61 protein-coding genes and 1 tRNA gene are annotated in these 55,079 nt (G+C 65.6%); 26 read left to right on the forward strand and 36 right to left on the reverse strand.

The features are described from left to right. Positions 1-74: 74 nt before the first annotated feature. The 16 genes from ABUE31_RS00540 to ABUE31_RS00615 form a co-directional block, all read right to left on the reverse strand. Positions 75-1,064: a flagellin N-terminal helical domain-containing protein gene (locus ABUE31_RS00540; protein ID WP_367721523.1), complete on the reverse strand. Its 990-nt coding sequence runs from the start codon at positions 1,062-1,064 to the stop codon at positions 75-77. A gap of 268 nt (positions 1,065-1,332) precedes the next feature. Then, positions 1,333-2,424 carry a flagellin N-terminal helical domain-containing protein gene (locus tag ABUE31_RS00545; protein WP_367721524.1) on the reverse strand — a complete coding sequence of 364 codons (1,092 nt, stop codon included), beginning with the start codon at positions 2,422-2,424 and terminating at the stop codon, positions 1,333-1,335. Between the two features lie 188 nt (positions 2,425-2,612). Beyond that, positions 2,613-3,344 carry a flagellar type III secretion system pore protein FliP gene (fliP, locus tag ABUE31_RS00550; protein WP_367721525.1) on the reverse strand — a complete coding sequence of 244 codons (732 nt, stop codon included), beginning with the start codon at positions 3,342-3,344 and terminating at the stop codon, positions 2,613-2,615. Further along, positions 3,341-3,862: a flagellar basal body-associated FliL family protein gene (locus ABUE31_RS00555; protein WP_367721526.1), complete on the reverse strand. Its 522-nt coding sequence runs from the start codon at positions 3,860-3,862 to the stop codon at positions 3,341-3,343. The genes fliP and ABUE31_RS00555 overlap by 4 nt, the downstream gene beginning before the upstream one ends. After that, positions 3,862-4,563, reverse strand: coding sequence for a flagellar basal body L-ring protein FlgH (flgH, locus tag ABUE31_RS00560; RefSeq protein WP_367721527.1), 702 nt, complete (start codon positions 4,561-4,563; stop codon positions 3,862-3,864). Before flgH ends, ABUE31_RS00555 begins: the two co-directional genes overlap by 1 nt. Then, positions 4,560-5,150, reverse strand: coding sequence for a MotE family protein (locus tag ABUE31_RS00565; RefSeq protein ID WP_437344052.1), 591 nt, complete (start codon positions 5,148-5,150; stop codon positions 4,560-4,562). Before ABUE31_RS00565 ends, flgH begins: the two co-directional genes overlap by 4 nt. A gap of 8 nt (positions 5,151-5,158) precedes the next feature. Then, entirely contained in the window at positions 5,159-6,427 is a 1,269-nt protein-coding gene (locus ABUE31_RS00570; protein WP_367721529.1) for a flagellar basal body P-ring protein FlgI, read from the reverse strand. Next, positions 6,424-6,891, reverse strand: coding sequence for a flagellar basal body P-ring formation chaperone FlgA (gene flgA, locus ABUE31_RS00575; protein ID WP_367721530.1), 468 nt, complete (start codon positions 6,889-6,891; stop codon positions 6,424-6,426). Before flgA ends, ABUE31_RS00570 begins: the two co-directional genes overlap by 4 nt. A gap of 5 nt (positions 6,892-6,896) precedes the next feature. Continuing rightward, on the reverse strand, positions 6,897-7,685 hold the full coding sequence (gene flgG, locus ABUE31_RS00580) for a flagellar basal-body rod protein FlgG (RefSeq protein ID WP_367721531.1): 789 nt from the start codon (positions 7,683-7,685) through the stop codon (positions 6,897-6,899). Between the two features lie 26 nt (positions 7,686-7,711). Further along, positions 7,712-8,029: a flagellar hook-basal body complex protein FliE gene (gene fliE, locus ABUE31_RS00585; protein WP_367721532.1), complete on the reverse strand. Its 318-nt coding sequence runs from the start codon at positions 8,027-8,029 to the stop codon at positions 7,712-7,714. Beyond that, the gene (gene flgC, locus ABUE31_RS00590) at positions 8,026-8,445 is read right to left on the reverse strand and encodes a flagellar basal body rod protein FlgC (RefSeq protein ID WP_367721533.1); all 420 of its coding nucleotides are present in this window, start codon (positions 8,443-8,445) and stop codon (positions 8,026-8,028) included. Before flgC ends, fliE begins: the two co-directional genes overlap by 4 nt. 2 nt (positions 8,446-8,447) lie before the next feature. Continuing rightward, positions 8,448-8,828: a flagellar basal body rod protein FlgB gene (gene flgB, locus ABUE31_RS00595; protein WP_367721534.1), complete on the reverse strand. Its 381-nt coding sequence runs from the start codon at positions 8,826-8,828 to the stop codon at positions 8,448-8,450. Between the two features lie 62 nt (positions 8,829-8,890). Next, a complete protein-coding gene (locus ABUE31_RS00600; protein WP_367721535.1) occupies positions 8,891-9,469 on the reverse strand; it encodes a hypothetical protein in 579 nt (192 codons plus the stop codon). Further along, positions 9,450-10,844, reverse strand: coding sequence for a flagellar protein export ATPase FliI (fliI, locus tag ABUE31_RS00605; protein WP_367721536.1), 1,395 nt, complete (start codon positions 10,842-10,844; stop codon positions 9,450-9,452). The genes ABUE31_RS00600 and fliI overlap by 20 nt, the downstream gene beginning before the upstream one ends. Before the next feature lie 14 nt (positions 10,845-10,858). Further along, positions 10,859-11,581 carry a flagellar basal-body rod protein FlgF gene (gene flgF, locus ABUE31_RS00610; RefSeq protein WP_367721537.1) on the reverse strand — a complete coding sequence of 241 codons (723 nt, stop codon included), beginning with the start codon at positions 11,579-11,581 and terminating at the stop codon, positions 10,859-10,861. A gap of 12 nt (positions 11,582-11,593) precedes the next feature. Next, complete coding sequence (locus ABUE31_RS00615; RefSeq protein ID WP_367721538.1) at positions 11,594-13,402, reverse strand: DUF1217 domain-containing protein; 1,809 nt, start codon at positions 13,400-13,402, stop codon at positions 11,594-11,596. A 149-nt stretch (positions 13,403-13,551) separates the two neighbouring features. Here ABUE31_RS00615 and motA point away from each other — a divergent pair, with 149 nt between their 5' ends. From motA to ABUE31_RS00645, 6 genes are read left to right on the forward strand one after another with little or no spacing between them, the layout of a single operon-like run. Continuing rightward, positions 13,552-14,427 (forward strand): flagellar motor stator protein MotA, encoded by an 876-nt coding sequence (gene motA / locus ABUE31_RS00620; protein WP_367721539.1) that lies wholly within the window; start codon positions 13,552-13,554, stop codon positions 14,425-14,427. 13 nt (positions 14,428-14,440) lie between these two features. Continuing rightward, complete coding sequence (locus tag ABUE31_RS00625) at positions 14,441-15,370, forward strand: FliM/FliN family flagellar motor switch protein (RefSeq protein WP_367721540.1); 930 nt, start codon at positions 14,441-14,443, stop codon at positions 15,368-15,370. A gap of 29 nt (positions 15,371-15,399) precedes the next feature. After that, positions 15,400-15,789 carry a flagellar motor switch protein FliN gene (fliN, locus tag ABUE31_RS00630; RefSeq protein WP_367721541.1) on the forward strand — a complete coding sequence of 130 codons (390 nt, stop codon included), beginning with the start codon at positions 15,400-15,402 and terminating at the stop codon, positions 15,787-15,789. A gap of 25 nt (positions 15,790-15,814) precedes the next feature. After that, positions 15,815-16,828, forward strand: coding sequence for a FliG C-terminal domain-containing protein (locus ABUE31_RS00635; protein ID WP_367721542.1), 1,014 nt, complete (start codon positions 15,815-15,817; stop codon positions 16,826-16,828). A 41-nt stretch (positions 16,829-16,869) separates the two neighbouring features. Beyond that, the gene (gene flhB, locus ABUE31_RS00640; RefSeq protein WP_367721543.1) at positions 16,870-17,949 is read left to right on the forward strand and encodes a flagellar biosynthesis protein FlhB; all 1,080 of its coding nucleotides are present in this window, start codon (positions 16,870-16,872) and stop codon (positions 17,947-17,949) included. Continuing rightward, the gene (locus tag ABUE31_RS00645) at positions 17,946-18,383 is read left to right on the forward strand and encodes a BspJ family T4SS effector nucleomodulin (RefSeq protein ID WP_367721544.1); all 438 of its coding nucleotides are present in this window, start codon (positions 17,946-17,948) and stop codon (positions 18,381-18,383) included. Before flhB ends, ABUE31_RS00645 begins: the two co-directional genes overlap by 4 nt. A gap of 29 nt (positions 18,384-18,412) precedes the next feature. Here ABUE31_RS00645 and ABUE31_RS00650 read toward each other — a convergent pair whose 3' ends face one another. From ABUE31_RS00650 to ABUE31_RS00665, 4 genes are all read right to left on the reverse strand, one after another. Further along, a complete protein-coding gene (locus tag ABUE31_RS00650; protein WP_367721545.1) occupies positions 18,413-19,183 on the reverse strand; it encodes a helix-turn-helix transcriptional regulator in 771 nt (256 codons plus the stop codon). After that, the gene (locus ABUE31_RS00655) at positions 19,180-19,890 is read right to left on the reverse strand and encodes a helix-turn-helix transcriptional regulator (RefSeq protein ID WP_367721546.1); all 711 of its coding nucleotides are present in this window, start codon (positions 19,888-19,890) and stop codon (positions 19,180-19,182) included. The genes ABUE31_RS00650 and ABUE31_RS00655 overlap by 4 nt, the downstream gene beginning before the upstream one ends. A 285-nt stretch (positions 19,891-20,175) precedes the next feature. Then, entirely contained in the window at positions 20,176-20,775 is a 600-nt protein-coding gene (locus ABUE31_RS00660; protein ID WP_367721547.1) for a hypothetical protein, read from the reverse strand. A gap of 115 nt (positions 20,776-20,890) precedes the next feature. Continuing rightward, on the reverse strand, positions 20,891-21,457 hold the full coding sequence (locus ABUE31_RS00665; protein ID WP_367721548.1) for a hypothetical protein: 567 nt from the start codon (positions 21,455-21,457) through the stop codon (positions 20,891-20,893). Positions 21,458-21,754: 297 nt separating this feature from the next. Here ABUE31_RS00665 and ABUE31_RS00670 point away from each other — a divergent pair, with 297 nt between their 5' ends. Further along, positions 21,755-22,036, forward strand: coding sequence for a hypothetical protein (locus ABUE31_RS00670; protein WP_367722489.1), 282 nt, complete (start codon positions 21,755-21,757; stop codon positions 22,034-22,036). A gap of 20 nt (positions 22,037-22,056) precedes the next feature. Here ABUE31_RS00670 and hutC read toward each other — a convergent pair whose 3' ends face one another. The 10 genes from hutC to ABUE31_RS00720 form a co-directional block, all read right to left on the reverse strand. Further along, positions 22,057-22,818, reverse strand: coding sequence for a histidine utilization transcriptional repressor HutC (hutC, locus tag ABUE31_RS00675; RefSeq protein ID WP_367721549.1), 762 nt, complete (start codon positions 22,816-22,818; stop codon positions 22,057-22,059). After that, entirely contained in the window at positions 22,815-23,837 is a 1,023-nt protein-coding gene (locus tag ABUE31_RS00680) for a zinc-dependent alcohol dehydrogenase (protein ID WP_367721550.1), read from the reverse strand. The genes hutC and ABUE31_RS00680 overlap by 4 nt, the downstream gene beginning before the upstream one ends. 7 nt (positions 23,838-23,844) lie before the next feature. After that, positions 23,845-25,161 carry a histidinol dehydrogenase gene (hisD, locus tag ABUE31_RS00685; RefSeq protein ID WP_367721551.1) on the reverse strand — a complete coding sequence of 439 codons (1,317 nt, stop codon included), beginning with the start codon at positions 25,159-25,161 and terminating at the stop codon, positions 23,845-23,847. Between the two features lie 28 nt (positions 25,162-25,189). Further along, a complete protein-coding gene (locus ABUE31_RS00690; protein ID WP_367721552.1) occupies positions 25,190-25,990 on the reverse strand; it encodes an ABC transporter permease in 801 nt (266 codons plus the stop codon). Next, positions 25,987-26,886, reverse strand: coding sequence for an ABC transporter permease (locus tag ABUE31_RS00695; RefSeq protein WP_437344072.1), 900 nt, complete (start codon positions 26,884-26,886; stop codon positions 25,987-25,989). Before ABUE31_RS00695 ends, ABUE31_RS00690 begins: the two co-directional genes overlap by 4 nt. 95 nt (positions 26,887-26,981) lie before the next feature. After that, entirely contained in the window at positions 26,982-28,097 is a 1,116-nt protein-coding gene (locus tag ABUE31_RS00700) for an ABC transporter substrate-binding protein (protein WP_367721554.1), read from the reverse strand. A gap of 3 nt (positions 28,098-28,100) precedes the next feature. Beyond that, entirely contained in the window at positions 28,101-29,279 is a 1,179-nt protein-coding gene (locus ABUE31_RS00705) for an ABC transporter ATP-binding protein (RefSeq protein WP_367721555.1), read from the reverse strand. Between the two features lie 87 nt (positions 29,280-29,366). Then, positions 29,367-30,143, reverse strand: a complete 777-nt coding sequence (locus ABUE31_RS00710; RefSeq protein WP_367721556.1) for an SDR family NAD(P)-dependent oxidoreductase — start codon at positions 30,141-30,143, stop codon at positions 29,367-29,369. 118 nt (positions 30,144-30,261) lie between these two features. Beyond that, complete coding sequence (locus tag ABUE31_RS00715; protein WP_367721557.1) at positions 30,262-32,043, reverse strand: NAD(P)-binding domain-containing protein; 1,782 nt, start codon at positions 32,041-32,043, stop codon at positions 30,262-30,264. Between the two features lie 42 nt (positions 32,044-32,085). Further along, complete coding sequence (locus tag ABUE31_RS00720; RefSeq protein WP_367721558.1) at positions 32,086-33,015, reverse strand: MurR/RpiR family transcriptional regulator; 930 nt, start codon at positions 33,013-33,015, stop codon at positions 32,086-32,088. A gap of 289 nt (positions 33,016-33,304) precedes the next feature. On the opposite strand from ABUE31_RS00720, the gene ABUE31_RS00725 reads away from it, so the two are divergent. The 17 genes from ABUE31_RS00725 to ABUE31_RS00805 all read left to right on the forward strand — a co-directional run bounded on the left by ABUE31_RS00725 (position 33,305) and on the right by ABUE31_RS00805 (position 47,904). Then, on the forward strand, positions 33,305-34,126 hold the full coding sequence (locus ABUE31_RS00725; RefSeq protein WP_367721559.1) for an ABC transporter ATP-binding protein: 822 nt from the start codon (positions 33,305-33,307) through the stop codon (positions 34,124-34,126). Positions 34,127-34,133: 7 nt separating this feature from the next. Then, entirely contained in the window at positions 34,134-34,976 is an 843-nt protein-coding gene (locus ABUE31_RS00730) for an ABC transporter permease (protein WP_367721560.1), read from the forward strand. 73 nt (positions 34,977-35,049) lie between these two features. After that, positions 35,050-36,186 (forward strand): ABC transporter substrate-binding protein, encoded by a 1,137-nt coding sequence (locus ABUE31_RS00735; RefSeq protein ID WP_367721561.1) that lies wholly within the window; start codon positions 35,050-35,052, stop codon positions 36,184-36,186. Between the two features lie 71 nt (positions 36,187-36,257). After that, on the forward strand, positions 36,258-37,343 hold the full coding sequence (locus ABUE31_RS00740) for a Gfo/Idh/MocA family protein (RefSeq protein WP_367721562.1): 1,086 nt from the start codon (positions 36,258-36,260) through the stop codon (positions 37,341-37,343). Positions 37,344-37,417: 74 nt separating this feature from the next. Continuing rightward, positions 37,418-38,620 carry an amidohydrolase/deacetylase family metallohydrolase gene (locus tag ABUE31_RS00745; RefSeq protein WP_367721563.1) on the forward strand — a complete coding sequence of 401 codons (1,203 nt, stop codon included), beginning with the start codon at positions 37,418-37,420 and terminating at the stop codon, positions 38,618-38,620. 11 nt (positions 38,621-38,631) lie between these two features. Beyond that, a complete protein-coding gene (locus ABUE31_RS00750; RefSeq protein WP_367721564.1) occupies positions 38,632-39,810 on the forward strand; it encodes a hypothetical protein in 1,179 nt (392 codons plus the stop codon). Then, positions 39,807-40,586 (forward strand): SDR family oxidoreductase, encoded by a 780-nt coding sequence (locus tag ABUE31_RS00755; RefSeq protein WP_367721565.1) that lies wholly within the window; start codon positions 39,807-39,809, stop codon positions 40,584-40,586. Before ABUE31_RS00750 ends, ABUE31_RS00755 begins: the two co-directional genes overlap by 4 nt. 17 nt (positions 40,587-40,603) lie before the next feature. After that, positions 40,604-41,605 carry a Gfo/Idh/MocA family protein gene (locus ABUE31_RS00760; RefSeq protein ID WP_367721566.1) on the forward strand — a complete coding sequence of 334 codons (1,002 nt, stop codon included), beginning with the start codon at positions 40,604-40,606 and terminating at the stop codon, positions 41,603-41,605. Beyond that, complete coding sequence (locus ABUE31_RS00765; RefSeq protein WP_367721567.1) at positions 41,605-41,958, forward strand: VOC family protein; 354 nt, start codon at positions 41,605-41,607, stop codon at positions 41,956-41,958. The genes ABUE31_RS00760 and ABUE31_RS00765 overlap by 1 nt, the downstream gene beginning before the upstream one ends. Before the next feature lie 56 nt (positions 41,959-42,014). After that, the gene (locus tag ABUE31_RS00770; protein ID WP_367721568.1) at positions 42,015-43,121 is read left to right on the forward strand and encodes an alanine racemase; all 1,107 of its coding nucleotides are present in this window, start codon (positions 42,015-42,017) and stop codon (positions 43,119-43,121) included. 12 nt (positions 43,122-43,133) lie between these two features. After that, positions 43,134-43,499 (forward strand): RidA family protein, encoded by a 366-nt coding sequence (locus ABUE31_RS00775; protein ID WP_367721569.1) that lies wholly within the window; start codon positions 43,134-43,136, stop codon positions 43,497-43,499. 213 nt (positions 43,500-43,712) lie between these two features. Continuing rightward, positions 43,713-43,916, forward strand: a complete 204-nt coding sequence (locus tag ABUE31_RS00780; RefSeq protein WP_367721570.1) for a YgaP family membrane protein — start codon at positions 43,713-43,715, stop codon at positions 43,914-43,916. 101 nt (positions 43,917-44,017) lie between these two features. Next, positions 44,018-44,335, forward strand: coding sequence for an ArsR/SmtB family transcription factor (locus ABUE31_RS00785; protein WP_367722490.1), 318 nt, complete (start codon positions 44,018-44,020; stop codon positions 44,333-44,335). Then, positions 44,332-44,760 carry a YeeE/YedE family protein gene (locus tag ABUE31_RS00790; protein WP_367721571.1) on the forward strand — a complete coding sequence of 143 codons (429 nt, stop codon included), beginning with the start codon at positions 44,332-44,334 and terminating at the stop codon, positions 44,758-44,760. The genes ABUE31_RS00785 and ABUE31_RS00790 overlap by 4 nt, the downstream gene beginning before the upstream one ends. Next, positions 44,760-45,203, forward strand: a complete 444-nt coding sequence (locus ABUE31_RS00795; RefSeq protein ID WP_367721572.1) for a DUF6691 family protein — start codon at positions 44,760-44,762, stop codon at positions 45,201-45,203. Before ABUE31_RS00790 ends, ABUE31_RS00795 begins: the two co-directional genes overlap by 1 nt. 15 nt (positions 45,204-45,218) lie before the next feature. Continuing rightward, positions 45,219-46,115, forward strand: a complete 897-nt coding sequence (locus ABUE31_RS00800; RefSeq protein ID WP_367721573.1) for an MBL fold metallo-hydrolase — start codon at positions 45,219-45,221, stop codon at positions 46,113-46,115. 34 nt (positions 46,116-46,149) lie between these two features. Further along, complete coding sequence (locus ABUE31_RS00805; protein ID WP_367721574.1) at positions 46,150-47,904, forward strand: SulP family inorganic anion transporter; 1,755 nt, start codon at positions 46,150-46,152, stop codon at positions 47,902-47,904. 19 nt (positions 47,905-47,923) lie between these two features. Here ABUE31_RS00805 and ABUE31_RS00810 read toward each other — a convergent pair whose 3' ends face one another. From ABUE31_RS00810 to ABUE31_RS00820, 3 genes are all read right to left on the reverse strand, one after another. Continuing rightward, entirely contained in the window at positions 47,924-49,345 is a 1,422-nt protein-coding gene (locus tag ABUE31_RS00810) for an FAD-binding oxidoreductase (protein WP_367721575.1), read from the reverse strand. A 220-nt stretch (positions 49,346-49,565) separates the two neighbouring features. After that, complete coding sequence (locus ABUE31_RS00815) at positions 49,566-49,772, reverse strand: hypothetical protein (protein WP_367721576.1); 207 nt, start codon at positions 49,770-49,772, stop codon at positions 49,566-49,568. Between the two features lie 1,163 nt (positions 49,773-50,935). Continuing rightward, positions 50,936-51,012, reverse strand: a tRNA-Met gene (locus ABUE31_RS00820). A 291-nt stretch (positions 51,013-51,303) separates the two neighbouring features. On the opposite strand from ABUE31_RS00820, the gene ABUE31_RS00825 reads away from it, so the two are divergent. After that, complete coding sequence (locus tag ABUE31_RS00825) at positions 51,304-52,257, forward strand: Gfo/Idh/MocA family protein (RefSeq protein WP_367721577.1); 954 nt, start codon at positions 51,304-51,306, stop codon at positions 52,255-52,257. 13 nt (positions 52,258-52,270) lie between these two features. Here the strand turns inward: ABUE31_RS00825 and mnmA are convergent, their stop codons facing one another. Next, positions 52,271-53,473, reverse strand: coding sequence for a tRNA 2-thiouridine(34) synthase MnmA (gene mnmA, locus ABUE31_RS00830; RefSeq protein WP_367721578.1), 1,203 nt, complete (start codon positions 53,471-53,473; stop codon positions 52,271-52,273). 247 nt (positions 53,474-53,720) lie between these two features. On the opposite strand from mnmA, the gene sciP reads away from it, so the two are divergent. Beyond that, positions 53,721-53,996, forward strand: a complete 276-nt coding sequence (gene sciP / locus ABUE31_RS00835) for a CtrA inhibitor SciP (RefSeq protein ID WP_121580878.1) — start codon at positions 53,721-53,723, stop codon at positions 53,994-53,996. A 152-nt stretch (positions 53,997-54,148) separates the two neighbouring features. Here the strand turns inward: sciP and ABUE31_RS00840 are convergent, their stop codons facing one another. After that, a complete protein-coding gene (locus ABUE31_RS00840) occupies positions 54,149-54,586 on the reverse strand; it encodes a paraquat-inducible protein A (RefSeq protein ID WP_367721579.1) in 438 nt (145 codons plus the stop codon). An 86-nt stretch (positions 54,587-54,672) separates the two neighbouring features. Next, on the reverse strand, positions 54,673-55,050 hold the full coding sequence (locus ABUE31_RS00845; protein ID WP_367721580.1) for a flagellar export protein FliJ: 378 nt from the start codon (positions 55,048-55,050) through the stop codon (positions 54,673-54,675). Positions 55,051-55,079 lie beyond the last annotated feature (29 nt).

Here is a 55,079-nt window from a genome sequence, read left to right on the forward strand (position 1 = left end):
GGCGCGGCCCGTTCCGGTGCGAACGTTTCCGTTCGCGGTTTGCTTGCGGCGGGTAGGCCCGCCCGCGCTTCCGCCTAGCGGAAGAGCGAGAGGATCGACTGCGAGTTGCCGTTGGCGATCGACAGCGCCTGGATGCCGAGCTGCTGCTGCACCTGCAGGGCCTGGAGGCGGGTCGATTCCTTGTTCATGTCGGCGTCGACGAGCTGTCCGATACCGCGCTCGATGGAGTCCATCAGGCTGTTGGTGAAGGTCTTCTGCAGGTCGATGCGGCTCTTGGCGGCGCCGAGGTTGGTGGCGGCGGTCGTCATTTCCTTGAGCGCGCCTTCGACGACGGCGAGCTGCTTGGTGATCTGCGCGTCGGAGAAGCCCTTAACAGTCAGCGTCGACACGGTGTAGGTGTCGCCCGCGGCGTCGGTGCCGGCGACCGGCGCCGAAGCGGCGGCGATGCGGGCGCCGGTGGTGCCGAGGCGGTGCGCGTCGAGGATACCGTCCGTGAGGCCGGTCGCCGCGGCGGCGTTGTCATAGAGCTTGATGTCCTGGACCTTGATGTCGATCGTGCCGAGCGACACGGAGCCGGCCGCCGAGCGATTGAAGGCGGAAACGATCTTGACGTCGTCGAACGTGCCGGCAGCCGTGTGGCCGGACGTCGTGTCGACCGACAGCCAGTTGGCGCCGGAGAAGGTGGCCGCGTCGGCGTAGCTCTTCAGCTGGCCCTGCAGGGCCTTGATCTCGACGTCGATCTTTTCCTTGTCGGCCGCGCTGGCGCCGTTGGCGGCGACGAGCTTGACCTTGATCTCGTTGACCGTGTCGATGGCCTTCTGCATGCCGGTGTAGGCCGTGTCGACCTTCGAAGCGCCGAGGCCGAGCGAGTCCTGCACGGTCGACAGCGCCTTGTGGTCGGAGCGCATGGTGGTGGCGATCGACCAGTAGGCGGCATTGTCGCTTGCTTCCGCGACGCGGTAGCCGGTCGAGATGCGGCCCTGCGTGGCAGCGAGCGACTTGTTGGTGGCGTTGAGGGTCTGCAGGGCGGTCATCGCCGATGCATTGGTCATGATACTGGACATGATACGCGTACCTTTACTTGAATTCGTTGCATACCGGCCCGACCGGTATGACGGTGCGGCATCATGCCAATGACCAATGAGATCAACCCGCCATCTGGGGCCACTATCGCGGCCAGTTGCTGAGATTTGGATAACCGGCTTGGTTAACGTTCTCTTTTTGCTGCTTTTTTCATCAGGTTGAGGGTGTCGCAACCGGCAGTTCCTAACGCAGGAAGGCCGCGCTGGGGGCGCGGCCTTCCTGTCGAGAAGAAGTCTGCTTCGCGGGCGATCAGCCGCGGAAGAGCGAGAGGATCGACTGCGAGTTGCCGTTGGCGATCGAGAGCGCCTGGATGCCGAGTTGCTGCTGCACCTGCAGGGCCTGGAGGCGGGTCGATTCCTTGTTCATGTCGGCATCGACGAGTTGGCCGATGCCGCGCTCGATGGAATCCATCAGGCTGGTGGTGAACGTCTTCTGCAGGTCGATGCGGTTCTTTGCGGCGCCGAGGTTGGTGGCGGCGTCGGTCATCGACTTCAGTGCGCCCTCGACCTTGGTGATCATGCTGGTGATGAAGCCGTCGGTCACGCCGCTCGCCGTGATGTCGAGGTTGTGGACGGAAATGCTGGCGATGGAGGTCGCCGTGGCGTCGGCGGCCGCTGCCGCGGTCGCGCCATCGGAAGCCGCGTCGACGTCGCTGTCGCCGGCTGCGAGCGCGGCGTTGTAGGCCGTGTCGTAGGCAGCCTGCGCCGCCGATGAACTCCAGATGGAGGTCTGGCGATCGAGGATGCCGTCGTTCTTGACCGCCGCGCCGGCGCCGCCGTCGAAGAGCTTCACGGTCTCGATCTTGACGTCGATGGTGGCCAGCGAGACGGCGCCGGCCGAGGAGCGGTTGAACGCCGAGACGATCTTCACGTCCTGCTGGACGGCGTCGGCGGTGCCGGCTGCCGCTCCGGCCGCCGTCTTGTCGGAGATGACCGAGAGGAAGTTGGTGCCGGAGAAGGTTGCGGAATCGGCGTAGCTCTTCAGCTGGCCCTGCAGCGCCTCGATCTCGACCTGGATCTTTTCCTTGTCGGCCGTGCTGGCGCCGTTGGCGGCGACGAGCTTGACCTTGATGTCGTTGACGATCTCGATCGCCTTGTTCATGCCGGTATAGGCCGTGTCGACCTTCGAGGCACCGAGGCCGAGCGAGTCCTGCACGGTCGACAGCGCCTTATGGTCCGAACGCATGGTCGTGGCGATCGACCAGTATGCCGCGTTGTCGGCGGCCTCGGCGACGCGATAGCCGGTCGAGATGCGGCCCTGGGTGGTGGCGAGCGACTTGTTGGTGGCATTGAGGGTCTGCAGGGCGGTCATCGCCGATGCATTGGTCATGATACTGGACATGATACGCGTACCTTTTGCGGAAGTCTTTTTGCATACCGGCTCGACCGGTATGACGGTACGGCATCATGCCAATGACCGCGTCCCTGCGATCACCCGCCATCATGGGGCGACCATGCGGGCGTCATGCCTTCCATTTGGCTAACGAACGTGGTTAACCAAAAGTTATTGTTAGGAAAATGGGTGCGCGTTCAGTTGAAGGAGCGCACCAGGCTGCCGACGAGCAGGTTCCATCCGTCGATCAGGACGAAGAACAGGATCTTGAACGGCAGCGACACCACGGTCGGCGGCAGCATCATCATGCCCATCGCCATGGTGATGGTGGCGACGATCAGGTCGATCACCAGGAACGGCAGCACGATCAGGAAGCCGATCTCGAAGCCACGCCTTATCTCGGAGATCATGAAGGCGGGCACGAGCACGCGCAGATCGACCGTATCCGGCTCGACGGTGTCGCCGCGTTCGCGGGCGAGGTCGGCGAACAGGTTGAAGTCCTCCTCGCGCACGTTGCGGATCATGAACCCGCGGAACGGGTCGGAAATCTGCTTGAAGGCTTCGGCCTCGTCGATCTGGTTGTCCATCAGCGGCCGGACGCCGTTGTTCCAGGCCTGATCGAACGTCGGCCCCATGACATAGAAGGTCATGAACAGCGAGAGGCTGATGATGATCAGGTTGGCGGGCGTGGTCTGCAGGCCGATGCCGGCGCGCAGAATCGAAAACGCGATCACGAAGCGGGTGAAGCTGGTCACCATGATCAGCAACCCGGGGGCCACCGAAAGGACGGTGAGCAGCCCGAACATCTGGATGATGCGGCCGATCGTCGTGCCGTCGGCCTGGCCGATGGCGCCGAGGTCGAGTTGCTGTGCCGCGGCGGCCGAAGCGCCGGCGAGAAGCAGGAGAACTGTTAGGCCGCAGCGTTTCATTCGAACAGCAGCGTCCTGATCAAGACCTGGCGCACATGGCCGTCGCTGCGGATGGCCGCCCGCTCCTCGATGCTGTCCCTGAGATGCCGGAAGCCGCTCGGCCCCTCGATCTCGTGCAGCTTCACCGTGCGCATGTAGGCGAGGAGGTCCTGGAGGACGGCGTTGGAGAGTTCCGGCGGCTGCGGCTCGTCGAGGACCAGCGAAACCTCCATGCGAACCCAGACGTCTCGGGGAGATCCGATGTTGGCAGTGATGGCGGGCAGCGGAACGATGGTTGCGGCATCCGGCGCGGCTGCGCCATGGCCGTCTGAGGCGTCGGCCTTCTTCGCGCCATGCGTGTCGGCCGCGGGCGCGTGCGCCTCCTTGGCGCCCGACCCGCCTCCCTGGAGAAAGCCGCCGGAAACCCAGCCCATGCCGGCCGCCGCGCCGGTCAGCGCGACGAGCAGGCCGACCTGGATCACCAGGGACGGCCCGCCTCGACCGGGCTTCGCGTCGGCGGCTGCGGGAGCGGCGGCCATCAGAAGGGCAGCACGCGGTCGAGGATCTGCTGACCGTAGGGCGGCTGCTGAACCTCGGTAAGCCTGCCGCGTCCGCCGTAGGAGATGCGGGCTTCGGCGATTCGCTCGTAGGCGATGGTGTTCTGCGGTCCGATGTCGATCGGCCGGACAATGCCGCCGATGGTCAGGATGCGCAGCTCCGCGTTGACGCGAACCTCCTGCGAGCCCTGGATGACGAGATTGCCGTTGCCGAGAACCTCCACAACCACAGCTGCGATCGACAGCTCGAGATCTTCCGAGCGCTTGGTCTCGCCGTCGCCGGCCGCGGCGGTCGAGGAGTTGACGCTGGCGTCCGCGCTGCCGCTCGATCCGAGGCCGTCCCACTCGTAGTCGATGGCGCCGCCGAGCGATCGGCTGGCAGTGCGCTTGCGGTCGGATTCGTTCTTGAAGCGGGCGCGGTCGTTGATGCTGATCCTGACCGTCAGGATGTCGCCGGGCGAGAGTGCGCGGGGATCGGTGAACAGCCTGCTCTGGCGGTCGTTCCAGAGCGAAAAGCGCTTCTGCGGCGGCGGCGGGTAGCCGGCATATTCGACGGGCGGCGCCGGCGCGCCGACGAGGCCCGCGCCAACAGGCGATAGCTCCGGCTCGACGCCGATCTCGCGCATGCCGCCGCAGCCGGCAAGCAGCGAGGTGGCAAGAAGGAGGATGCCGGCGCGGATCATGTCGGATCGGTTCTCCGCGCGGTCGCGGCCATGATGCCCGTCAGCATCGCCGCGGCCTTCTTTTCCATCTCGTTCAGGATGACGCCGGCCTTGCGCGTGTCGATCTTCATCAGGATGCTGGCCGCCAGCACGGTGTCCATGGCGGCGAGGCGTTCGGCGGCGGCGTCGGGCCGCATGCCAGAATAGATCTTGACCACGCCGTCCTCGGCCCTGGCGAGGAATTCCTCGCGCCGCTTCAGCCATTTCTCGTATTCGGCGCGCTTCTCCTCCAGCAACAGGATGCGCTTGTCGACTTCCTGCTGAAGGGCCTGCAACTCTTCCGTCTGCAGCGCATAGCGGCGGTCGCGCGCTGCGTCGGCGATGTTGGAGCAGAATCGCTCGATCTCCGAGCCTGTCTCCAGCGGCCCCGACTTGACGGTCCCAGTCGTTCCGGAATCGGTTTCCGGCGCGAGCAGGCCGGGCTCGTCGAGGTGCTCGACGACCATCTCCGTCGCACTGAGGCTGCCACCGGCGAGCAGCAGCGTGGCGACCGCGATCAGCAATGCGCCTGGCGTCCGTCTCGTTTGGGTGGCGCGAGGAGGGGTCATGGGTCAGCTCACTGGAGGACGAGATCGGCCTGCATCGCGCCGGCGGACTTGATGCCCTGCAGGATCGCGATGATGCCGTCCGGCTTGACGCCGAGGCTGTTGAGCCCGGACACCAGCGTCTGCAGGTCAGGGCCGTCGAGAACCGCGACATTCGCGTCCGGCTGCATGGCGTCGATCTCGGTATAGGGCTCCACCGCCGTCTCGCCGTCGGAGAATGGCTCGGGCTGGACGACCATCGGCGCTTCCGTGATGCGCACGGTCAGCGTCCCGTGGCTGATGGCGACGCGGGAGATGCGAACGTCGTTGCCGATCACGATGGTGCCGGTACGCTCGTCGACGACCACGCGCGCCGGCGCGTCGGCGGCGACGACCAGGTTTTCCAGTTCGGCGAAGAAGCGCGCCGGCGAGATGTTGTCGGGCTTCTTGATGACGATCGTGCGCGAGTCCTGCTCGAAGGCCACGCGCTTGCCATAGCGTTCGCCTGCATAGGCGTTGACGGCGTCCGTAACCCGGACGGCGGTCGAGAAGTCGGCGTTGCGGAGTTGGAGCACGAGGTTCGACTGTGCGGCGAAGCTCGCTTCGACCTCGCGCTCGATGATCGCGCCGTTGGGAACGCGGCCGGCCGTCGGGACGCCCTGTGTCAGCGATTCCGCCTGTCCTTCGGCAGTGAAGCCCGAGACAGAAACCGGACCCTGGGCGACGGCGTAGATCTCGCCGTCGGCGGCCTTCAGCGGCGTCATGACCAGCGTGCCGCCGGCAAGCGAGGTGGCGTCGCCCATCGACGCCACGCTGACGTCGATGCGCGATCCCGACTTGACGAAGGCCGGCAGGTTGGCGGTGACGATCACCGCGGCGACGTTGCGTGCCCTGGCGCGGCCGCCTTCGCCGGCAATGCCCAGATTTTCCAGCATGGCGCGGATGGACTGCTCGGTGAAGGGCGCGTTCCGCAGGCTGTCGCCCGACCCCTGCAGGCCGATGACCAGGCCGTAGCCGACAAGCTGGTTGTCGCGGGCGCTCTGCAACTGGGCGATGTCCTTGATGCGCGCGGCCGATCCGTGCTTCGGAAGCGTGCTCTTGGCTTCCGGGAACTTGGCGTAGGCGCCCGCGCCCTCCTGGCCGATTGGCACGCCGCCGACGGGCGGAGGGAAGCGGTCGATGTAGGCGCCCTCCGCGGACACCGGCGGAGGGGGCGTACCCTCGAAATAGTCAGCGCCGGCCGCCGGCGAGGCAGCCAGCGTCAGCGCCAACAGGAACGCGGTGGGGCGCAGCCTGTTCATGACGCCCCGACCCTGACGGTGCCGTCGCCCATGACGATGCCGGAAAATGTCTTGCCGCTGTCCAGGTTGCGCACCCTCACGATATCCCCCGCGGCACCGGACTGCAGCGTTACCGCGGTTGCCGAGATGACGAGGGAGCCGGAGACGAACATGACCTGTACCGGCGTGCCCTGTTCGACGACCCACGCCTCGCGAAGGGCAGCTTCGGGAATGTAACGGCCGGGAAGCAGGGTGCGCTTGGCAACCTTGCCTTCGAGTTGCGCGGCGGCGACGGCGACCGCCGGCGGGATCACCTTGCCGGGCTTCAGCGTCACTTCCCGGAGGATGGCGAGTTCGAGCGTCTCGCCGGGATAGATGACGCGGTTGGGGATGAGGACGACGTCCTGCGCGAGAGCCGGCGATGCCCCGGCAAGCAGCGCCAGTGCGAGGGGTGCGAGCAGTCGGGCCAGGATTCGCCTCGTCATTCCTGTCACCGGATGTTCTTGGAGACGACGGCCGCCATCTCGTCGGCCGCCTGGATGACCTTGGAGTTCATCTCGTAGGCGCGCTGCGCGGAGATCAGCTCGGTGATCTCCTTGACGGGATCGACGTTGGAGTTTTCCAGGTAGCCCTGCTCGATCGTCGCGAAGCCCAGATCGCCGGGCGCGCCGATGGTGGCCGGGCCGGACGCCGCCGTCTCCTGGAACAGGTTGTCGCCGAGCGGGGCGAGGCCGGCCTCATTGGCGAAGGCGGCGAGCGTCAGCTGCCCGAGTTCCTGCAGGTCGGTCTGGCCCTCGATGCGGGCATAGACCTGACCGGTCTTGTTGACCACGATGTCCACCGCGTCCGTCGGAACCGTGATCGCCGGGATGACGTTGTAGCCATCGACGGTGACGAGCTGGCCGGTCGCATTGGTGTTGAAGGCGCCGGCGCGCGAATAGAGCGTCTGACCCTCGGCGCCCTCGATCTGGAACCAGCCGTTGCCGGTCAGGGCAAGGTCGAGATTGTTGCCGGTGCTGGTCAATCCGCCCTGGACGTGCACGTTGCGGACGGCCGCGGTCTTGACGCCGAGGCCGATCGAGACGCCCTCGGGAATGACGCTGGCATCGGCGCGCGACGGCACGCCCTGCATGCGGTCGACCTGGTAGAGGAGGTCCGAGAACTCCGCCCGCGCCCGCTTGAAGCCGGTGGTGTTGATGTTGGCGATGTTGTTGGCGATGACCTCGAGATTGGTCTGTTGCGCGTTCATGCCCGTGGCGGCGATGGCGAGTGCTTTCATGACGGATTACCCTCCTGCGCCGGCGATCAGATCGCCATGCGGCTGACTTCCATGTAGGCGCTGACGATCTTGTCGCGGATGGCGACGGCGGCGGTCAGCGCCTGCTCGGCGCTCATCACCGCATCGACCACCTCTCGGGTGTCGGCCTGGCCCTGGATGCCCTGGACGGACAGTTGCTCGGCGTTTTCGAGCGTGCCGACGGTGCGCGTGGCCAGATCGGAAAGAACAGATGCAAAGGAACCGGTCGCGCCGGTGGCGTCTGTCGCAGTCGCCGGCCCTGCAGGGGACGTCGCTGAAACGCCGCCGATCCTGCTGAAGTCGAGTGCGCCCAATCCCGAGATCATGACTGGCTCCGCATCAGGTCGATGGTCATCGATATGAGTTCGCGGGCCTGCTTGATGACCTGCAGGTTGGCCTCGTAGGAGCGGTTCGCTTCCCGCATGTCGGCCATTTCGATCAGCATGTTGACGTTCGGCATCTTGACGTAGCCCTTTTCGTCAGCGGCCTCGTGACCCGGGATGAACTGGATCGGAAAGTCCGAGGCGTCGCGACCGATGTCATTGACCTCGACCAGCGAAGCGCCGGTCGCGCGGTCGAGTTCGGCCGCGAAGCTGATCGTCTTGCGCTGATAGGGATCGGCGCCGGGAGCGTCGCCGGTCGACTGTGCGTTGGCGAGGTTTTCCGAGACGACGCGCAACCGCTCGGACTGCACGCCGAGGCCGGATGCGGCGACTTTGAGGGCAGCGGCCAGCGGATCCATCGTCAGCCTCTCGACGTCGTCATGAGCATGCGGTGGAAGGCCTTGACGATCGCGGTATTGAGCTCGAACTGGCGGCGGATCTCGCCGGCCTTCAGGAGTTCGTTCTCCAGCACGACCGAGTTCTCGGACGGCAGAATCGACGGGTCGTCGCGCTGCTCGCTGACCGCGAAGCCGGCCGCGCCCGCGCGCCCGGAGACGTGGCCGGCCTGCGTCGCCGCCATCGTCACGCCGGTGTTGTCCAGAACCTTTTCGAAAGGCTCGACGTCCACCGCCAGGTAGCCCGGCGTATTGACGTTCGCGATGTTGCCGGCAACCGCCGTCTGTCGCACGGCCAGCCATCGGGACTGCTGCGTGGCAAGGGCGAAAAGGTTGACGGACTCCATGCAAATCTCCGGCCAGGTTTCCGGAGCGTATGCCGCCAGTCTTGCGCGGGCCTTGCGACAGCCTAGGGGGCGATCTTGAGAACCTGCCCGGTGTCCGTCACAAGGACAGGCTTGCCGTTGCGCTCTTCGATGGTGCGGATGCGGCTGCTGTCGGGCAGCATCGAGCCGGGCTGGACCACGAACAGTCCGCTGTCGTCTTCAAGGAGCGCGCGGCCGTTGGCGATCTGCACCACCCTGAAGGCGATTGCGGGTGGCGGATAGGGCTGTTCCACCAGGTCGGTCGCCAGCGCATCGGCCGTCTCTTCGTCCAGCTTCGTCGCCGTACCGGTCGAGAGCAGGTCGAGGTCCAGGGGTACTGGTTCCTGGCTTTCCACGGGCGCGCCGACCCGCTCCGGCTGTGCGCCGAGCAGGATTGGCGCCTCGCCTTCGCCGGCTCCGCCGAACCGCATCGCGCGGACGCCGAATTCCTCCGGATTGAAGAAAATGTACCAGGGAAATAGAGCGCAGATCAGCCCGAGCGTCACGCCGAGCGCGGCGACGGTGATGTCGCTGCGGCGGTCGCGCCGTTTCGCTTCTTGCTCCGGCGTCAGCGATGCGGGCGGCGTGTTGTTCGGGATGCGGTCAGCCGGGCGGCGAAACATGCGGCCTTTCCTTCGATTTCAGGTGGCGGGCAAGGTCGGCGAAGGCATCGGCGGACGCCGGGTCGCGCGGCGTCTGGGTCAACGCTTCGTAGATCAGCGGGACCTGGCGGACGGCGGTGTCCAGCTCGACGTCGGCGCCCGGCTGGTAAGCGCCGAGAAGGCGGATGTCACGGGTCGATTCGAAGCGCGAGACCATGGCCTTCAGCTTCGTCACGAGCGTGCGTTGGTCGTCGCTCCAGGCGCGCGATGCGAGCCTGGAGATCGACGACAGCGGGTTCACGGGCGGATAGCGTCCTTCCTCGGCGATGGACCGGTCCAGCACGATGTGCCCGTCGAGGATTCCACGCACGGAATCGGCGACCGGATCGTTGTGGTCGTCGCCGTCTACGAGCACCGAGATGATGGCGGTGATGGATCCCGAACCCTCGACGCCGGGACCGGCACGTTCGAGCAGTTTCGGCAGTTCGGTGAAGACGGAGGCCGGGTAGCCGCGCGCCACCGGCGGTTCGCCGGTGCCGGTCGCCACCTCGCGCAGTGCATGGGCGAAACGTGTGATCGAATCGAGGATGAGCAGGACACGGTCGCCCTTGAGCCGGAAATGCTCGGCCACGCGCATGGCGGTGTCGGGCGCGCGCCTGCGCATCATCGCGCTCTCGTCGCTAGTCGAGACGACGGCGACGGTCTTTGCCATGCAGTCCGGGCCGATCGTGTCCTCGAGGAATTCGCGAACCTCGCGGCCGCGTTCGCCGACCAGCGCGACCACGACCGTATCGAAGGCGCGGGCCGCGGCCAGCATGGCGAGCAGGGTAGACTTTCCGACGCCGGAACCGGCGAAGATGCCAAGCCGCTGGCCGAAGCAGATCGGCGTGAAGATGTCGATGACCTTGACGCCGGTCGTAAAGCCGTCGCCGACGCGCTGGCGCGCCATGGCCGGCGGCGTGGCGATCCTGGCGGCCTCCTCGGGATCGCCCTGCGCGAGGTGCGGCCCGCTGTCGATCGGCCGGCCGAGCGCATCGATGGCGCGTCCGCGCCAGCTGTCGTGCGGAAGAACGGTGAAGGGGCCAAGCTCGATCACGGTGTCGCCGACGCCCGCGTCGCCAGCCTGCTCGAAGGGAGAGACCAGAATTTCGTCGGGCGAGATCTGGACGATTTCGCCGTGGCGGATGCCGGCGCGGCTGCGGTGCTCGACCATGTCGCCGAGGCGAGCGACCTCGGATAGGCCGGCTACGCGAAAATGCGTCGGCGAGACTTCGGTGATGCGGCCGCCGCGCCGGATCAGCGCATGATCGCCGGCGACCCGCCGCCAGGCGCGTTCCAGCGCGTCCAGGGGATTGTCCTGGCGGTGGAGGCGCGAGGTCGGCAATGATAGCGTCATGTTGCGGTCACCGGCTATCTGGAGCCGAGCGTCTTGATCGCATCGTCAAATGACGATTCGGAGTCGCGCAGGATGGCTGCGCTGTTGTCAAAGGCGCGCTGGACCATGATCAGGTGCGCCATCTCCCGCATCGGATCGACGTTGGAGTCCTCCAGGAAACCCTGCGCGACGCCGGCGTCGATGCGGTCGACGACCGGTTCGGGCTCGCTCGACGGGACGATGCCCGAATTGCCGAACCGGACGAAATTCGGGCCCGGATCGAAGTTGAAAAGCCCCAGCGCGCCGACCTGCTGTTCGCCCTGGCGCAGCGAGCCGTCGGCGCCGGCCTGCGGAGGCCCGTTGCGCGGATCGAGCTGGATCGGTGCGCCGCCTGCGTCCAGCACCGGGTAGCCCTCGATCGTCACGAGTTCGCCGTTCTCGGTCAGCGTGAAGCGGCCGTCGCGGGTCATCACCGTGCCGGCCGGCGTCTCGATTCCGAACCAGGCTTCGCCCCGGATGGCGAAGTCGAACGGGTTGCCCGTCTCGCGCAAGGGACCGCTCGCCGTCGACATGTAGGTGTCGCCCGTCGACACGAAGGAGATGGCCTTGTTGTCGAGGCCGGACACGACATCCTCGAATTTGACGCCGGTGGCGCGAAAGCCGACAGTCGAGGAGTTGGCGACGTTGTCGGCGATGGTGTTCAAACGCTTTTCCAGAGCGATCTGCGAGGAAAGGGCGACGTAGAGGCCGGTCTGCAAGGGCGCGCGCTCCTACCGTTTCATCGACTGGATGGCGAACAGCAGGTCGGTCGAAACCCCGAACTCCACCGGCTGCGAGAACAGGACGCTGATCTGAGCCTGCGCCGGGGCCGAGGGGTTGCTGATCTCCCACATGCTGGTGAAGCGGGTGAGGAACTTCTCCAGCCGTGCCGGATCGGTGAAGTCCTCGATGTCGAGCCGCTCCTCGAAAAGCTTGACCTGGCGGTCGATGTCGGCCGCCGCGAAGGAGTCCGGCAGGCTGAGCGCGGTGCGGACGACCTCGGCGAGCGCGGGGTCGGCCAGGATCTCGTAGAAATTGGTTAGCGACGCCGCCTTGCGCTCGAAGTAGAGGGCGAGGCGCACGCCTTCGTTTTCCTTGCCGGCATTTTCCTCGAGCGTCTGGCGAAGGAACTTGTCGATAGACGGCAGTTGGGCCGGCGTTCGTGTCGTGGCCGCTTCGCCGTATTCGGCGAAGTTGAAGGCGGTCACGAAGGCGACATAGGCCTTGTCCGTCAGCTGGTTGGCCGGGCTCTTCGGGTCGGCGACGCCGCCTTCGAGCATCTGGCGCACCCGCGCCGGCGGCTCCAGGGTAGGATCGAGGCCGTAGGCGGCCAGCGCATAGTCAAGCAGGCGCTTGTTCGCCATCAGGTCGTCGATCGACTTGATGTTGCCGACATTGGCGAGATAGTGGTTCGTTTCGACGTCGATGTAGTATTTGCTCGATGCCAGAAGGCCGCTCTCGGTCTTCACCGTGTAGAGCTTCAGCGTGTCCTTCTGGACGGCGTCGCGGGTGGTCGTTGCCGCGCCGTGGTCCACAAAATTGAAGGCCGCGACGAATTTGGCATAGCTCTTGTCGGCAAGCTGGTTTGCCGGGCTGCCAGGATCACTGACGCCGCCGGCGAGCATCGCGCGGATCTGCCGGGGTTCCTCGGTGTCCGCATTCAGGCCATAGGCGCTCATCGCGATGCGCAGCAGGCGCTGGTCGCGCATCAGGTCGTCGATCGACCTGACCTTGCCGATGTTCGCCTTGTAGTAGTCTGTCTCGGCCTTGACGAAAGCGGCGTCGGGCTTGACGAGCGCCAGCCCGGTATTGATCACAAAGTACTTTGGCGCATCCTGGACCACCTCGCGGCTCGTCGTCTCGGCTCCGTGCGCGGCGAAGTCGAACGCCGCGACGAAGTGTGCGTAGCGCTTGTCGGCGAGGCTGTTTGCCGGGCTTTGCGGATCGGCGACGCCGCCCTCGAGCATCTCGCGGATGCGCTCCGGCGTTTCGGTGTTCGCATCGAGGCCGAAGGCGCCCATGGCGACATAGAGCAGCCTGCTGTCGGCCATCAACTCGTCGATCGAGGCCACGCTGGAAATGTTCGAGACGTAGTAGCCGACCTCGTCCTCGACGAAGCCGAAACCGCCATCCATCGTGCCGATGACCACGGTCGAGGCGAAGTTCGTCGGCGCGTCATGCAGCGCACGGTTGTAGATGGTCGCCTTTTCGCCGTACCGCTCGAAGTTGTAGGTCTTGACGAATTCCGCGTAGCGCTTGTCCTGCAGCTTGTTGGCGAAGCTGTCGGGGTCGCGCACGCCCTCCTTCAGCGCCTTGACCATAAAGGCCTTGGCATAGGCCATGTCTTCCAGCCCGTGCGCCTTCATGGCGTAGCGGAACAGGCGATCGTCCTTGACGAACTCCTCGATGGTTTTCACCTTCGAAATGTTCTCGAGGTAATATTTTGTCTCGCGATCGACCGTCGGCTCGCGCTCGACCCGGTCGATTGCCTTCGGCATGTCCCGGGTAATGAGCTGGTAGCTGACATAGGTGCTGAGCAAGGCAGGCCTCCGGCCGAAGCTTATCCGCAGAGGCTAGGGGGGCTTGCTTGCGCGAGGCTTGAAGCTGCGGGCGCGCGTCGTCGATTCAAGCCTCACACAAGGCACGCGCGTTACGTCTGGGGCAGCGTTGCCCTGCGAAGGACGGACCCGTGGGAATTCTGATCGGACTGGTGGTTACCTTCGGCTGCGTGATCGGTGGCTACATGGCCATGGGCGGCCATGTGGAAGTGCTGATACAGCCGTGGGAAGTGGTCATCATCTGCGGCGCTGCGCTGGGCTCCTTCCTCGTCGCCAATCCGATGAAGGTGGTGAAGGACACCGGCAAGGCCTGCATGGAGGCCTTCAAGCAGGCCATTCCCAAGGAGCAGGACTACCTCGAAACCCTCGGCGTGCTGCACTCGCTGATGCGCGAACTCAAATCCAAGTCCCGCAGCGAGGTCGAGGCGCACATCGACAATCCCGAGGAGTCGCCGATCTTCCAGGCGTTCCCGACCGTGCTGAAGAACCACGACCTCACGCATTTCATCTGCGACTACTGCCGCATCATCATCATCGGCAATGCGCGGCCGCATGAGATCGAAGCCCTGATGGACGAGGAAATCCAGACGATCCGCGCCGACAAGCTGAAGGCCTACCACGCACTGACGGTAATGGGCGACGGCTTCCCGGCCATCGGCATCGTGGCCGCCGTCCTCGGCGTCGTGAAGGCGATGGGCGCGCTCGACCAGTCGCCCGAGATCCTTGGCGGCCTGATCGGCGCCGCACTTGTCGGCACCTTCCTAGGCATCTTCATGTCCTACTGCGTGGTCGGTCCGATCGCCGGCAAGGTGAAGATGGTGCGCGAGAAGAAGAACCGGCTCTACGTGATCGTAAAGCAGACGCTCCTGGCCTACATGAACGGCGCCCTGCCGCAGGTGGCAATCGAGTTCGGCCGCAAGACGATCTCGTCCTACGAAAGGCCGTCGATCGACGCCGTCGAGCAGAGCACGATGAATTCCGCCGCCGCCGAGAAGAAGGCCGCCTGACCGTGAGCGCCCGATGAACGCGGCGACACCCGCCAACCCCGCCGAGATGCGGGCCTACATCGTCGAGCGGCTGGTCGGCGAGACCGGCGAGCCCGAGCGCGTCACCGACGCGGCACGGGCCCTGATCGAGAAGGCGATCCCGTCCATCAGGGAAGGCTTTAGGCAGAAGCTGTCGCTCGACGTCGCGCTCGACCTGTCGGGCGTCGAGCTTTCGCGCATGGTCGACGCCCGGCCCGGCGGCGAAGGTCACGCCATGACCGTGGCGGCTGCCGGATACGTGCCCGACGCCTTGGTGATGACGATCGACCCGGATGCGGTGGCGCTTGTGGTCAGCATGCTGTTCGGCGGCGATCCCGGCATCGCCATCGCCCCCATCCGGCGGGAACTCTCGCCGACGGAGATCACGGTCGCCACGCGCGTCTTCGAGGAGATCGCGGCGGCGGTGGCCGGCGGCGGCGCCTATGCCGATCTCGCGCTGCCCATTCCGCACGCCGTAGCAGGAGACGATCTCAGGACGCATCCGTTGCGCGACGGCCCTGGCGCTCGCGTCCAACTGGTCATCTCGACATCGGCCGGCAAGGGCGCGATCACGCTCACCATGCCGCAGCGCCTTCTGTTGAAGGGCGGGTCGGGCGCAGCGTCACAGTCGGGCCCGGAAACGCAGTGGCGTCAACGCTTTGGCGAAGAGGTGATGCGCTCGGGCGTCGAACTGCAGGCGACGATGCCGCTCGCCCGGATGACGCTTGGACAGATCGCCGGGCTGCAGGTCGGGCAGGTCATTGAATTCGAACCGGACGCGCAGTCGCAGACGAAACTCTCGACGCGTCACAAGACGCTGTTCGTCTGCGAGTTCGGCAAGCTGGGTCAGAACTATACGGTCCGCGTCAGGCACCCCTTCGATGCCGGACAGGACGTGATGGAAGGCCTGGTTGGCGCCCGATAGGCGGCAACCGGCGAAAGGTGGAGAAGACGATGACGCAACCGGCCCTCGACGAGAACGCTTCCCAGGAACAACTGAACCGGGCGATCGAGGAACTCAGGGGTGCGCTGCACGAAGAGGAGCAGCAGCGGCCGGCATCCCAGTCGGCGTCTGCGATGCCTTCGGGCGCGAACTCGTCGCTTATCATGGACATTCCCGTCGAGGTCCAGATCGTGCTCGGCAGCACCGAGATGGCTGTTTCCGACCTTATGGGTCTTCAGAAGGGATCGACCGTGGCGCTGAACCGGCGCGTCGGCGAGCCCGTCGACGTGATGGTCAACGGCCGCCGCATCGCGCGCGGCGAGATCACCGTGCTCGACAACGATCCGTCGCGCTTCGGCATCAAGCTGACCGAAATCAGCACCGGGTCTAAGCAGGCGTGATGGGCGTCGTGCGCAGGGCGTTCGCATGAGCACCGCCGAGGCAATGACGCGGACGCAGAAGGCTGCCGCGATCCTTGTGGCGATGGGCAAGCCCTCCGCCAGCAAGCTGCTGAAGTTCTTCAAGCAGGAGGAACTGAAGGCGCTCGTGGAAGGCGCGCGCCTGCTGCGCACCATCAACCAGGCCGACCTGGAAAAGATCGTCGCCGAATTCGAGGCGGAGTTCACGGAGGGCGCCGGACTGATGGATTCCGGCGACCGCATGGATACGATCATCAACGAGTCGCTGACGCCGGAGGAAGTCAGCGCCTTGATGGGCGTCGACCAGCCCGTCGAGGAGGAACGCGGACCGCCCCCCGTCTGGCCGGAGGTCGAGACCGCCGATCCGGCGCGGCTCGCTGCCTTCCTCGGCGAGGAACACCCGCAGACCGCCGCACTGGTGCTCTCCAAGCTCTCGCCCGGGGCGGCGGCGAATGCGCTCCTTGTGCTGGACAAGCCCGTCCGCAACGAAATCGTCAAGCGCATGATGTCGATGGCCGTCATTCCCGAAATCGCGACCGGCATCATCGAGGACCAGATCCGCGCGCGGTTGCTTGCCGAAAGCGCGACCCGTGACACGTCGGCTGGCCAGATCCGCGTCGCAAGCGTCCTCAACGAGATGGACAAGGACAAGCTCGACGAGGTCATGCAGGATCTCGAGCAATCCGGAACGCCCGACATGCAGGCGCTTCGCTCACGCCTCTTCGCCTTCGAGGACATCGTCCAGCTTACGCAGAAGGCGCGCGTCGCCCTGTTCGACAGCATTTCGACCGAACTGGTCACGCTGGCGCTGCGCAACGCGACGCCCGCCCTGACCGAAGCCGTCCTGTCGTCGATCGGCGCGCGCGCGCGTCGTATGATCGAATCCGAGCTCGGGCAGGGGTCTGACAGCGTCGGCGCGCAGGACATCGTGCGTGCCCGCAAGTCGATCGCCGCCGCCGCAATCCGGATGGCGCGCGAAGGCGCATTCGAGCTGCCGAGCGCGCAGAGTTCGGCCGCGTGATTCCGCCCGCGCGTCGCTAACCCCAACAGAGCGAAGTCGCCATGGCGGAAGACGTCGACAAGGACAGCAAAACCGAGGAAGCGACTGAGAAGAAGATCCGCGACACGATCGAAAAGGGTCAACTTCCGCATTCGCGCGAAACGGGCATCCTCGCCTCCTTTGTCGCCATCCTGCTGTTCGCCATCTTCTTCGCCGGCGGCTCGATCGCCGAACTCGGGTCGTTTTTGTCGATCTTCCTGGAAAAGCCTGACGCCTGGCCGATGGACACGGCCAACGATTTGGTCGAGCTGTCGCGCCTGGTGACGCTGGAGATCGGCAAGGCGGTCGCCAGCCTGCTGATACTGCTGGTCGTCGCGGGCGTCGGAGCCTCGGCGCTCCAGAACATGCCGCAGTTCGTAGGCGAGCGGATTCGCCCGCAGGCCTCGCGCATCTCGATCAGCAAGGGTTGGAAGCGGCTGTTCGGCCTGCAGGGTTTCGTGGAGTTCCTGAAGTCGCTCGGCAAACTGGGCCTTGCCGTGGCCGTGCTGAGCTTCGTGCTGTCCGACAGCGTCAGGCAGTTCCTGACGGGCATGCTGACCCTAACGACAGACTACATGGTCGTCGTGCGCGGCATGGCCATCGAGATCCTGTTCTCGATCGTCGCCGTGATGGGGCTCATCGCGGCGGCTGACCTTGTCTGGTCGCGCTTCCACTGGCGCCAGGACCTCCGGATGACCAAGCAGGAAGTGAAGGACGAGCTGAAGCAGTCGGAAGGCGATCCGATCGTCAAGTCCCGCCTGCGCTCGCTGGCCCGCGACCGGGCCAGGCGGCGCATGATGACCGCGGTGCCGCGGGCGACTCTGGTCATCGCCAACCCGACCCACTATGCCATCGCGCTCAGATATGTTCGCGAACAGGACGACGCGCCGGTCGTCCTCGCCAAGGGAACCGACCTCGTCGCGCTAAAAATCCGCGAGATCGCCGAGGCGAGCAAGGTCCCGGTTTTCGAGGACGTCGCGCTCGCCCGTTCCATGTACAAGCAAGTTTCGGTGGATAGCGTGATCCCGCAGCAGTTTTACCAGGCTGTCGCGGAACTCATCCGTGTCGTCTACGCCAACAAGGCCAAGCCAAGAGTCCAATGAACCGACAACCGCATTCGGCATCGCGCGAGGCGATCGTGGCGGAAGCCATCAAGGACGTCGTCGGCGAGTTGCGCCTCGTGGACGCGGCCGACTACATCTCGTTCATTCGCCTCGAACATTTCTCGACGGTCTCCGACATTGTCGACTCCGCGGCTGAGCTGTTCTTCGCGCCGGGCACGCTCAAGCTCGGCCATGGCGGCGAGGCGGAGGTCAGCTGGTCGGATCCGCCGCGCATCGTGCTCGACCTGGAACTGCGCCCCGAAGGCGTCACGGTCTATTTCGCGCTGATCCTGGAAGACGAGCGGGCCGCTGTGGTGGTCAACTACGTGTCGTTCGACCGGCCTGACCCCGACCCGCTTTGCAATACAGCCTACCTTGCCGACGCCATCGAGCGTTCCAGGATACGCAAGACGGCGGTCGCCGCCTCGCGCTGAACGGCTTTTGTCAGGTCGCGGGCCGAAGCCTAGTCGATCAGTCCCATGCGCAAGGCCTTTGCGACGGCGTGCATCCGGTTTACCGCGTCGAGCTTCTGGGTGGTGTTGCTGAGATACTGGTTGGCGGTGTGCACCGACAGGCTGAGCAACCGCGCGATCTCCTCGCTGGTGTATCCGTTGGCCGTGAGCTTCAGGCATTCGAGTTCGCGCTTCGAGATCGACGGTACCCGGGCGCTGTCGCCCGGCCGCATGCGCGCCACCGCCTCGAACAGCGAGAAGCAGCGTGCGTGGGCGTCGAAGAGGCCTTCGCAGTCCAGCATGATGTCCGGTCCGAAGAAGACCACCAGGCCGTATCGGCCGTAGTCGGCGTGCACCGGAAAGGCCACGCCGCAGGCGCCGGGCATCAGCGGTTCGATGCGATTTGCCCAGCGCAGGGCGGAGAGCGCCGCGTCGGACGCGGAACCCGGCATGTCCGACCACCAGCAGGGCACGCTCGAGGCCCGGGCATGCCTGGCAAGCATGAGGCGATCCGGGCCTGCCGCCAGTTTCGTCGCGGCCGAGACCTCCGGATAGTCGGAATCGAAGCACGGAGCGAGCAGCGGACGCTCCAGCGAGGATTCGGCGAACAGGAGGGTGAAGCCGGCCGCGTTCATGTCGATGGCGATCCAGCGGCAGCGCCGCACGGCGTCCGGGAGCGTCGTCGTCCGCTGCTGTTCGGCGACGAGCGAGACGTCGCCGAACAGCCCGCGTCGCCCGCCGGGCGCAAGGTCGTCCGCTGCTTTCTCGGCTGCTGCTGTCAAATGATGCCGCTCCTGATCGCCGTTGCAATCGCCATGGCGCGGTTGCTGGCGGACAGCTTCTGGATGGCATGCGTGATGTAGTTGTTCACCGTGTTGGCCGATACACCCAGGATCAAGGCGACCTCGTCGGTCGTCTTGCCTTCCGAGACCCACAGCAGGCATTCGCGCTCGCGGTCGGAAAGCGGATCCTGGGCGACGTCGGCGCGCAGCATTTCCGGTATTTGCGAAAGGGCATAGCAGCAGCGCATCTGCGCGCCGCCGAGGGCGTTCAGGTCGATCCTGTCGGTGCGTTCGGCCGAAAACAGCACGAAATAGCGGTGACGGCCGACCTGCAGCCTCAGCGGATAGATTTCGCGGTGTCCGAGCACGTCAAGCAGTGCGGCTTCCTCGCCGTCCACCAGACCGGGCAGGTCCGGGCTCTCGTTGGCAAGGATGCTTCGGGGGCGCGTTCCCGGCGCGGTCGCCGGCGCTTCCGCCAGGTTGGCGATCAGGCGACGCCCGGCCAGTTCGATGGCGTCGTGTATCCAGTTGGACGCCAGGATGCGGGCGATGTTGCGGTCCTCTTCATGCGTGACCGCGACCAGCATGTATGCGTCGGCGCCGATTTCCGCGGTGATGTCCATCAGGAACGCCGTCAGGTCGCCCCGCGACGCCAGGCGCAGGGCCAGGCTGTCTGGTTCGGTGGCGGCAAGGGCGGCGTTGGTCATTGTCCGGTCGGAATCGTTCTCGATCCGGCCCTGGTCGAACCGGAGCCGGGTTACCCTTCGATTGGGTGGATTACGCTTGAATACTGACGCTGCAAGCAACCCGCCGAATCGGTAGCTTGCGCGAAGCCGGCCGCGCCCCTGCACCGGGAAAAACCCCGGAAATTCAGAGATCTGGTGGTTCGCCGGCCCCCCGAGGATCGGCTGATTCGGGTCTAATTTAACTGCTGTGGAATCGGACATCAAATGCCGATTGACAAAAGTTTGCTGTCGAGTCCGCAGGCAGACTCAGCGGAAGCTGGCGTGCCGCATCGAGGACGCGTCTGACGCCCGGGGCGAGGCAGCGGGCCAGCCGGATTCTCCGGCTTCTTCTCTGCCGATATCGTCCTCCCAGATGTCCTGTGCACCGAACCCGTCCCATCCGTCGGCGGCGTATCTGGCGCGTCCGGCTGCAGCGTCCATGGCGCCGCATTGGCGCAGCAGCGCAAGCGCCTCGGCGACTTCATCGTCATGGACGCGGGCGGCGACGAGTGTCGCCCCCGTATGGCTGGCCTCAAGTGCCGGATCGACACGGCCCGGGTCGCCGGGCCCTGCGTTGAGCCAGCCAATCAAGCCGCCGCAGAGGCCGCCCGCCCCGATACCCAGCGCGACCGGAACCAGCCACATCAGGCCGGCCGACAGCCCTTCGCCCGATATCGCGAACGCCCCGATTCCGGCCAGAATGCCGACAGCGGAGCCGATCCCCGCTGCGGTGGCGACGTCGCTCACCAGGCCCCTGCGAAGGGTGACGACATCGATGTTGCTGCTGGCGATGCCCATATCCGTGAGGCCGTCGACCGCAGCCGTCACCTCGTCATGGAAGTCGAATGATGCGTTGACCGTTCTCATGCATCACCTGTCGAGTTGGATAGAACACAACCGCCGAGGCGCGCGTTGGTTCCGTCCAGAACGTCGCAGGTGACGACCCGGCGTCGGAACGCCGGGTCAAGGCCGAAGAACGAGCCTAGCGGCTTGCCATCTGTACCATCCGGCACAAGGCAACCAGGTTGCGGTCGAAAGCGCCGCGATTGGCCAGCACCTGCCGGCACTGCAGCTTGGTGCGACGCAGTTCGCCGGCCGACATGTTCGCCACCAGGCTGCTCAGGCCCGCTGCGCCGGGTGCCGCGGGGTTGCCAGGGGTTCCAGGCGTGCCGGTGCCGCCCGTGCCGCCGATGCCCACACCCGCCCCGGCGCTTATTCCTCCGGTTCCGCCGACATTGGCGCCGAGCCCCGCCTGGACGCCCGAACTGCCGCCGACCGTGGCGCCCGCACCGGCGCTGATGCCGCTCGTGCCGCCAATGCTTGCCCCAGCGCCCGCGTTCACGCCGCTGGCGCCGCCGATGCTTGCTCCAGCGCCGGCGTTTACGCCGCCGCTACCGCCGAGCGAGACACCGAGACCGGCATTCACTCCGCCGCTGCCGCCAATGGATGCGCCAGCTCCGATGTCCAGCGCCTGCGCCGGACTGCACAACACAGCAAAAACTGCACCAGCTGCCAAAGCGCTGGAGATCTTCCAGATCATCTTGGTCATGGTCCTGTCCTCGATGGTTCGTGGGCAGGCCTGAAGTGGCCTGCCACAAGCAAGTACGAATTGAGGATGTATTTGGTTTCAGATATCGGATCGGTGTCGGGGTCGATGGTCTGCAGAGTACTTCAAAAACTTTTAAGCTTAGAAGAAAATCTTACCTGAATTCGTTTCCGCAAGGCGGGTCTCTCGGGCTGAGGCCCCAACTTGCCCCCGCCACGCGTGCGATCCTATGATGGCTTGCAGGAGGCGACGATGCCGCCGAGATGGAGGAATAGCTTGGAGAAATCCCGTTGGCGCCATATGTCGAGCGCTCCCAAGGACGGAAGCCGCATTCTGGTGACGGTGCGGCCGTCGGAGCAGGGCCCGGCCGAAGTCGATGTCGCCTACTGGTCGAGGGCCGACCAGTTCGGCATCGAGGGATGGCGGGCCGGAGACTCCCATCCCGGCCAGATCGTCGCCTATGCCGATCCAGAATTGAAGTGCTGGATGCCCCTGCCCACCGCCAATGTCGAGGGTGACGCCGGTCTGCCCGCGCCCTGGGCTGGCGAGGATGCGGAAGAGCTCTTCGGCTCCGGCATCTGAGCCGGAACTCTTCGAGCCCCTCAGCTTCTGGGAGAATATCGGCTGCCGAGCGAATAGCGGTTGCCGGCATAGACGAGCCGGTTGACCGTGGCGACGGATGCTCCGGACCAGGTACGGCGGTGGAGCAGCAGGCACGGCGTGCCGGGTTCGATCATCAGAAGGTCCGCCGTTTCCGCGTCGGCAGCGACCGCCGAGATGACGTGCTCTACCTCGGTGAGCGGGGTGCTCCGCTGCAGGTAGTCGAAAGTGGTCGTCGCCTCGAAATCCTGGTTCTCGTAGTCCGGCACCAGTTGCGAATTGACGAAGCGTTCCTCGAGTTGGACCGGCACGCCGTTCTCGTGATGGACGATGACGGAATGCGCGACCGGGCGGCGGGTCGAGAATTCGAAGGCGGCGGCCAGATCGGGGGAGGGAAGGGTGGCCTCCAGCACGATGACTCTCGCATTGTGGCGCGCGCCGCGTTGCTCAATCTCGTTTGCGATGTTGTTGATTTCGATCAGCGCCGACTGCGCCTTCGGAGGCGCAACGAAAGTACCGACGCCCTGCACGCGCAGCAGGTGCCCCTGCGAAGTCAGTTCCCGCAGGGCGCGATGGACCGTCATGCGCGACACGCCAAGCGAGGCGACGAGTTCGTTCTCGGACGGCAGCTTGTGGTTAAGGCCCCAGGCGCCGCTACCGATGTTGGCTAGCACATACGCCTTGACCTTTTCGTAGAGCGGGCCGGCCGAGTCGGGCAGGGCGCCTTGCCCGGACCGGTCCATCGCGTCGGCCTTCCGGCTCATCGCCCCGCCTCCCCGATGCGGATGACGGTCTTCAGACCGCGCGCCTCGCCGCGCAGGAGGCGCTCATACGCGGCCGGCACGTCGTCGAGGGTGATCTCGGCGTCGATCAGGCGCTGAAGCTGCGGCGACAGGTCCGGCAGCATCGCCACCGCGTCGGGCAACTCGTCGATGAAGGCATGGCAACCGACAAGCGCTGTCTCGCGCTCGACCAGCATGTTGAGGTCGATCTCCACCGGCGCATTGGCGATGCCGACAAGCGCGAGCGATCCACCGCCCGCAAGGATGTCGAGCAGCGATTTCAGCACCCGCCCGTCGCCGGTGGCGTCACAGGCATGCCGCACGGACTTGTCGCCCAGCGCTCGGCGGATCGAGGCGGCGTCGAGGTCGACCACAGTCGCCCCGGTGACGTTCGCGACGAGACGCGCACGCTCAGGATTGCGGTCGGCGACCAGTACCGGTCCCCGGTGAAGCCGGGAAAGCAGGAGCGCGACGAACCCGCCGATCGCACCGCAGCCGACGACAAGGACAGGGTCGCCGGTGGGTGCGGCCAGCCGGCGCACGGCATGGAGCGCGACCGCCATCGGTTCGGCCATGGCTGCGATGACGGGGTCGAGCGAGGGATCGTGCCGGCAAAGCAGTCGGGCGGGCAGCGCGACGTACTCGGCAAAACCTCCGTCGCACACCTCGCCGACAAAACCGAGACTGGCGCAGACATTCGTGCGGCCCGCGCGGCAGGCCTCGCATTCCCCGCACCAGTAGCGCGAATCCGCAACCACGGTGGCGCCTACCGAAAGTCCGGTGACGTGCGGGCCGACGGCGGCGACGACGCCGGCGAACTCATGCCCGGCCACCGAGGGTGCGCGGCTGATCCAGTGGCCGGTCCTGTAGTTGTGGAGATCGGATCCGCAGATACCGGCGGCGGTGGTGCGAACGACGGCCCAGCCCGCAGCCGGAGCGTCGCAGGGGTCGATGTCCTCGACCCTGAGATCGCCCGCCGCGTGGAGCCTGACCGCCTTCATGTGCGCCTCAGAGATAGTCCTCGCGCACGTCGGAGACGGCGTGCTCGTGGGACGAGAAACCTTCGTAGCGGGCCAGTGTCCTGGCGGCCTTGGCGAAGTCGGGATAGGCCGACGCGGTGACATAGCCGACCGACGAGCGCTTGACGAAATCGTGCACCGAGAGCGGGCCATAGGTCCTCGCCCATCGGCTTGTCGGCAGCACGGCGTTCGGCCCGAGGCCGAAATTGGCGATGGAGACCGGCGTGTGCGGCCCCATCAGGATTTCCGCGGCTTCGGTGATGTGCGCGAGATGCCGGAACGGGTCGGTGGAGAGAATCTCCAGGTGCTCGGGCGCATAGTCGTTGACGAAGGCGTAGCTGTCCTCGAGCGAAGCCGTCAGCACGATGCCGCCGTAGCTGCCGGTCAGGACGGCTTTCGAGAAGGCGACGCGCTGCTCGGTCATGCGCGCCCAGTGCTCGGGCAGCGCCGCCAGCGCTTCCTCGGCGACACGCCGGCTGTGCGTTACCAGATAGGCAGACGAGTCCGGCCCGTGCTCCGCCTCGATCAGGAGGTCCAGCGCCGCGAGGCCGCCCTTCACGGTCTCGTCGGCCAGGATGATCGACTCGGACGGGCCGGCGGGCAGGCCGGGATCGATGACGCCGGCCAGCAGCCGCTTGGCCGCGACCACCCACGGGCTGCCGGGGCCGACGATCTTGAGGGCGGGCTTCACCGTCTCGGTGCCGAATGCCGCAGCCGCCACGGCCTGCGCGCCGCCTGCCTTGTAGACCGTCTCGACGCCGGCGATGCGGGCGGCGACCAGGGTGGCCGCATCGACACTGCCGTCAGGCGCGGGCGGCGTCAGGATCGCGAGGTCGGGCACGCCGGCGACCACGGCCGGCACCGCCGTCATCATGGTCACCGACGGGAACGCGCCCTTGCCGCGCGGCACGTAGATCGCCACCGACTTGATCGGGGTGATGCGGTCGCCTGCATAGGCGCCCGGCCGAATCTCCTTCAGCCACATGGCCTCGGGCTTCTGTTCCTCGTGGAAGCGCCGGATGTTGTCGATGCCGAAGCGGATGGCCTCGACGACCTCGTCGTCCACCATGCCGAAGGCGGCGTCGATTTCGGCCTCGGTGACCTTCAGGCCGCCGGCCTTGACGTCGGCCTTGTCCAGTTCCCTGGCGAAGCGGACCAGCGCCGCGTCGCCTTCGGTGCGCACCGCCTCGATGATCGGATGGACCTTCTCGGTGAAGGCGGAAAGGTCTGTCTCGGACCGCCTGAGCAGCCCGGCGCGGGCTGCCTGGTCGAGCCTGGCGGTTTCGTGGAAGGAAACTTCGGTCATGGTGCAGTTCCGACTCGGCGGCCGGCCTTCATTTCGACTTGAGGAAAATCTCGAGCCCGACAAGGCGGTCGAGCAGGATCACCGCAGCCACCGCCGAGGCGATGAAGATCACGGAGATCGCCGCCAGGTCGGGCGTGATGATCGAGCGGATGGAATTGTAGATCTGGACCGGCAGCGTGACGATGCGGGCATCGACGAGAAGCAGGCTGACCAGGAACTCGTTGAGCGCCAGGATGAACATCAGGAGCGAGCCGCTGATGATGCCCGGTACGACCGCCGGCAGCGTCACGTGGAAGAACGTTGAAAGCGGCGGCGCGCCGCAGTTCGCCGCGGCAAGCTCGAGGTCGGGTTCCAGGCCCGACGCGCTGGCCATGACCGCCCAGATCATGAACGGCAGGTTGATCACCGTGCAGGCGACGCCGACTGGCCACAGCTGGCCGAGGATGCGCATCTCGCCGAACAGCAGCATCAGGCCGATGCCCGAGCCGATCAGAGGAATGGTAAAGGGCAAAAGCAGGTAGATCTGGAACGGCGTCTCGAAGCGCAGGCGGTATTTCGCCAAGGCGATGCCGGCCAGCGTGCCGACGGGAATGGCGAGTGCAGTGCAGACCGCCGCGACATAGAGGGAGCGGCCGAAGGCGCGCCACAAGTCGCCGGCGCCGGCGATCCTGGAATACCATTTGAGCGACAGGCCCTCCGGCGGAAAGGCGATGATGTTGCCGGCCGTGAACGAGGCGCCGACCACGACGACAGTCGGGATCGACAGGATCGCCAGCACGCAGCAGACGACCGTCCAGAAGACGATGCGCTGGCTGAGCGGCATGGTCATCGGCGCGCCTCCTTCGCCAGGGTTCCTGCGCCGAAGACCGTGAAGACGAGGCCGACGAGCAGCGAGCCGACGGCGACCAGAAGGAGCGTTAGCGTCGCGCCGAGGCCCTGGTCGGAGGTGCGGAAGAACTGGTCGTAGATGGCGTTGGCGATGAAGTCCTGCGACCCGCCGCCGAGGATCGCCGGCATCGCGAAGTCGGTCAGGGAGAGCGTCAGCACCACCAGTCCAGCCCCGACGAGCCCTGGCCTCACGAGCGGCAGGACGACGTGGACCATCGCGCGAACCCAGTTGGCGCCGAGCGACTGCGCCGCCGCTTCCAGTTCTTCGGGGATGGCGGTCATGGCAGGCGCCAGCATCAGGACGGCGAAAGGCAGCATGTACTGGACGAGGCCGAACAGCACGGCAGGATAGTTGTAGAGCAGCCTGAGCGGCGCGACGCCGATCAGCCCGAGAGCCTCGTTGACCATGCCCTGGTTGCCGAGGACGATCAGCCAGCCATAGGCGCGCACGACCTGGCCGATGAAGAACGGCAGGAAGAGCGCGATGAGCAGGATCTTGCGCAGCCAGGGCGACCGCGTGCGAACCATCACGTAGGCGTAGGGAAAGGCGAGCACCAGCGTGATCGCGGTGACGATCACCGCGCCGAGCAGGCTTCGCGTTGCGACCGTCCGGAACAGCGATTCGGTGAAGGCGCGCTCAAAATTCGCGAGCGTGTAGTAGTCGGATGGCAGGAAGGTCGAGGTGTCGAGCGTGCGCAGGCTGGCATCTGTGATTTCGACCAGACCGAGCACAAGGAGGCCGACCACCAGCACCGCCGGGGCGATCAGTAGATAGGGGATCGCCTTGCCGAACCGCGCCGGCCAGAGCGCGGCTGCAAGCGCTTCCGCAGCGTCCATGACGCGCCAGCCGATAGGATAGGCTTTGGTCGATCGCACGAGGATTTTCCGTGACAAGATGGGACCGCCGCCGGAGACGGCGGTCCCGATATGGATCAGCCCTGCATGATCGACTTGAACTTGGCGAACCACTCGCTCTCGTTCTCGACCTGGATCTTGGACGAGATGCGGATCAGGTTCTCGAAGTCCTCGGGCTTGGTCGGATAGGACGGGTCGCCGACCAGGTCCGCCGGCGGATTGACGCCGGGGACGACGCCGGGCAGGCCGAGGCCGTCGAGCCAGACCTGCTGCGCTTCGACGGTGAGTGCGTGGTTGATGTATTCCTTGGCCCAGTACAGTTCGTTCGCCGGCAGTCCCTTGGGAATCCACAGGCCGTCGGTGTCGAACTTGCAGCCTTCCTCGGGCACCACCCACTTGATGTCGATGCCGTTCTTCTTCGCCTCGCGGGCGTTGGTGGAGATCGTGCAGGCCGCGTCGATCTCGCCGCGTTGGAACCAGGTGGTGAAATCGGGGTCCTCGCCGAGCAGCGGCTGCTGCTCCTTCATCTTGGTGATGAAGTCCCAGGCCGGCTGCATGTTGCCGGGGATGTCCTCGAGCTTGCCGCCGCCGGCGACCTGGGCGGGGAAGTGGAAGCCGATGCCGTCATTGTAGAAGGCGAGGCGGCCCTTGAACTTCGGGTCGAGCAGGTCCTTCCAGGACTTCGGCGCGCCGTCGGGGAAAGCCTCCGGCCGATAGGCGAGGACGTAGACATAGCCATAGGTGTTGACGATCGGGTAGCCATCGAGACCGACCGGCTTGGCCAGGTCGGTGGTGTTCTTCAGGTTCGGGAGGTCCGACAGATCCTCGGTGACGCCGCGCAGCGCAGACTTGGTGGCGTTGGTGGTGGTGTCCCAGTTGATGTGGATGGGCGGAACGCGCCCCTGGGCGACCGCGGCCCAGACCTTGGGCTGGATCTCGTTGTCCTCGGTCAGGTCGTGGCGAATGGCGATGCCGGTCTTGGCGGTGAAGCTGTCGGAGACGCCCGCCTTGAGGCTGTCGACCCAACTGCCGCCCCATGCGCGGATGATCAGTTCAGCCGGCTTGTCCGGCTCCTGCGCCATCGCCGGGCGCAGGCCGAGCGCCGAGATTCCGGCGACGCCACCGGCGGCGGCAGCGCCCTGCATGAAGGATCGGCGGCTAATCGTGTCGGTCAGAAACTTCGTGCCTTTCATCGTTCATTCTCCTCTGGTTGACCGGGTTCCCGCCCCAGCTTCGGCGTGGTCCGGATTTGCTTTGAAAACGTGCATGTCGACGCCGTTCCAGCCGACGAAGACGGCCGCGCCAGCGTCGAGCTGGTTGTGGCTCGCGGGGTCGCGGTCGAAGATGCGCAGAAGGCCGTCGACAGGAAGCGGCGCCTGCACCTCGTAGACGACTCGATCGCCCTCGAAGATGACGTCGGCCACAGTGCCGGGCAGGACGACGTCCATGTCCTTCAGCGCGTCGGCGTCGGTGGCGATCCGCACCAGCTCGGCGCGCACCGCGCCGCGCACCTCGTCGCCGACCACGACCGCTCCACCGCCAGCCAGGCGCCCGGTGAACCGGTGCGCGCCCTGCGTGAAGAAAACCAGGTCGCCGGTAGCCTTTGTGACCGCGCCGGAAATGAAGTTGGTGACGCCGATGAAGCCCGCCACGAAGGCGCTGGCCGGCTTGCGGTAGGTCTCAACGGGATGGGCGTTCTGCCGGATTTCGCCGCCGTCCATCACGATCACCTCGTCGGAAACGACGAGCGCCTCGCGCTGGTCGTGCGTGACGTTGATGGTGGTGACGCCGAGTTCGCGCTGGATGCGGCGGAACTCGAGCTGCATTTCTTCCCGCAGCTTGCGGTCAAGCGCCGCCAGCGGTTCGTCGAGGAGCAGCAGGTCGGGTTCGAAAACCAGAGCGCGCGCGATCGCTACACGCTGCTGCTGGCCGCCGGACAGTTCATGCGGCCGCCGGCCGCCGAGACCAGTCAGCTTGACGAGGTCGAGATAACGCTCGACCCGCTCCGGAATCGTTCGCGCGTCGGCCCGGCGCATCTTGAGCGGGAAGGCGACATTTTCGGCCGCGGTCATGTGCGGGAACAGCGCCAGCCTCTGGAACACCATGCCGATGGAACGCTTGTGCGGCGGCACCGCGCTGACGGCTTCGCCGTTGATGACGATCTCCCCGCTGGTCGGACGCAGGAAGCCGGCGATCATGCGCAGCAGCGTTGTCTTTCCCGAGCCGGAAGGGCCGAGGATGGTGAGGAACCTGCCGCTGGCCAGGTCGAAGGACGCGGACTTCACCGCATGCAGGCCGTCATACACCTTGCTGACGTTCCGGACGGAAACGGCCGGGACGGCGTCATCTGCCGCAAGATCGGGCGCATGGCGCATTATGTATTCCCTGAAGGGGCAAGTCGGTGCATCAGTGTGGTATATACAAGCATGTACAACATCGCCCGGCAATAGGCTGATGGGCGCTCAGACTGAGGCGAGATAGCCGCCGTCGATAGGAATGCAATGGCCGGTCACATAGGCTGAGGCATCGCCGGCGAGGAACAGGACGGCGCCCGACAGGTCCTCCATCCGGCCGAAGCGCCCCTGCGGGATCTTGGCGAGCATCGACGTTTCCCAGGCCGCATCGCTGTAGAAGACCTCGGTCATATCGGTGCGGAAATAGCCCGGTGCGATGGCGTTCACGCGAATGCCCGCCGGCGCCCACTCCGCGGCGAGCGCGCGCGTCATGCCGAGCAGGCCGGTCTTGGAGGACCCGTAGGCGACGGCGGTCGGGATGCCGACATAGGAGGTGAGCGAGCAGAGATTGATGATGCTGCCGCCGTGCCCGCCCGCCGCCATCGACCGCGCCGCCGCCTGCGCACAGAAAAAGGCGCCCTTGAGATTGGTATCGACGATGCGGTCCCAGAGCGCCTCGTCGACGTCGAGCGACGGTCGCACCTCCTCGTAGCCGGCATTGTTGACCAGGATGTCGATGCGGCCGAGCCGGCCGGTGAGTTCGCCAAGCGCGGTTGAGCAGGCGTCGATCTCGCGGACGTCAAGCGCCAGCGGGACCGCCGTGCCCCCCTGGGCGCGGATGGCGCCGAGGGTTTCGTCCAGAGACGCCGGATCGCGCGCACCGGCGGCAACCGTTGCGCCGGCTGCCGCAAGCGTTTCGGCGATCGCGCGGCCGAGCCCGCGGTTGGCGCCGGTGACGACGGCAATGCGGCCCACCAGAGAAAAAGCCTTGAAAACGTCCTGCATCGTCGCCTCGTCGCGTGGGGGTGGCCGCAGCGGCGAGCCATGGCTGCATAGAAGCATCAGCCAGAGAGCACGGGCAAGGGGCGAAGCGCCGCGCCCCCGCCGTGCCTCTCGTCGGTCGCTAGACCAGCGGTGTGGCGTAGACCGGCGTCGGGATGCCTTCCATCCTCGCCTTGATCTGCAGCGCGACGAACTTCGAGAAGAAGCGCGACAACGCGAGGTTGCCTCCCTGGAACCAGAGGTTCTCCTGCGCCACCGGCTTGTACATGTTGCGCAGCTCGCCGTGCCACGGGCCGGGATCGTTGCGCGTGCCCGAGCCGAGCCCCCAGCAGGTGCCGATCGAATCGGCCGTTTCGCGCGAGACGATCTTGGCCACCACTTCGTGCATCGACTGGAAGCCCGTCGACTGGATGATCGTGTCGGCCTGGATTTCCGAGCCGTCGGCGAAACGGATGCCACCAGGCGTCAGCGTCTCGATGCCGACGCCGGCCTTGATGCCGATCTCCCCGTCGATGATCAGCTGGGAGGCGCCGACGTCGACATAATAGCCCGAGCCGGTGCGGTAGGCCTTCATCATCAGCCCCGTCTCGTCGTGGCCGAAATCGAGCAGGAAGCCGGTCGCCTCCAGCTTGCGGTAGAACTCGGCGTCGCGCGCGCGAATCCGGTCGTAGAGCGCCTTCTGCTTGGCCGGCTGCAGCGCGAACGGCGTCGCCGCGCCGAGCAGGTCCGCGGTGTCGACGTCGATGCCGCGTTCGACCGCCGCCTCGCTGTAGGTGTCGAAGGCGAGTTCCGTCAGCGTTTCCGAGCGGACCACCGTGGTTGGCGAGCGCTGGACCATGGTGACGTCAGCGCCGGCCTCCCAGAGGTCGACGGCGACGTCATGGGCGGAACTGGCCGCCCCGATGACGACCACCTTCTTGCCGGCATAGGCCGAGCCGTCCGAGTACTGGCTCGAGTGAAGCACCTCGCCCCTGAAATCGGAAGCGCCCGGCAGGTCGATGAACTTCGGCGGGCCGTAGGCGCCGGTCGCGAAGACGAGTTGCGCCGGCCGCAGCGTGACCGGTTTGCCGTCGCGAACAAGCTCGACCGTCCAGCGCTTCTCCTTCTCGTCGAAGCTTGCCGACGTGCATTCGGTGCCGCCCCAGTAGGTCAGTTCCATCGCCTTCACGTACATTTCCAGCCAGTCGCCCATCTTGTCCTTGGGCGTGAAGACGGGCCAGTTGGCGGGGAAGGGAATGTAGGGCAGGTGATCGTACCAGACGGGATCGTGCAGCACGAGCGAGCGGTAGCGGTTGCGCCAGGAATCGCCGGCCTTGGCGTTCTTCTCGACGATGACGGCGGGAACGCCGAGTTGGCGCAGGCGCGCGCCGAGCATGATGCCGCCCTGGCCGCCGCCGATGATCAGGCAGTAGGGGTCGGCGCCGTTGCCGTAGGCGGCCTCTTCCGCCGCCCTGCGCTCGGTCCATTTCTTTCGGTTGCGGTCGGCGCCGTGGCGCACACCCATCGGGCGGGTCGCGCCAAGCGGCTCCTCATGGCCGTCGAGCGACTGCAGCGTCGTCAGGATTGTGCGGCACTTGCCGCTCTCGAGCGTCAGGATCCCGCGACCCTTTCCGGTCGCCGTTGCAAAGGTGAACCACGCCTGGACGGGTTCCGTTCCGGTGCCGGAAGCCTGGGTGACCTGCCAGGACGAAGGGGCCGTCCGCGCGAGCGTCGCTTCGAGCATGGCCGCGATGGCGGGCTTGCCCTCCATCGTCTTCACGTTCCAGGTGAAGGCGACGAGGTCACGCCAGTAGCAGTCGTCAGCGAAGAGTTCGAGCGCTCTCGCGATCTCCCCGCGACCGAGACGTTCGCCCAGATCGGCGAGCCAGGCGGCAGCCTTTGCTGCAGGTGCGGTGTCGTGCATTCCATTTACCTCTGATTGCGCGGCAGGAAACGCCGCCTGAAATTAGTCGCCGAGCGGCTCCAGAACCTTGCCTTTGCGGTGGTTCAGGATCGTGTACTTGATGCGGCGGAGCGTTTCACGCGATTCGGGATCAAGGCGATACCCGACTGCGGTCGAGATCAGGTCGAGGATCACCAGAAAAGCGTAGCGTGATGCGGTCGGCTTCATCGGGTCGGGGAACTCCGGAACGTCGACGGCAAGTGTCACGTCGGCCTCGGACGCCAGGTCCGACTTGGGCGCGGTGATCGCAATCGCCTTGGCCCGGTAGTGTCTGGCGAGCGACACCGCCTCGACGACTTCCCGGGTGCGGCCGGTGCTCGAGACGGCGATCACGACGTCGGTCGGCTTCACCGTCGACGCCGTCATCTTCATCACATAGGGGTCGGAGTGGGCGGTCACGATGATGCCGCAGCGGAAAAGCCTGTTCTGGGTTTCCTGCGCGAGCACCGTCGAACTGCCCCCGAGGCCGAACACCAACACCTGGCGCGCGCCCGCGATGAGATCGGCAGCGCGCAGCACATCGGCCGGATCGATGCTGCGCTCGACAGCGTTTAGGGCCATGCGCGCCTCGCCGAACACGATGTTCCAGAGTGGCGAGCCGTTCTGGTTGGGCTCGGGCGGGGGCAGGGGGGCGAGATAGAAATGTCCGACGACCACGCTTTGCGCGAGCTTGCGCTTGAAGTCGCGGACGCCATCGCAGCCGATCGCCCTGCAGAATCGCGTCACTGTCGGTTCGCTGACATTTGCGCGCCTGGCGATCTCGGCATTCGAGGCATCGACCGAAAAGGTCACGTCGGCAAGGACGGCGTCGGCGACGCGCTTTTCCGCCGGGCGTAGGTCGCTGTAGGAAACCCTGATCTGCGAGAGGATGTCGGGAATCAGCCCGGCGTAGGGTTCCGAGGTGTCATCCGGTTCTCCGCCTGCCCGAGGCATCGCGCGTCCCCCCTGCAATCCGGCATCTGCCATCGTGACGATCCGATATTTCGCTCGTTCTTTTCAATCCGGCCCAGAACTCGTACTGCATCGACATCCTGTAAGAAACTTACAGTCGTTGCAAGCTAGGAAAATCCATATATTTCAAACATATCTGTTTCGCAAGCGATTCATGGGGTAGCTCATTTTGATTGCTTGACTTAGAAAGTCGGATAGTTACAAACTATATGAGGGCGGCTTCGAGCATCACACAATGCCGCCCTGACGTCGACAGGGGAACGGCGAGCCGATGACGCAAGACACTTCCGGACAACCGAAGCTGCGGGTGAGGAACGCGACGAAGGCGTACCATACGCGCTCGGGCGACCTTATCGCGATCGATCGCTGTTCGCTCGACATCAAGGCCGGCGAGATCGTTTCCATCGTCGGTCCGTCCGGCTGCGGCAAGACGACCTTCCTCTGGTCCATGTCCGGGTTGCACGGGCTGACGTCCGGCGAGGTCCTGCTCGACGGGAAGCCGGTGACGGGTCCGAGCCGAGATATCGGCATGGTCTTCCAGGAGGCCAACCTGCTGCCCTGGCGCAACCTCGACGCCAACATCAACTTCCCCTTCGAGATCATGGGCACGAAGCCTGATCGCGCCTGGATCGACAGCCTGCTCGGCCGCGTCGGGCTGGACGAATTCGGCAGCCGCTTCCCGCGCGAGTTGTCGGGCGGCATGCAGCAGCGCGCCGCGCTGGTGCGGGCGCTGTCCTACAAGCCCTCCGTCCTCTTGATGGACGAGCCGTTCGGCGCGCTCGACGCGTTCACGCGCGAGGAGATGAACCGGCTGGTCGAGGAGATCTGGCTCGACACGCCGACCACCATCGTGCTGATCACGCACTCGATCGAGGAGGCGATCTTCCTGTCCGACAGAATTGTCGTGATGAGCCCGAGGCCAGGGCGCGTGGCGAGCATCCACGAGGTGCCGTTCCCGCGCCCCCGCTCGCCGGAGATCATGTCGACCAAGGAAGTTTTCGACCTGACCAACGTGATCAAGCTGGAAATCGTCGGCACGCAACAGAGCCGCTATCCGGCCCGGGTCGCCGAAGCCCAGCCCGAAGCACAGTGAGGACAGCGTGAGCGAAACCGACGCAATTCCCGAGTTCAAGGCCAAGTCCGCCGGCGGCGACGTCGGCATCACAAACATGTCGGCCCTGACGTCGGGGGCGGGAATCAAGTCGCTGGGCGAAGTGCTGGCGATCGTTCTCGTCGCCGTCTTCATCATCGGCGGCACCGAGCTGCTGGTCGCGGTCTTCGAGGTGCCTCAGTACGTCCTTCCCAGGCCCAGCGAGATCGCGATAGCCCTCGTCACCGAATTTCCGCTGATCGCGCCGCATCTCGGGCACACGCTCGTCGAACTGCTCGCCGGCTTCGCCATAGGCGCTTCGGTCGGTCTGGTGCTTGCAGCCGTGATCACGCAGTTTCCGTTCGTCGAGAAGATCGTCACGCCCTACATCCTTCTGCTGGTGACGACGCCGATGCTGGCGCTGGTGCCGCTGCTGATCCTGCGCTTCGGCTTCGGCTACGAGCCACGCATCATCGCCGTCGCGCTCGCCTCCGGCCCGATGGTCATGATCAATGCCGCGACCGGTTTCCGCCGCGTCGATTCCGGCAAGATCGCGCTTGCCCGCTCGTATGGCGCATCGACGCTGCAGATATTCTGGAAGGTGCGGGCGCCGATGGCGCTGCCGATGATCTTCGTGGGCCTGATGGTCGGTTCGATCTTCGGCCTGCTGACCGCCGTCGGCGCCGAGATGGTCGGCGGCGGCTTCGGCCTCGGCAATCGCCTGACGTCCTATTCGTCGATGATCCAGATGCCGCAGTTCTTCGCGGTCGTTCTGATCCTCTCGCTGCTGGGCATCCTGATCTATGTGCTCTTTTTCCAGCTGGGCAAGAAATTCGCGAGCTGGGAGGCCTGAGACTGCCGCCGGGAGGAAACGGCGCCAGAAGTAGAACAATGAAACGAACGTCAACATAGGGGTAACTGACATGATGAATCGCCGTACATTCCTTCAGGTTTCCGCCGCCGGCGTGGTAACCGCCAGCACGCTCGGCCGCACCGGCGTCGCCAGCGCCGAGGCCTATCCGAAGTTCACCTGGATCTCGCCGCGCGGCACGCTCGAGGTGCTCGACGATTATCCCTACTGGATCGGCAAGAAGATGGGCTACTTCTCGGATCTCGGCATCGAGACCGACATGCAGCCTGGCCCGTCCGACGGCACCGCCACCGTGAAGTTCGTCGATGTCGGCCAGGCCGACATGGGCTTCCCGTCGCCCGGCGTGTTCTCCTTCGGCCTCGAGAACGGCATGAAGCTGAAGTCGGCCTTCCACATGGGCGCCAAGGACACCTTCAGCCTGGCCTTCCGCAAGGGCGAGGGCACCAACGACCTGAAGACGCTGGAAGGCAAGACCATCCTCCTCGGCTCGGCCGCCTGGCAGTCGATCGTCGATCCGATGCTGGCCGTTCAGGGCGTCGACGTCACCAAGGTGAAGTACGCCGAGGCCGGCTGGCCGACCTGGGGCACCGCGCTGGCCGCCGGCCAGGGCGACGCGGCGCTGTCGTGGGAGGGCCTGCGCGCCGAATGGATCGGCAGCAAGCTCGAGTTCGAATACTGGCTGGGCGTGCAGCATTCGCCGCTCTTCGCCAACACCTTCGTGGTGCGCGCCGCCGATCTCGAGGATCCCGACAAGAAGGCGTTCCTCGACAAGTACCTGCGCGCCTGGGCGATGGGCCTCGAGTTCGGCTACCACAACCCGCGCGCAGCCGTCGAAGCCGTGTTCGAACAGTTCCCGACGCTCGCCACCAACATCGGCCCCGACCTCGGAACCACGTCGATCCTTCAGCAGATCACCGTGTTCCGCGGAGACATGGACAAGCGCGCCGGCTGGGGCGACCACGACATGGGCGCGTGGCAGACCTTCTTCGACAAGATCTACGAACTGAAGCAGGTCTCCAACCCGATCAAGGCCGAGGACGTCTGCTCCAACGCCTGCATCGCGGCGGCCAACGACTTCGACCACGCGAAGGTCAAGGCGGACGCCGATGCCTACAAGCTCAGCGACGCCTTCGCGGCGATCGACGTCGAGAACGTCAAGGCGCATCTCTACGACCAGGCCGTCAAGGGCTGACCTGCGTCGAAGAACAGTGTGGGGCGGCGTTCAGCCGCCCCACCACATGACAAGCGGATGGGGAGGGCCAGATGGCCGATAAAGTGAAAGTACTCGTCGTCGGTCTCGGCAACATGGGCGCCTCGCACGCCAGCGCCTACCATCGCAATCCCGGTTTCGAGATCGTCGGCCTTACCAGCCGCACGATCAAGTCGAAGAAGATCCCCGAGGAGCTGAAGGGCTATCCGCTTTTCGAGGACTACGAAAAGGCGCTGCGGGTGACGAAGCCGGACGCGGTGTCGATCAACACCTGGCCGAACACGCACGCCGACTACGCCATGAAGGCGATCAACGCCGGCGCCCACGTATTCATGGAGAAGCCGCTGGCGACAAACATCGCCGACGCCGAGGCGGTGGTGAAGCTGGCGCGCGAGAAGAACAAGAAGCTGGTGCTCGGCTACATCCTGCGCGTCCATCCGAGCTGGGTGAAGTTCATCGAGCTCGGAAAGACGCTCGGCAAGCCGCTGGTGATGCGCCTGAACCTCAACCAGCAGAGCAACGGGCCGGCCTGGAGCTGGCACAAGAACCTGATCGACAGCCTGATCCCGATCGTCGACTGCGGCGTGCACTATGTGGACGTCATGTGCCAGCTGACCGACGCCAAGCCGGTGCGCGTGCACGGCATCGGCGCCAAGCTGTGGGCCGAAGCGGACAAGCCCAACTACGGCCACCTGCACGTCACCTTCGACGACGGTTCGGTCGGTTGGTACGAGGCCGGCTGGGGCCCTATGATGAGCGAGGAAGCCTTCTTCGTGAAGGACGTAGTCGGTCCGAAAGGCGCCGTCTCCATCGTGCCTGGCCATTCCGAGGGCAAGGACCAGCTGGCCGATATCTCGGATTCGGCCGACATCGACCGGCACACCAAGACCGACGCCATCCGCTACCACCATGCCGAGGTCGGTCCGGACAAGAATTTCGTCAAGAAAGACGAAATGTTCAACATGACGGACGAGCCCGGCCACCAGGAACTGTGCGACCGCGAGCAGGCCTTCTTCCTCAAGGCCATCCAGGAGGATCTCGACCTGACGGAATCGATGGACGCCGCGGTCAACAGCCTGCGCATCGTGCTGGCGGCCGAGCAGTCGATCAACGAGAAGCGCGTCGTCGAACTGGCCTGAGGGCCATTCCCTGAGCACATGCGGGCGGGCCTTGCGGCCTGCCCGGTGCCGGCTGAACCAACGGAGAAATCCCGATGAGTGCCGTGCGAGACTTTGATCTCGTCCTGAAAGGCGGTCGCGTTCTCGATGAACGCAACGGCGTGGACGGCGTGCTCGACGTTGCGATCAAGGACGGCCGGATCGCCGCCGTCGGCAGCGACCTCGCCGGCCAGGCCAAGCGTGTCGAGGACGTCGGTGGCGCCATCGTTGCGCCAGGCCTGATCGACATCCACACGCATGTCTACCACAAGGCGACGTCGCTCAGCATAGATCCCGGTTTCATATCCCGACGTTCGGCAACGACGACGCTGGTCGACGCGGGTAGCGCCGGCGCGGGCAACTATGACGGTTTCCGCGACTATGTGATGGCGAACTCGCCCTATCGCATCTTCGCGTTCCTCAACATCTCGTTTCCCGGCATCTTCGGCTTCGACAAGGGCGTTTCGATCGGCGAGGCGACCTTGCGCCATATGCTGCCGGTCGACCGCTGCGTTGCCAAAATCGAGCAGAACCGCGACCGCATCGTCGGCGTCAAGGTGCGGATCGGCGGTCCGGTCACCGGCGAACTCGGTCTCGGCGCGCTGGAACTTGCGCTGGAGGCAGCCAATGCCGTCGGCCTGCCTTTGATGACGCATATCGGGACCGCGCCCCCGAGCTATGCCGACGTCGTTTCCATGCTGCGGCCGGGCGATATCCTGACCCACTGCTTCCGCCCGTCACCCAACTCGGCGCTGGATGCCGACGGCAAGGTGCTGCGCGCGGTGCGCGACGCGCGCGAGCGCGGCGTGCTGTTCGACATCGCCCACGGAATGGGCGCCTTCGGCTACGAAACAGCCGAGGGTGCGCTGAAGGACGGCTTCCTGCCCGACCTCATCTCGTCCGACGTGCATGTCATCGCGGTCGAGGGACCGGGCTTCGACCTCCTGCACACCATGAGCAAGCTGCTCAATTGCGGTATGACCCTGCCCGACGTCATCGGCATGTCGGCGAACCGGCCGGCGCTTGCAATTCGCCGGCCCGAACTCGGCCATCTCGGCGTCGGCGCTCCCGCCGACATCACCGTGTTGCAGCAGGTCGATAGCAACTACGTGTTCGAGGACGTGGTTGGCGTGAGGCGGCAAGGCACGACCCTTCTGCAGCCGGTCGCGGTCTATCTCGGAGGCAAATCGATGGAGGTCGCGCGCCGGCCCTTCGAGGAGCCGTTCATCCTTGGCGGATGCCAGGGACACCAGCACTGAGGAGGTATGCGTTGAGCTACAAGGCGATCTACACCTACGCCTGGGATCTGGCGGAAACCGGCGTCGCCGCGGCCACCGCGGAGTTCCGTGATCTCGGGCTGGACACGGTGACGATCGCCGGCAGCTACCACGCCGGCAAGTTCATGCGTCCGCACGGCAAGGCTGGCAAGGTCTTCTTCCCCGACGACGGCACCGTCTATTTCAACGCCGATCCCTCGCGCTACGGCGCGATCAAGCCGGCGACCAACGGGCCGCTCGGCGAACGCGACTTGCTACGCGAGCTGACCGACGACGGCAGCATGGCGGTCAATGTCTGGCTCGTGCTGCTGCACAATACGCGTCTCGGCATGGTCCACCCGCAAGCGGTCGTCCGCAATGCCTTCGACGATCCCTATTTCTACAATCTCTGCCCCTCGTCGCCCGATGCGCGCGCCTACGCGGTCGGCCTCGCCAGGGACGTCACGGAGAATTATCCCGTGCGCGGCATTTCCGTGGAGGCGCCCGGCTTCACGCCCTACGCGCATGGCTATCATCACGAGTTCGCGCTGATGAAGTCGAACGTCTGGCTGGAGAACATGCTTGGCCTCTGCTTCTGCAGCCACTGCGTTGCCGGGGCGGAGAAGGCCGGAATCGAAGCCCGTCGCTTCAAGGCGGAGGTCGCCGGCGACGTCGCGACCTATCTCGACAGCGATATCGACTATCCCGCCGACATGGCCGAGGCGTTCTGGCGGGCGGATGTCGCAACCAATGTAGACCTGCGCCGCTATCTCGATTTCCGCAGCGGCGTCGTCACGTCGCTGATCGGCGAGATCCGCTCCGCCGTCCGCAAGGACGCCGAGGTCGCGGTGATCCCATCCGTCGCGCGACCGACGGGCGGCGCCTGGTACGAGGGTAGCGACCTCGCCGCCATGGCCGACACCGCCGGCATTGTCGAAGCCTGTTTCTACGAACCCAGCGCGATGCGGGTGAAGGCCGACCTGTTCGACATCAGGCGACGGCTGAAGGGCAAGGGGACGCTGCGCGGCATCCTGCGCCCGTCGCATCCCGACCTTGCGAGCAAGGGCGAGTTCCTGGAAGCGATCGCTGCCTTGCGCGAAGGCGGCGTGGAAGATCTCGCCTTCTACAATTGGGGTCATCTTCGGCGGGCGAACCTCGCCTGGATCGGCGATGCCTTGCGGGGGACGACATGAGCGGCCAGTTTTCGGGAAAGACCGTCGCCATTACCGGTGCCGCTGGCGGCATCGGACAATGGCTCTGCCGCTTCTTCGGCCAGGAAGGCGCCAGCATCGCCGCGCTCGACCGCAGCGACAAGGTGCACGCCCTGGCCGATACGCTCGGCCGCGACGGCATGAAGGCGACAGCGGCAGTGGCCGACATCGCGAGGGCTGACGAGGTGGCAGCCGCCTTCGCGCGCTTCGGCGACGTGCATCTGCTGATCAACAATGCCGGCGTATCGCGCCATCCGACGCTGGCCGCCACCGACCCGGCCGGCTGGGAGGCGGACATGGCGTCGAACCTGAACGGCGCTTATGCCTGCGCCCATGCGGTGCTGCCGCAGATGGTGGCACGCCGGTCCGGCAACATCGTCAATGTGGGTTCGGTCAACGGCCTCGCGGCGCTCGGCGACCCCGCCTACAGCGCGGCCAAGGCAGGCATGATCGCCATGACCAGGTCGCTGGCGCAGGAGTACGGCCGCTATGGAATCCGCGCCAACTGCGTGATGCCTGGCACCGTGCGCACGCCGATCTGGGATGAACGCAAGGCCAAGGACCCGAACGTGTTGAAGCAACTCGAGCGCTGGTATCCGCTCGGCCGCATCGTCGAGCCCGAGGAGGTTGCCTGCGTCATCGCCTTCCTCGCTTCGGACGCCGCAAGCGCGGTGACGGGCGCCGCCATCCCGGTCGACTGCGGACTGACCGCCGGCAACATCGTCATGGCGCGGGAGCTGACGCTCGAGGATTTCTAGTTCCCAGGGGAGTTGACATGGAACGTTTGCGCATCGGGGTAATCGGACTTGGCTGGTTCGGCGAAATCCATGCCGAAACCATAGCGGGCGTACCCAACCTGGAACTCGCGGCGCTCTGCACGCGCACGCCCGACAGGCTCGCCGCGATGGGCGAGAAGTTCGGCGTGAAGAAACTCTACCGCGACTACAACGATCTGCTGGCCGATCCGGACATCGACGCAGTTTCGATCTGCACGATGTGGGACCAGCATCGCGAGCCGGCCGTTGCCGCACTCAAGGCCGGCAAGCATGTGTTTCTCGAGAAGCCGATCGCCTCGTCCGTCGAGGACGGCCGCGCGATCACCGCGGCATCGAAGGGAGCGAAGGGCATCCTCTTCATCGGTCATGTCGTCCGCTTCAACCCCCGCTATCGGATGGCCAAGCAGGCGATCGACGAAGGACGGATCGGCAAGATCGTTGCCATGTCGTCGCGGCGCAACATCCCGGCGGCGTGGACGCCGACCATCCTCAACAAGATCGGCCCGATCGTCGGCGACGCCATCCACGACACCGACATCATGCTCTGGTTCACCGGCGACAGGATCGTCTCGGCCTATGCCCAGACAACCGACGTGCGCGGCCTCAAGCATCCCGACATCGGCCAGACGATGTTCCGCTTCGCCGGCGGTGCCACCGCGACGCTGGAAACGGTGTGGTGTATGCCCGAAAAGACGCCGTTCGACATCGACGAGCGCATGTCGATCATCGGCACCGAGGGCATCATCCAGGTCCAGGACACGTTCCCCAATCTCGGCATCGTCGACGGCAACAGGCTGCATTCGCCAGACACCACCTACTGGCCGATGTTCAACGGCGTGCGCGGTGGCGCCCTGCGCGAAGAGTTCAACTATTTCGCCGACTGCGCGATCAACGGGAAGCCGGTCACGATCGGCACTCCGGAAGATGCGACCGCCGCGCTCCAAGCCACGCTCGCCGCCGAGGAATCGGCGCGCAGCGGCGACGTCGTGAGGATCGCGTGATGGCGGAGCCCGATTTCGTCTTCGATCATGTCGGCATCATGACGACCGAAGTGCAGCCGCAGGAGGACTGGGTCGAAGCCTCGAAGATCTGGGTCACCAACCCGCGCAACCATCCGGAGCACATCGAATTCCTGCGCTACCGCGACGATTCCACCGTGCCGGATGCAGTGCGCTACAACCCGCATGTCGCCTTCCGGGTCAAGGACCTGAGGCCGCATCTCGAGGCCGAAGGCGTCGAGATCCTGATACCGCCCTTCACGGTCGGCGATTTCCTCGAGGTCGTTTTCGTGCGCAAGCACGGCATGGTTTTCGAGTATATGCGCTATCTTAAGGACGGCTGGTTCGGTAACTAGGGAGCCGCGTCCGCGCGGCTCGTCGCCGGCCCGCTTTGTGACAGGATCGTACCCCCATGACTGAACTGCCCGAGGCCGTGCGTTCGCGGCTCCAGCCCGTCAACCGGACCCTTGAAACGCTGGAAACGCCGGCCGTTCTCATCGACGCCGACGTCGCCGACGCGAACCTGCGCCGGTGGCAGGAACGCTGCGACGCAGCCGGCCTCGTCAACCGGCCGCACATCAAGACGCACCGAAGCGTCGCATGGGCGTTGCGCCAGGTCGAACTCGGCGCAAAGGGGATCACCGTCCAGACCGTCGGCGAGGCTGAGGTGATGGCGGATGCCGGCATCAGGGACCTGTTCCTGACCACCATGACGTTCGGCGCGGCGAAGCTCGCCCGGCTGGGCGAGGTGGCCAAGCGAACCAAGCTTGCCGTCGTTGCAGACAGCCAGGAGGCGGTCGACGCCGTTGCCGGCGCCGCGAAGGCGGCGGGCGCGCGCATTCGCGTGCTCGTCGAGATCGAGTCGGGGGCCGGGCGGTGCGGTCTCGCTGACCCGGCCGACATCGCCGGTCTGGCCAAGCACATCGCCGCAAGCGAGGGGTTGAGCTTCGGCGGCCTGATGACCTATCCGGCGGCGGGCAAACGCCTGCAGGGCGAGCAGGTCCTTCAGGCAACGATCGAAGCTTGCGCGGCCGCTGGTCTGGATGTGCCGGTCGTTTCGTCCGGCGGCAGCCCGGACATGTGGAAGGACGACGGCTTGGCGCCGGTGACCGAGTACCGGGCCGGCACCTACATCTACAACGATCGGGCGCTGCTTTCGCGTGACACCGCGACACCCGAGCAGTGCGCGATGACCGTGCTGGCGACCGTCGTCAGCCGGCCGACCGCCGAGCGCGCGATCATCGACGCCGGCTCGAAGGCGCTCACCTCGGATCTGCTTGGCCTGAACGGCCACGGCCAGATTCTGGAGCATCCGGAAGCCGTGATCTACGCGCTCAACGAGGAGCACGGAATGGTCGACGTCTCCGGCTGCGCCGTCCCGCCGAAGGTGGGCGACCGGATCCACGTCCTGCCCAATCACACCTGCGTGGTCACCAACCTGTTCGATCGCATGTATGTGGTCAACGACGGCAAGCTTGCCGGCGCCTTGCCCGTCGAGGCGCGAGGCAAATCGATTTGAAAAGGAAAAGATATGACGAGACAGCATTTCGGTACCTCCCATGTTCCGCTCTCTCCGGCCGTGCGCGCCGGCGACTACGTCTTCGTGTCCGGGCAGGTTCCCGTCGACAAGGATGGCAAGATCGTCGAAGGCGGCGTCGGCCCGCAGACCAGGAAGGTGCTCGAGAACATTTCCGCCGCGCTTGCGCTGGCGGGCTGCGAACTGTCCGACGTCGTGAAGACGACGGTCTGGCTGAAGCGCGCGGAAGATTTCGCCGAGTTCAACGCCGCCTACGGGCCGTTCTTCCCCAAGGATCAGCCGGCGCGGTCGACCGCCGAGTCGCGTTTGATGATCGACATCCTGGTTGAGATCGAGGCCGTGGCCTACAAGCCGTTGTAGGCGATCGGCAGACATCCGGAGGTCGAAGCGGCCTCCGGAGGAGCGCCGCCGGGGTGGCTGATCGCCACCTCGAAGGCGAACTGCCTACAAACCTCATCCTCGACCTGAGTGGCGGTCCTCGGCGTTGCTGATGGCCGTCACAATCTTTTTTGGCTTACACTTGCATTTTTTTGCAATCATTATATCTTAATCGAAGAAACAAGGGAGCCACGCATGACCAGGAACGTCGGAAGCGCTGATCGCATCGTCAGGATCGTCGTCGGAATAGCCCTCCTTTCGCTCGTCTTCCTTCTTGAAGGCAGTGTGCGCTGGTGGGGTCTGGTCGGCCTCGTGCCGCTGTTGACCGGCCTCGCGTCCAGTTGCCCGCTCTATTCGATCGCGGGCATTAACACCTGCCCGGCGGTGAGCGGAAAGTGAACCTTCGCGAGACGGTCCACACCGACGGCGGGCAGGATGCCTCGCGGCGGCAGCCGCCGGGGCAGCCGGTTCCGCTGGATCCGCCAGCGGACGCCGCCGCCATGAAGGCCAATGTCGACGAGGCGTCGGGCTTTCTGAAGAAGCTCGCGAACCCCGACCGGCTCCTGGTCGCATGCGCGCTGATCGACGGCGAGCGCTCGGTGCGCGAGCTGGAGGAGCTGCTGGGCATCCGCCAGCCCGGCCTGTCGCAGCAGATCGCCGAGCTCAGGGCTGCCGGCCTGATCGTCGGCCGCAAGGAAGGCAAGCAGGTCTTCTACCGGCTCGGCGATCCGCGGGTCGAAATCTTCATCAGCACGATGCACCGGCTCTTCTGCCGGCCGCCGCAACACAAAAGCAAAACGCAGAGACCGACACCATGACCGAATTCACTCCATTGGCTTCGCTTGCAGGCGGAGGGCTGATCGGCCTGGCCGCCGTCCTTCTGATGGCTTTCAACGGCCGCGTCGCCGGCATGTCGGGCATCCTTGGCGGCGTTATCCCGCCGCTTGCCTCCGACTGGGCCTGGCGGGCTGCCTTCCTTGTCGGCGCGATCGCAGCTCCGGCCATGATCCTCGCCTTCAGCGACTACGCCATCGGCTTCGACAGCCCCGTGCCGACCCCCTGGCTTGTCATCGGTGGCCTGATCGTCGGCGTCGGCATCACATACGGTTCCGGCTGCACGTCGGGCCACGGCGTCTGCGGCATGGCCCGCCTGTCGCTTCGTTCGATCTGCGCGACCCTGACCTTCATGGCGTCCACCGCCGTCACCGTCTTCGTCGTCCGCCACGTTCTGGGAGGCTTCTGATGGCCCGCGTCCTTTCCGCTCTCGTCATCGGCCTGATCTTCGGCGCCGGCATCGCCATATCGGGCATGATCAATCCGGCCAAGGTGCTGAACTTCTTTGATGTCGCCGGAACATGGGATCCTTCGCTCGCCTTCGTCATGGGCGGAGCGCTCGTGATCACCAGCATCGGCTACTTCCTGGTCTTCAAGCGTCCGGCTCCGGCGTTCGAGCAGAAGTTCCATCTGCCGGCCAAGAAGGAACTGGATCTTCCGCTGCTGGCCGGATCGGCGGTGTTCGGCGTCGGCTGGGGCATTGCCGGCTTCTGTCCGGGTGGGGCCATCCCCGCGCTCGGCCTGATGAAATCCGAAGCCTTCATCTTTGTCGCGGCGATGATCGCCGGCATCGTGCTGGCGCGCCTTCTGCGCCAGGCGACAAGCGCCGCCGTCGCCTCGAAACACGCCTGAAAAGGAGCCTTTCAAATGGCTGAACCGCTTCCCTTCACGCCTGATCTTTCGGTCTCGCCCGTTGTCGTCCCGTTCTTCGACCAGCCGACCAACACGATCAGCTACATAGTCAAGGATCCGGCGTCCGACGCCTGCGCGGTGGTCGATTCCGTCATGGACATCGACTACGCCGCCGGCCGCATCACCTATGACGGCGCCGACAAGATCATCGCCTACATCCGTGAACACGGCTGGAGGCTGGAATGGCTGATCGAAACCCATGTCCACGCCGATCATCTTTCGGCGGCGCCCTACATCCAGACGAAGCTTGGCGGCAAGCTGGGCATCGGCGAGAACATCACCATCGTCCAGGACACCTTCGGCAAGATTTTCAACGAGGGCACCGAGTTTCAGCGCGACGGCTCGCAGTTCGATCGGCTGTTCAAGGACGGCGACAGCTACAAGATCGGCGGCATGACGGCGCATGTCATCCATACGCCGGGCCACACGCCCGCCTGCATGACCCACTGCATCGGCGACGCCGCCTTTGTCGGCGACACGCTGTTCATGCCGGACGGCGGATCGGCCCGGGCGGACTTCCCGGGTGGCGACGCCCGCACGCTCTACCGCTCGATCCAACGTGTGCTTGCGCTGCCCGGCGAGATGCGCCTGTTCATGTGCCACGACTACGGCCCGAACGGTCGCGACATCCAGTGGGAGACTACGGTCGCCGATGAGCGCGAGCACAACATCCATGTCGGCAAGGGCATTGGCGAGGACGAGTTCGTGAAGCTGCGCGAGTCCCGCGATGCGACGCTGGACATGCCCAGGCTCATCATCCCATCGCTGCAGGTCAACATGAGGGCGGGCCAACTCCCGCCGGCGGACGACAGCGGCAAGACGTTCCTCAAGGTGCCCGTCAACACTCTCTAGCGAGAGCGCCAGGGCCGTCGAAGCAAGCAGAACCATGAACAGAATCGAGACGTTCCTCCCCATCGTCGCATGGGGCAAGGCCTACAATCGCTCCGTGCTGACCAGCGACCTCGTGGCGGCAATGATCGTAACGATCATGCTGATCCCGCAGTCGCTGGCCTACGCGATGCTGGCGGAACTGCCGCCGGAAGTCGGGCTCTACGCCTCGATCCTGCCGCTGGTGGCCTATGCCATCTTCGGCACCAGCCGGGTGCTGGCGGTCGGCCCGGTCGCGGTGGTTTCACTGATGACAGCGTCCGTCGTCGGCCAGGTCGCCGCGCAGGGGACCGCAGACTACCTGACCGCCGCGATCGTCCTGGCGCTGCTGTCGGGTGTGATCCTCGTGCTGATGGGCGTGTTCCGGCTTGGCTTCCTCGCCAATTTCCTGAGCCGCCCGGTGATTTCGGGCTTCATCACGGCGTCAGGTCTGCTGATCGCCGCCAGCCAGCTCAAGCACATCTTTGGCGTCCCGGTCAAAGGAGACACGCTGCCGGAGATCGCCGAAGGGCTTTTGTCCCAGGCTGGCAACGCCAATCCGATAACCCTGGTGATCGGCATCGGCGTCGTCGCCTTCCTCTTCTTCGCGCGCACTCGCCTGAAGGGCCTGCTGAACCGCACCGGGCTGAACAGCCGGCTGTCCGACATCATTACCAAGGCGTCGCCCATCCTGGCGGTCGCGGCGACGATCCTCATTGCCGGCGCGTTCGACCTCGCCGATCATGGCGTCGTCCTGGTTGGCTCGATCCCGCGGGGTCTTCCCGTTCCGGGCATTCCGGCTTTCTCGCTCGACCTCGTCGCCACGCTTGCCGGGCCGGCGCTGCTGATCAGCGCCATCGGCTTCGTCGAGTCGGTGTCTGTCGCGCAGACGCTTGCCTCCAAGCGCCGTCAGCGCATCGTTCCGGACCAGGAACTGATCGGCCTCGGCGCGGCGAATATCGCCTCCGGAATCTCGTCCGGTTTCCCTGTCACCGGCGGCTTCGCGCGCTCAGTCGTCAATTTCGACGCCGGGGCGGAAACCCCGGCCGCGGGGATATTCACCGCCGTCGGCATTGCCATCGCCACCCTGTTCCTGACGCCGCTGCTCGCCAACCTGCCGCAGGCGACGCTCGCCGCGACGATCATCGTGGCGGTGCTGTCGCTGGTCGACTTCAAGGCCATCGGCGCCGTCTTCGGCTACTCGAAGGCGGATTTCGCGGCGATGGCGACGACCATCCTCATCACGCTGTTCTGGGGCGTCGAGCCGGGCGTTCTCTCGGGCGTGCTGCTTTCGCTGGCGCTGCATCTCTACCGGACCAGCCGGCCGCACATGGCGGTGGTCGGGCTGGTGCCCGGTACGGAGCATTTCCGCAACATCAATCGGCACAAGGTCGTCACCGATCCACCAATACTGTCGATACGTGTCGACGAAAGCCTCTATTTCGCCAACAGCCGCTATCTGGAAGACCGCATCGCGGCCCTCGTCTCTGACAGCCCGGACATCCGCCACGTCGTCCTGATGTGCCCGGCGGTCAACGACATCGATGCCAGCGCGCTGGAGAGCCTCGAAGAGATCAATCATCGCCTCAAGGATGCCGGCATCGCCTTCCATCTCTCGGAGGTCAAGGGTCCGGTCATGGACCGGCTGAAGAAGACGGACTTCCTGGAGAAGCTGACCGGCAAGATTTTCCTCAGCCAGTACGAAGCCGTGACGTCCCTGCGCACTGTTCCCTATACCGGCGCCGTCATGGCGCCGGCAATGATGGCGAGCTAAGGCGTGTTGTGCCGACCGTTCAGGCCGGCTTCACGTTCTGGTTCAGCCTGAGAAGGTTGCCGGGGTCGTAGCGCTTCTTGATCGCCGCCAGGCGGCCGTAGTTGCCGCCATAGGCCGTCTCGACGCGGCCGCCCTCGTCGTCCGGCATGAAGTTGACATAGGCTGTGCCGGCGGCGTGTGGTTTCATGGCGTCGAACAGCTGCCGCGCCCAGGCGATGAAACTCCGGTCGTCGCTGGCTTCGCGCCACCGCGTATGGACATTCATCACGAAATGCGCGCTGCGTTGTGGGAAGGCCGTCGCGTCGGGGGTCACCCGGCCGGCCGCGCCGCCGACATGGCCGATGAACACCTCGCATTCGGGGCCGGGCAGGGCGCGGATCGCATCGAGCAGCACGCCGATCGCCGCGTCGGGCAGTTTCGTCAGGTCGTGGCTCTTCCAGTAGTTTCGCGCACCCGGCGTCAGCAAGGGATCGAAGGCCTGTTGCCATCCGGCGAAGGGGCTCGGCCCGACCACGTCGACGATCGGCTTGCCGATCGCCCGCAGCGCGGCCGTCGCCCTCTGGCCCGCCTCGATGTCGCCGCAGTAGCACATGGCCAGGATGAGGACTTCCTTGCCGTGCCATTCCTCCGGCAGGAAGGGGAGCGGCGGGGCCTGCCGCATGACGACCCAGCAGGTCAGTTCGTCCGGTGCGGTCGCGACCACCTCCCGGTACTGCTGGAGGATCGCCTGGGCATCCGAGAAGGGGTGCACGACCAGTCCCGCCAGCACCTCGGGGCCCATCTTGTGCAGCTTGAACTCGAAGGACGTGACGACGCCGAAGTTGCCGCCGCCGCCGCGCAGCGCCCAGAACAGGTCCGGGTGCTCGCTCGCGCTCGCCCGGACGATTTCGCCGTCAGCCGTGACCACCTCGGCCGACACCAGGTTGTCGATGGTCAGTCCGAACTTCCGCGTGATCCAGCCGAACCCGCCGCCGAGCGTCAGGCCCGCGATGCCGGTAGTGGAGTTGATGCCGGTCGGCACGGCCAGACCGGCCGCCTGCGTCTCGCGATCGACATCGGCCAGCGTCGCGCCCGGCCCGACCACCGCCCGCATCGCGGCCGCGTCCACGCGAACCGCGTTCATCTGCGAGAGATCGATCATCAGGCCGCCGTCGCAGACGGCGTTTCCGGCAATGTTGTGCCCGCCGCCGCGCACGGCAAGAAGCAGGCCGTTGTCACGCGCAAAGCGGACGGCATGAACGACGTCGCCCGCATCGGCGCAGCGCACGATCAGTCCGGGCTTGCGGTCGATCATGGCGTTCCAGATGGTTCGGGCCTCGTCGTAGGACGGGTCGCCCGGCTGCAGCAGACGGCCCTTCAGCTTCGCCCGGAGCGTCTCGACCGCCGAGGCGCCCACGGATCGTGAGCCCGATTCCAGGCCGGTTAGGTTCAGGTCATTCATGACATTGCCCTCCCAGGTTGATGACGGGCAATTGCCCGTCGTGCACGCGATCTCGATCACGGTTCAGGCAGCGGTGGCCGCCGGTGCATTGGGTGGTTCACATCTACGTTAGGCCGATTTTTTGGACCGCGCCATCCTTCGCTGGCCACTTTCGTCTGACAGATGCGATGGTCGACAGGTTCTGTTGCTGCCAGCGGAGAGCAACCGGGCGCGGGCAACCCTAGGGCGACTGCTCAAGGCGGGAGCAAAAATCGAGAATGTGCATGTCATGCATAACTTTCGGACCGTTGCCGGGTTGATCCCGAGCGATGACGTACACACCCGGCATACTCGGGCGAGTTCCGTGTTTTACCCACGGCAGCCATTCAGAAAGGCGGATCTTCAAGAACACGACGTCTTCGGCAATCTCGCCTTTCATGGCCACCATGGAACCAACTTCACAGCCCTTCGCCTCATTCGGTGTCGCGCGGAAGGTGTCTGGTCGCCGGGGAACACGCCCGCATACATCGAGTTCTCGACAGGCACGACGGTGATTGCCGCGCGGATGCGTATCCACAGCGTCGGCGGCGTCACGCTCGGCTCGCCGACTGGTGGCTGTTCGACTACGCTACCACGGGTGCCCTACAGGACGCAGATGACGACGTAGCCAAGGCGTTTGCCTTTCGCGGGGCCAATCTGCTCGACGCGGATAGGTTCGCGGACTTCTGGAAGCAGAACCGTCACCTGCCGTCGCGGGCTGAGTCGGAGGCGAATGGTGCCAATTGGTTGGGCGACCTGCTTCACCTCATTGGGAAACCCTTGAAACGCAGGCGGTCGACATCGAGAAGCTGAATGAGTGGCGGAAGCCGCCGGCGAACGGCGAGCCATGCTCTTTGGAACTCGGGATGCCGAACGTGGCGTCCCGTCGCGGACGGGCGGCATGAACCGTTGGTCCGGTTCGATAGCCGCCCGTGCAGGCCACCAAATGGAAACGCCGCCCGAAGACGGCGCCAAGCAGGACGGCAGTACGTGCCTATGCTGGCCTAGGCTGCCCTGAAACGACGGCAACAACTTTGGAAGTGACCTGGCTCAACGTTTCTCGGCACTGGAGAGCCGGCTTCGCGTAGGATTTCTTCATGTCACCCTCGCCCCCCTTCAAGAGAACCTTGCCGCCGAGGAACTGCTACGCTCTGCCCCTCCTGACCACGGGAGACGGGTAGTGCACCTGATTGCGGCCGCCGAAACAATATCATTGAGGGCTGCAGCTTCATAGGCGCCACCAGCCCGAACCACTTACCGGTCCCGGGAACAGCTCGACCCAACCATCGCGCAATTCGCGGGGTGGTAACCGCTGGCAACCGAAGTTGACGTTGCCTGACAGCCCGTCGACGCCATTGCAGTGGCGCCGATTGCGAAAGCAATCAATATCCGAACCATGGGATCGCCTCCTGAGTTTAAGTCATCAAAGCAGACGCCACCCGCCAACCGCAATAGGCAGGCCGGCGCACCGGCCGTTGTGGAAGCGAAACCAGAGTTGATTGAATGTTAAAGAAGAGTTGGTGGCGGAAGGCCGTCTTGGACGTTGCGCCCACCCACGAGTGGGGGAAACGGTGGTAGCGGAGGAGGGATTTGAACCCCCGACACAAGGATTATGATTCCTCTGCTCTAACCAACTGAGCTACTCCGCCATGCGGCGACGTCGAACCGGCGGGCCGGCGAAACATCCGCAAAGGTGGCGCGGATATACGGTTGGGGGGTGGAAACTGTCAAGCCGCAAGTTCCGCCGTTTCGGTCGCCCGCCGCCCGTCGGTGCGGGCCGGCCCGCGGGGCTGTCCGGGCGAACGGGGCAAACCGCCCCGGCGCCGTCCCCGGCCGGCGTCGGCGCGCGCGGCAAATCGTCCGCCATGCGGCGCTCGGCGCTTGAGTTAGCTCTGCTGCGCCGTTATGTCTCCGTCACAATTTTCCTGAGCTGGCACGATATGAAACCGCGCATAGCAGTCCTGGGCTGTGGCTACTGGGGCTCGAACCATATCCGCACCCTGAAGGGGCTCGGCGCACTGCACGCGGTCTCCGACGCCAACCGCGCGCGCGCCGAAGGCTTCGCCAGCGAGCAGGGCTGCCTCGCGATCGATCCGGACGCGCTGTTCGAGCGCGAAGACATCGACGGCATCGTCATGGCGCTGCCGCCGCAGTTCCACGCCGACCTTGCCATCCGCGCGGTGGAGGCGGGCAAGGACGTGCTGGTGGAAAAGCCGATCGCGCTGACGGTCGCGGACGGCGAACGCGCCGTCGAGGCCGCGCGCAGGAACCGGCGCGTGTTCATGGTCGGCCATGTGCTGCGCTACCACCCGGCCTTCGAGAAGCTGAAGGAACTGATCGACGCCGGCGAACTCGGCGACGTCAAGTACATCCATTCGCACCGGCTCGGCCTCGGCAAGTTTCATACCGAGAACGATGCGCTCTGGGATCTCGCGCCGCACGACCTGTCGATGATCCTTGCGATAACGGGGGTCGCCCCGGTCGAGGTGCGCGGGGAGGGGGCCGCACTGCTCGACCACCTCAGCGACTTCGCGCATGTCCATCTGCGCTTTCCCAACGGCGTGCGCGGCCATCTGTTCGCGTCGCGCCTCAATCCCTACCGGGAGCGGCGGCTGACCGTCGTCGGCACCAAGGCGATGGCGGTGCTCGACGACGTCGAGCCTTGGCAGCGCAAGCTCGCCCTCTACCGGCATGCGGTGTGGCAGGACAGCGGGCAGTGGGCTTTCACGACCAACGAGCCGACCTATGTCGACATCGAGCAGGGCATGCCGCTGACGCGCGAACTGGAGCATTTCCTGCACTGCATGGAAACGCGCGCCGAGCCGCGCACCGGCGGCGAAGAGGCGATCACCGTGCTGCGCATCCTCACCGCCGGCACGGTCGTTCACGTCTGAGGGTTCTTCCCGGCTAGAGGGCAGCCGCCGTCGACGGCGCAGCGGCCAGCCGCGCCAGCATGTCTTCGGCGTCGCGGCCGCGCTCCGAGCGCTCGATGAACCCGCCACCGAGAACCCGGGCTTGGTTGCCGTCGTCGCTGTAGAACACGCAAGCCTGTCCGCGCGCGACACCTGCCTCGCCGTCGCCGAGTTCGACCCAGACAGACGTTGCGTCGCGCCGCAGCGTCGCCGGCTTGGGCGGCCGCGTCGAGCGCACCTTCGCGAACAGTTCCAGCCCCTCATGCGGGATGTCGGACAGCGGCTGGTCGCCCAGCCAGTTCACGTCGCGCAGGAAGACCTTGCGGGTCTCCAGCGCCTCGCGCGGGCCGACGATGACGCGCGCCTTCTCGGCGTCGATGTGCACGACATAGAGCGGCTGGCCGGCTGCGACGCCGATGCCGCGCCGCTGACCGATCGTGTAGCGCAGGATGCCGTCGTGGCGTCCGAGCACCCGCCCGTCGATGTGGACGATATCGCCGGGAGCGGCGGCTGCCGGCCTCAGCTTCTCGATGATGTCGGAATACTTGCCCTGCGGCACGAAGCAGATGTCCTGGCTGTCGGCCTTGGCCGCCACGGTCAGGCCGACCTCCTCCGCGATGGCGCGCACTTCCGGCTTCGACAGGCCGCCCAGCGGAAAGCGCAGGTAGTCGATCTGCTCCTGCGTGGTGGCGAACAGGAAGTAGCTCTGGTCGCGATCGGCGTCGACCGGCCGGTAGAGCGCTCGGTGCCTACCGTCCGCGCCCGCGCCGGGGCGGCTGCGGATGTAGTGTCCCGTGGCAAGCGCGGCGGCGCCGAGTTCCCGGGCTGTCGCGAGGAGATCCGCGAACTTGACGGTCTGGTTGCACGAGACGCAGGGGATCGGCGTCTCCCCCGCCACGTAGCTGGCCGCGAACGGGTCGATCACCGCCTCGCGGAAGCGCTGCTCGTAGTTCAGCACGTAGTGTGGGATGCCGAGCGTTTCGGCGACCCGGCGCGCGTCGGCGATGTCCTGTCCCGCGCAGCACGAACCCGTCCGGTGAACGGCCGCGCCATGGTCGTAGAGCTGCAGCGTCATGCCGACGACGTCGTAGCCTTCCCGCTTAAGCAGCGCCGCAACGACCGAGGAATCGACGCCACCCGACATCGCGACGACGATGCGGGTGTCTTCGGGCCGTCCGGGAAGGTCTAGGCTGTTCATGGCTTTGTCGTTCCGTGGCGCGCCATCTGTGCTGCGCCATGCGAATATAGGTTAGCCGCCCACGCTGTGCCAACCGCAGGCTGCGGCGAAGGAAATGGCGGGCTGCCTCAAATCTTAACGGAATCCCTAACGACGGATTCAGGAACGTTACTTACCCATTAGGAAACGCTTAGGCAATTTTTAAAGCTGTGGCGGTATTGTGACTGCCATTGCGTCGTAGCGTTTGTGGTTGTGTGTAGAGAGTACGATGACCGATCTGATTAGACCGCGCGTCAAGTACGTGATTGGCCCGGACGGAAGTCCGCTCACGATCGCCGATCTTCCGCCGTCCAACACCCGGCGCTGGGTTATCCGGCGCAAGGCCGAAGTGGTCGCTGCGGTCCGGGGCGGCCTGCTCAGCCTGGACGAGGCGTGCCAGCGCTACAAGCTCACCACCGAAGAATTCCTCTCCTGGCAGGCTTCGATCGACGAATACGGCCTTGCGGGCTTGCGCACCACGCGCATCCAGCAATACAGGCACTAGCCTCCCGCCACTTCAGGCGCGGACGCCTCCCGGTTAGGGGCATGGTCGTGCGCGCAACTGACGGACTTCCAAAGTACTTCCGGGCAGGCGTGGCCGTCGCTGCAGGCGATGAGCCGTTCGTTTGCCGCTTGCGCCCGTTCGCCCCTTCGCGCCTAGCCGGTTTCTGCTCCGCTCCGCTTCAGCATCGCCGATGCGATCGCGGTCAGCACGACCGAGGCCGCGAAGAACCATAGCCCCGGCTGCGTGTAGGCCGTGGCGAGGCCGCTGGTCTTGGCCGCGAACACCACCAGCGCCACAAGCATCACATCCAGCATCGACCAGCCGGAAAGCGCGCGCATCCAGGCGGGCACCCTTCTCGAAGCGTCGTCGCCGGCATGGGCCGCGATGTGCAGCGCCGCCAGCTTGATGCAGGGAAAGACGACCGAGAACAGCGCGATGATCGTCGCAAGCAGCAGTTCGTCCTCGGCCCACAGGCCGGCGATGATCGCGACGAGCGAAGGGTTGTCGGTAAGGAAGTAGAGCCGTTCCACGCGCACCAGCGGCAGCACGAGCCCCAGCCCAAGCGCGAGCGTGGACGCGAACAGGGTCAACGGGAGGAGAATTCGGCGCATTGCCGGTCGTTGGTCGATATCCTGGGTCGGTTGTCGGCCGGTGGTCGTTGCGGCCCGGGCGGCCGTCAGCCGATCATGGCGCTGCGCATGCCGGTGTCGGCCTCGCGGGTCTTGGCGTCTCGCGATTCCAGCGCCTCCGCCTTGGAAAGCTCCGCTTCAGCTTCGGCGAGTATGGATTCGGCCATGGCCCGCTGCAGCAGCAGGTCTTGCTGGGAGTTCTTGAGATTGTCATGGCGCAGGCGAGCGGCCCTGGCGAAGGTCGGATAGGCGAAGTGATTGATGTCGGTGATGCCCGCCTTCTTTTCCTCGGCGGCGACCTGGACCTCGAGTTCGTTCGCCATCCGCTCGAATTCGGCGATCATCATGTCGAGTTGCATGAGTTGCCGGCGCTTGTCGTTCACCTGAAACTGCTTCAGCCGAACGAGGTTCTCACGTGTTTTCATGGCCCGAAACTCCCGCAAACGCCGACACC

Origin of the sequence: Mesorhizobium marinum (assembly GCF_040813675.1) — a bacterium.
In the GTDB taxonomy this organism is placed as follows: Bacteria; Pseudomonadota; Alphaproteobacteria; order Rhizobiales; family Rhizobiaceae; genus Mesorhizobium_K; species Mesorhizobium_K marinum.

Coding starts and splice junctions, on each gene's coding strand:
- ABUE31_RS00635 (WP_367721542.1), top strand. CDS start 15,815: ATGAGCACCGCCGAGGCAATGACGCGGACGCAGAAGGCTGCCGCGATC.
- flgA (WP_367721530.1), bottom strand. CDS start 6,891: ATGACGAGGCGAATCCTGGCCCGACTGCTCGCACCCCTCGCACTGGCG.
- ABUE31_RS00745 (WP_367721563.1), top strand. CDS start 37,418: ATGAGTGCCGTGCGAGACTTTGATCTCGTCCTGAAAGGCGGTCGCGTT.
- ABUE31_RS00600 (WP_367721535.1), bottom strand. CDS start 9,469: ATGTTTCGCCGCCCGGCTGACCGCATCCCGAACAACACGCCGCCCGCA.
- sciP (WP_121580878.1), top strand. CDS start 53,721: ATGACCGATCTGATTAGACCGCGCGTCAAGTACGTGATTGGCCCGGAC.
- ABUE31_RS00540 (WP_367721523.1), bottom strand. CDS start 1,064: ATGTCCAGTATCATGACCAATGCATCGGCGATGACCGCCCTGCAGACC.
- ABUE31_RS00765 (WP_367721567.1), top strand. CDS start 41,605: ATGGCGGAGCCCGATTTCGTCTTCGATCATGTCGGCATCATGACGACC.
- ABUE31_RS00720 (WP_367721558.1), bottom strand. CDS start 33,015: ATGCCTCGGGCAGGCGGAGAACCGGATGACACCTCGGAACCCTACGCC.
- ABUE31_RS00655 (WP_367721546.1), bottom strand. CDS start 19,890: ATGACCAACGCCGCCCTTGCCGCCACCGAACCAGACAGCCTGGCCCTG.
- ABUE31_RS00740 (WP_367721562.1), top strand. CDS start 36,258: ATGGCCGATAAAGTGAAAGTACTCGTCGTCGGTCTCGGCAACATGGGC.
- flhB (WP_367721543.1), top strand. CDS start 16,870: ATGGCGGAAGACGTCGACAAGGACAGCAAAACCGAGGAAGCGACTGAG.
- ABUE31_RS00795 (WP_367721572.1), top strand. CDS start 44,760: ATGGCCCGCGTCCTTTCCGCTCTCGTCATCGGCCTGATCTTCGGCGCC.
- mnmA (WP_367721578.1), bottom strand. CDS start 53,473: ATGAACAGCCTAGACCTTCCCGGACGGCCCGAAGACACCCGCATCGTC.
- flgH (WP_367721527.1), bottom strand. CDS start 4,563: ATGATCCGCGCCGGCATCCTCCTTCTTGCCACCTCGCTGCTTGCCGGC.
- ABUE31_RS00845 (WP_367721580.1), bottom strand. CDS start 55,050: ATGAAAACACGTGAGAACCTCGTTCGGCTGAAGCAGTTTCAGGTGAAC.
- ABUE31_RS00555 (WP_367721526.1), bottom strand. CDS start 3,862: ATGGCCGCCGCTCCCGCAGCCGCCGACGCGAAGCCCGGTCGAGGCGGG.
- ABUE31_RS00645 (WP_367721544.1), top strand. CDS start 17,946: ATGAACCGACAACCGCATTCGGCATCGCGCGAGGCGATCGTGGCGGAA.
- ABUE31_RS00680 (WP_367721550.1), bottom strand. CDS start 23,837: ATGAAGGCGGTCAGGCTCCACGCGGCGGGCGATCTCAGGGTCGAGGAC.
- ABUE31_RS00715 (WP_367721557.1), bottom strand. CDS start 32,043: ATGCACGACACCGCACCTGCAGCAAAGGCTGCCGCCTGGCTCGCCGAT.
- ABUE31_RS00625 (WP_367721540.1), top strand. CDS start 14,441: ATGAACGCGGCGACACCCGCCAACCCCGCCGAGATGCGGGCCTACATC.
- fliP (WP_367721525.1), bottom strand. CDS start 3,344: ATGAAACGCTGCGGCCTAACAGTTCTCCTGCTTCTCGCCGGCGCTTCG.
- flgG (WP_367721531.1), bottom strand. CDS start 7,685: ATGAAAGCACTCGCCATCGCCGCCACGGGCATGAACGCGCAACAGACC.
- flgC (WP_367721533.1), bottom strand. CDS start 8,445: ATGGATCCGCTGGCCGCTGCCCTCAAAGTCGCCGCATCCGGCCTCGGC.
- ABUE31_RS00690 (WP_367721552.1), bottom strand. CDS start 25,990: ATGACCATGCCGCTCAGCCAGCGCATCGTCTTCTGGACGGTCGTCTGC.
- ABUE31_RS00815 (WP_367721576.1), bottom strand. CDS start 49,772: ATGGTGGCCATGAAAGGCGAGATTGCCGAAGACGTCGTGTTCTTGAAG.
- ABUE31_RS00825 (WP_367721577.1), top strand. CDS start 51,304: ATGAAACCGCGCATAGCAGTCCTGGGCTGTGGCTACTGGGGCTCGAAC.
- ABUE31_RS00665 (WP_367721548.1), bottom strand. CDS start 21,457: ATGACCAAGATGATCTGGAAGATCTCCAGCGCTTTGGCAGCTGGTGCA.
- ABUE31_RS00805 (WP_367721574.1), top strand. CDS start 46,150: ATGAACAGAATCGAGACGTTCCTCCCCATCGTCGCATGGGGCAAGGCC.
- ABUE31_RS00780 (WP_367721570.1), top strand. CDS start 43,713: ATGACCAGGAACGTCGGAAGCGCTGATCGCATCGTCAGGATCGTCGTC.
- ABUE31_RS00785 (WP_367722490.1), top strand. CDS start 44,018: ATGAAGGCCAATGTCGACGAGGCGTCGGGCTTTCTGAAGAAGCTCGCG.
- ABUE31_RS00705 (WP_367721555.1), bottom strand. CDS start 29,279: ATGCGCCATGCGCCCGATCTTGCGGCAGATGACGCCGTCCCGGCCGTT.
- ABUE31_RS00770 (WP_367721568.1), top strand. CDS start 42,015: ATGACTGAACTGCCCGAGGCCGTGCGTTCGCGGCTCCAGCCCGTCAAC.
- ABUE31_RS00800 (WP_367721573.1), top strand. CDS start 45,219: ATGGCTGAACCGCTTCCCTTCACGCCTGATCTTTCGGTCTCGCCCGTT.
- ABUE31_RS00760 (WP_367721566.1), top strand. CDS start 40,604: ATGGAACGTTTGCGCATCGGGGTAATCGGACTTGGCTGGTTCGGCGAA.
- ABUE31_RS00570 (WP_367721529.1), bottom strand. CDS start 6,427: ATGAACAGGCTGCGCCCCACCGCGTTCCTGTTGGCGCTGACGCTGGCT.
- ABUE31_RS00735 (WP_367721561.1), top strand. CDS start 35,050: ATGAATCGCCGTACATTCCTTCAGGTTTCCGCCGCCGGCGTGGTAACC.
- ABUE31_RS00725 (WP_367721559.1), top strand. CDS start 33,305: ATGACGCAAGACACTTCCGGACAACCGAAGCTGCGGGTGAGGAACGCG.
- ABUE31_RS00565 (WP_437344052.1), bottom strand. CDS start 5,150: ATGACCCCTCCTCGCGCCACCCAAACGAGACGGACGCCAGGCGCATTG.
- ABUE31_RS00545 (WP_367721524.1), bottom strand. CDS start 2,424: ATGTCCAGTATCATGACCAATGCATCGGCGATGACCGCCCTGCAGACC.
- hisD (WP_367721551.1), bottom strand. CDS start 25,161: ATGACCGAAGTTTCCTTCCACGAAACCGCCAGGCTCGACCAGGCAGCC.
- ABUE31_RS00790 (WP_367721571.1), top strand. CDS start 44,332: ATGACCGAATTCACTCCATTGGCTTCGCTTGCAGGCGGAGGGCTGATC.
- ABUE31_RS00810 (WP_367721575.1), bottom strand. CDS start 49,345: ATGAATGACCTGAACCTAACCGGCCTGGAATCGGGCTCACGATCCGTG.
- fliE (WP_367721532.1), bottom strand. CDS start 8,029: ATGATCTCGGGATTGGGCGCACTCGACTTCAGCAGGATCGGCGGCGTT.
- flgB (WP_367721534.1), bottom strand. CDS start 8,828: ATGGAGTCCGTCAACCTTTTCGCCCTTGCCACGCAGCAGTCCCGATGG.
- ABUE31_RS00660 (WP_367721547.1), bottom strand. CDS start 20,775: ATGAGAACGGTCAACGCATCATTCGACTTCCATGACGAGGTGACGGCT.
- fliI (WP_367721536.1), bottom strand. CDS start 10,844: ATGACGCTATCATTGCCGACCTCGCGCCTCCACCGCCAGGACAATCCC.
- ABUE31_RS00710 (WP_367721556.1), bottom strand. CDS start 30,143: ATGCAGGACGTTTTCAAGGCTTTTTCTCTGGTGGGCCGCATTGCCGTC.
- ABUE31_RS00695 (WP_437344072.1), bottom strand. CDS start 26,886: ATGGACGCTGCGGAAGCGCTTGCAGCCGCGCTCTGGCCGGCGCGGTTC.
- ABUE31_RS00755 (WP_367721565.1), top strand. CDS start 39,807: ATGAGCGGCCAGTTTTCGGGAAAGACCGTCGCCATTACCGGTGCCGCT.
- ABUE31_RS00775 (WP_367721569.1), top strand. CDS start 43,134: ATGACGAGACAGCATTTCGGTACCTCCCATGTTCCGCTCTCTCCGGCC.
- ABUE31_RS00700 (WP_367721554.1), bottom strand. CDS start 28,097: ATGAAAGGCACGAAGTTTCTGACCGACACGATTAGCCGCCGATCCTTC.
- ABUE31_RS00670 (WP_367722489.1), top strand. CDS start 21,755: ATGTCGAGCGCTCCCAAGGACGGAAGCCGCATTCTGGTGACGGTGCGG.
- fliN (WP_367721541.1), top strand. CDS start 15,400: ATGACGCAACCGGCCCTCGACGAGAACGCTTCCCAGGAACAACTGAAC.
- hutC (WP_367721549.1), bottom strand. CDS start 22,818: ATGAGCCGGAAGGCCGACGCGATGGACCGGTCCGGGCAAGGCGCCCTG.